Origin of the sequence: Thioclava sp. NG1, from assembly GCF_003122275.1 — a bacterium.
Classification (GTDB): Bacteria; Pseudomonadota; Alphaproteobacteria; order Rhodobacterales; family Rhodobacteraceae; genus Thioclava; species Thioclava nitratireducens.
Genome location: NZ_QFBB01000005.1, coordinates 170,140 through 225,323, shown reverse-complemented (window position 1 = coordinate 225,323; position 55,184 = coordinate 170,140). Strand labels below are relative to the sequence as shown.

The following is a 55,184-nucleotide window of genomic DNA, read 5'->3' as shown; positions in this document are numbered from 1 at the left end:
GGAAATCCGGAGTTATGCGGGGTGGAAACCAACGCGTGGCTGGGACATAACCGTCGCAAGACGTGAGCGAAAGGGGCTCACATAAAAATGGGCGGCAAACCGCCCCCGTGGCAAGGGCGGGTCTTAAGCGGCATGGCGAGACGCATTCTGATCGTGGTGGAGAACCTGCCGGTGCCGCTGGATCGCAGGGTCTGGCTGGAGGCCGCGACATTGCGCGCCGCGGGCTACGAGGTCTCGGTGATCTGTCCGATGGGGCGCGGCTGGGACGCGGCTTATGAAGAGATCGAGGGCATCCATATCTACCGCCATCCCGCACCACCCGAAGCCCATTCCGGCGCGGTCGCCTATGCGCGGGAATACTGGCACGCGATCAAGGCGTGGTTTCGGCTGGCGAAACAGGTGAAGCGCGAGCGCGGCTTCGACGTGATCCAAGGCTGCAACCCGCCCGACCTGATCTGGCTTCTGGCGTGGCGCTACCGGCTGTCGGGCGTGCGCTACATGTTCGACCATCACGACGTCTGCCCTGAGCTGTTCGAGGCCAAGTTTGGCAAGAAGGGGCTCCTGTGGGCCGTGATGCGCATCTGGGAGCGGATCACCTTCGCCAGCGCCTCGGTGTCGATGGCCACCAATGAGAGCTTCCGCAAGATCGCGATCACCCGCGGTGGCATGGCCCCCGAGGACGTCTTCGTCGTCCGCTCCGCCCCTCGTGTCGAGACCTTCCTGCCCGGGCCCGGCGATCCCGCCTACCGCAGGGGCGCGAAGACCGTGCTTGGCTATATCGGCGTGATCGGGCAGCAGGAGGGGATGGACCTTCTGGTTCAGGCGGTGGAGCATCTGGTGCGCAAACTCGGCCATACCGATCTACATGTGGTGATCGTGGGCTTCGGCCCCGAACTGCCTAACGTGGAGGCCGACGTCGCGGCGCGGGGTCTGAGCGGTTATTTCACCTTCACCGGCCCGCTTTACGGCGAAGAGATGCTCGCGGCGATGAATGCGATCGATATCGGCGTCGCGCCCGATCCGAAAAACGCGATGAACGACATCTCCACCATGAACAAGGTCATGGAATACATGACGCTCGAGAAGCCTTTGGTGCAGTTCGACCTGACCGAAGGGCGGGCCTCTGCAGGTGAGGCCGCGCTTTATGCACGTGCCAATGATCCGAAGGACTTCGCTGCCCGGATCGCGGCGCTGATCGAGGCGCCCGAGCGCGCGCGTTCGATGGGTCGGCTGGGCCGGGCGCGGGTGCTCGATGCGCTGTCCTGGGATTTCTCGGCGCGACAGCTCCTTGCGGCCTATGATCGGATATTCTCCAAGATGGAGAAATAAAGCCTGAGATCAGGCTAAACTGTTTCTCCTAAATCGTTACTTTCGCTTGATTTTCGCCAAGATTCCAGTTGCGCGCGGCCCCAATTGCGCCACAAACTCAAGGGGCGAGCAGCGTTGCGGTTCGCGCTGTTTCATTCGGCATTCGGCTTGGAACCTGTATGGCGCATTGGAGGACATCGGCGGTGGCGTTTGCCGCACTGGTTGTGACCGGTGTGGCCAGCTCTTCTGTCGCGGGTGATCTGCGCGAAACCGCTCCGACTTCGATGCCCGGTCAGACGGGCCGCTCGCTTTACGATCCGGTGGCCCATGCGCTCGCGATCGGGCTGACGCCTGCGATGGCAGATGCGCGCGTGGACCGCGCGATCAAAGCCGTGGAAACATGTCCGCTCGTCTTCGACACCCGTAACCCGATCCCGGGTTGCTGGGGCGGGACCGTCGCGCTGGGCTCGTAGGCCCGTCACTCCGGAATAGAGGCGCTCAGCCTGGGCAGGGACTGCCCGATGAAACGTGTAAGGCGCCGGTCGGCCGCGCGGATATCCTCGTCGCGGCGGATCGGCGTGACATAGCGTACCAGCGCGCCATCGGTTCGTCCGCGCGTGAGACCATCCGCGATCACCGACAGCTTCGCGCGCCAGTCACTCGTCATCGCGCGGCCACGTCCGTCGAACCAGTAATACACCAGTTGCCTGTTGAGCCCCTTGGTGATGATCGCGCGGTTGACCTCGAAGGGGGCGCGATGGGGCAGGGCGATGCGATGCGGGCGGAAGGCGCTGACCTCCCAGCCACCGACGGGCAGGCACACCTCGGGCGAGTGGATGCCGTCGCCTTGGCTCTGATCGGCATACCAGGCGACGAACAGGTTCACCGGCGCGTTCTGAGCGGGATCGGCATAGACCGCGTTGAGATAATCGCTCGCCGCTAGGACTTGCTCGGTCGCAGGCTCCAGCGTGCGGCGCGTGCCCTGCCAGCTATCGATCTGCGTCGGGAAGGACGACAGGGGCGCGCGCTCCGGCGGGAGCGTCGTCATCTGCGGCAGGCCTGACCAGAGCACCAGCGCGACCCCTGTGAGGATGACCGCCAACCCCAGATCGCGCGACGGTGCGAGATTGCGCAAGCGGCGTGCCTCAGGCGCAAAGCGCCGATAGTCCAGATCGAGCGCCTCGGAGAGCGGTTTCGGCTCGGACACGAGCCGCTGCAGCCCGATCGCGGTGAGGCTGAGGATGGCGATCGCCGCGCCGAAGATCACCCAACCCTCGAAGACATGCAGAAAGCCCTCGGCCTGCTCGATGCCGTAAGCGTCGACGAGGATCGCGACCATACCGATGCGCAGGGAATTGAGCCCCACCGTCAGCGGCGCGGCCATCGCGAAGAGCACCGCCTTATGCCAGAACGGCCCGCGATAGAGAATTCCGAACAGGTAGGAAAAGCTGAGGATCGGGAAGAGATAGCGCAGCCCCGAACAGGCATCGGCCACCTGCAGCTTGTAGACGCCGAGGTCGATGACGTTGCCGCTCAGATGCACTGGAATGTCAGCGGCGCGCACCAGCATCACACCCAGCTCGGACGAGACGAGCTGGAGGGCGATGGTGAGTTTCCAGTAGAGAATCTGCGGCAGCGGCAGCATGAAGATCAGATGCAGCACCGGCTTCCAATGGCGTTTGCCCGCCTGCCAGCCCATGCTCAGCAGCACCACGCCCATCGTCCAGATAATCAGCGCATAGGTCACGAGGTCGGCGATCTGCGCGCGCGCGCCGAAGACAGCGAGGGAGAGCGCCACTGCGATCACCGTGACGCCTTGCCAGCGCTGCGGGCGGGCGTCCAGTTGCAGCGGCGCGTGGTGCAGTTCGCGCGCGAAAAGATAGAGCGAAATCAGCGGGATCAGCGGCCCGTGGCTGTATTCCGGCGTGGACCACGCGGCCCCGAGGCTGGCCAGCCCCAGTGCGAAGAACGGATAGGAAAGGACGGCCAGCGAAAGCAGGCCGAGCGTGCCCCATGGCAGGGCACGCACCTCGCGCAGAGGGGGGCTCGTGGTGATCATCTCGACTGCTCGCTCATAGGCCGTCTGACGCGGCGCTTTCACATGAGCTTACCCTGCGAGAGCTTTGATCCAAAGACAAAATCAGCGCTGGTCCGGAGCCCGGCGCGGGGTGTTGCCCGACGAGCCCGCCCGCGCGGTCCCGGTCAGCGCCGCAAGCTGCTCCTGCGCGCCTTGCATGGCGGGCGGCAGTGGCGCGCCGGCCAAGCGCAGCGCATCGCGCAAGGCGGCCTCGGCCTGGTCTGTCTCTTCCAGCGCTATCAGCACGGCAGCGTAGTGATATTGCGCCAGCGCGTTCTCCGGCAGCCCGGCCGCGGCAGCGGCAAGAAGGGGGCGGGCGGCGCCGTAATTTCCCAGCCGGTATTCTGTCCAGCCATAGGTGTCCTTGAAGGCAGGTTCAGGTCGCTCGCGGAAGCGTTTCGCGATCCGGGCCGCGCGCTCGAGGCTGGGCCGGTCGTCGCGATGGCTGCTCAGCAGGCTCGCAAGGTTATTGGCGACAATCAGGTCGCTGCTGTCGCGCGTGTAGAGATCGTCATAGGTCGCGATCGCCGCGTCGAACCGGCCCGATTTCTCTTCCGACCGCGCCCGGTAGAGCAGTAGCACCAGATCGGCCTGCGGAGCATTCTCCAGAGCGGTCTGGATCACCGCAAGCGCGTCGCCTTCGCGCCCTTGGGACGCAAGCAGGCGATAGAGCTGGCGCGCGGGACGCGGATCGGCGGGGGTTTCATGCATCAGTGTGCGCAGCGCCGCCTCCGCCTGATCGGTGTCGCCCCGGATCGCGGAGAGATTGGCCGCCAGCAGGCGCAAGCCGCGATTACCGGGCTGTTGCTCCAGTTGAGCGTCGAGATAGGCGCGGGCCTCGGCCCCACGTCCGGAGGCCAGTTGCGCCTGCACCACCGCCGAGACCGCCGCTGCGGAGACTGCCGTGGCCGTGGTGATGCCGTCGTCGCCGGGGCCGGACGCCTGCACCAGAGTTTTCAACGTCTCTATCGCGCTCTCGCTTCGCCCGCGCCCTAGGAGGATCGCGGCACGGATCGACTGCGCCAACCCCTCGGTGCCCGGCGCGGAAAGCGCGGCGAGCCGATCGGCACTGCGATGGGCGAGTGCCCAGTCGTGATCGGCCAGTGCCAGATCGGCCTGTCGCTTGAGCAGGCCCGGGCTGTTCGGAGTGACCTCCACGGCCTCGGCCAGAACCGTCCGCGCGGCACTGGCGCGGTCGTGCGCGAAGAGGAAATCGACATAGCGGATCGTCTCCGGCGCGGCGCGGCCCGCCGCGTCATACGCTTGGCTGAACTGCCCCAGCGCGAGATCGGGGGCGCCGTCGCGCAGATAGGTTTCGCCCAGCAGGGTCAGGGTCTGCGGGTTGTCGGGGGACTGTTGCAAGGCGCTGCGCAGATCGGTGATCGCGAGATCGGTGCGATCTTCCTCGATCCGCCAAGTCGCGCGCTGTTGCAGGGCAGGGACGTTTGTCGGGTCGGTCTTCAGGATGGCCGCAATCTCGGCCTTCGCCTTTTCGCGTTGCCCGTCGTGGTCGAGCATCCGGGCGTAAGCGGTGCGGACCTGACGCATCTCCTCGCTGTCGGGATGGCGGGTGATAAGTGCCTGCATCCGCGCAAGCGCCGCTGCCCGGTCCCCCGCCTGAAAATCCAGATCGGCGCGCATCGCGGTGAAGATCGCCTCGTTCGGCTCGCCCTGCGACTGCGCGATCAAAGAATCGAGTTCCGCCCGCGCAGCGTCGGCCCCTTTTGCGCGGGCCAGAAAGCGCACCAGTTCCAGATAGCCGCTCGTCTGCCGGTCGCGATCGGTCGCGAGCTTGTGCAGGAAGCGCGCCGCCCCCGCCGGATCGTCGCGCAGCACATACCATGCGATCAGCGCGGTGCGGGTCTTCGTGTCCTCGGGGAACAGCCTCTGCATCGCTTCGAGCTGCGCGCCGATCTCGGCGCTTGAGCCGTGTTTCGAGATCAGCTCCAGCCTAAGGACCTGCAAACGGTATTGCGCCGGGTCGCGGGTCAGCGCGGCATCGAGGGCTGTAAGCGTCGCCGTGTCATCGCCTTCCGCGTTTCGCGCGTCGATCAGTACGTGCCAGCCGGTCAGGATCTCCGGATGCGCTTCGGTCAGTGCTTCGGCCGTCGCTGCGATCTCGGAGCGGCGCGCGGTATCGCGCGACAGGCTGGCGTCCCGCAGGTCGAGCGCAAGCTGCACCGCCTGCGCGCCGGGATCGTCGGGCGCGAGTTCCTTGACCGCGTCCACCTCTTCCTGCGCGCGGGGCAGGTTGCCTGTGCGCAGCGACAGCTCCGCAAGGATGCGATGGACATCGACGGTCTCTGGATATTGTTCGAGAAGGCGCAGATACTGGCTGAAGGCTTCCTGCAGCCGTCCCTGCGCCAGCAGCAGATCGGCATAGGCGCGCCGCGCGGCCTTATGCGTGCCGTCATATTCGAAGACATTGCGCAGCTCGACCATCGCGCGGACCGGATCGCCTTCGGCCAGAAGCGTCTGGGCCGATTGGTAATGGGCCTCGGCCTTGTCTTCGTCACTCTTGCAACCGCTCAATGCGAGCGCTGCGCAAAGCGCGAGACAGCTCGCGCGCGCATACTGATATCGGGGCATCTGTCTTGCCTGTCTGCTGCTGCGCTCTGATCGGCGCTTGGCAAGAAGGCTAGCTGCTGCGACGTCAACTATAAAGAGATTTGAACATCCTACCCCTGTCTAAAAGGCCAGTTTTTCGAGGGATAGACGCGTTTTTGCGACAGTTTGGCTGTAACTTCTCACGATCTCCTCACGAATTCTTGCGAAGTGCGGGGGGATGCCGCTTACTGGCGCAAATCCAAGAGGCCAAAGGCCCGGTACAGGCATGAACGAAATCTACACCGAATTCTTCGGACTGGCGGAGCGGCCTTTTTCGCTGCTGCCCGATCCCGACTTCCTGTTCTGGTCGCCAGAGCACAAGCACGCGGCGACGATGCTCGAATACGGGCTTTTCTCGCGCGCGCCGATCACGCTCATCACGGGAGAGGTGGGGGCGGGCAAGACGACGTTGCTGCGTCACCTGATGGCGACCATCTCCGAGGATGTAACGATCGCTCTGGTCTCCAACGCGCGGGGCTCGCGCGATGACGTGATCCGCTGGATCATGCTCTCGCTCGGCCAGCGGGTGGAGGCGGGCGAGGATTACGTCCTGATCTACGATCGGTTCCAGCAGCTTCTGATCCAGGAATATGCTGCCGGGCGGCGCGTGGTGGTGGTGATCGACGAGGCGCAGAACCTCGATGCGGGCGTGCTCGAAGAGCTGCGCATGATCACCAATATCAACGCCGACAAAGACGAGCTGGTGCAGCTGATCCTGATGGGGCAGCCGGAACTGCGCGACCTGATCGCGCGGCCAGAGCTGCGCCAGTTCGCGCAGCGTGTGTCTTCCGGCTTCCATCTCGGGCCGATGCCCGCCGATTGCGCGCAGCCCTATGTCACCCATCGCCTGCGGGTTGCAGGTGCGACGCGGGAGATATTCACCCCCGAGGCCGCACAGAAACTGCACGCCCATTGCGGCGGCCTGCCGCGGCTGATGAACCAGCTGGCCGATCTGGGCATGGTCTATGCCTATTCGGCGCGTTCGGAGGTCGTCACCGGCGAGATCATCGACAGGGTGATCGAGGACAATGTCTTCTATCTCCCGGTCGAGACGCAGCGCGCCAAGCCGCGCGTGATCGCACCCGCGCCGATCTCTGCTGCAAGCGCTGGGCATGCCGGCCTTGCGCCCGGTCCCTCACAGCCGGAGCCCGCGCCCGCCTTTCTGCACAGGGGAGGGCGCTGATGCGGGAGCTCCGCTTCTACGCGGCCCTGTTCGCCCGGCGGATCCACTGGCTCTTGCTGGCGGTGCTGCTGGGGGCGCTTGTCGGGCTGGCGGCCGGACGGATGATCACACCGATCTACGAGGCCAGGGCGCTTCTGGTTGTCGAAGGCGATCGCATCCCCGACCGTCTCGCCGCCTCGACCGCGCACACCGATACCAACGCCAAGCTGCAGGTGATCCGCAAGCGCGTGCTCTCGCGTGAGAGCCTTCTCGACATGGCGCGTCGGATGGCGCTGTTTCCGGACCTGCGCACCGAGACCGGCGCGCGCGATGCCGACGCAGTGTTCGAGGCGCTGAAGAATTCGGTCGCGATCGAAATTTCCGAGCAGAGCAGATCGCGCTCCGCCCCCAAGGACGCGACTTTCATGACGGTGTCTTTTCGCGCCGGCGCTCCGGCTCGCGCCGCGCGGGTCGCGAACGAGCTGGTGACGCGCATTCTGAAGGAAGACGCCGATATTCGCACCAAGGCCGCGCGCGATACGCTCGATTTCTTCTCGCGCGAGGTGGATCGGCTGGAGGCGGAGCTGTCGAAATCCTCCGCGGCGATCTTGCAGTTCAAGCAGGAGAATGGCGACGCGCTGCCCGAGGAGCTGCCGCTGCTGCGCGACCGTCTCGCCGCGGTGCAGGCGGACGCGGAGACCCGGCTCGCGCATGTGAACGAGACCGAAACGGAGATCGACCGGCTGGTGCGCCTGCGCGAGGCGGCAGGGCGCAAGGTCGACCGCGACGCGATCTACCCGCCCGCAGCCCGCGAACTGTCCCGGCTGGAAGCGCAGCGCGACGCGCTCAAACCTCTTCTGCCCGCTGATGACGCGCGCCTCGCGGCGCTGGGGGCGCAAATTCAGGAGTTGTCGCAGCAGGCACAGCTACCGCTGCCGAAAGCGAAGTCGGCCTTCGAGAACCGTCTGCGCGAGTTGACCGATGCGCTTTTCGTGGCGCAGGCTGCGGGCGAGGCCGCTGACTTGAAGATGACGCAGCTTCGCGAAGCCATGGCGAAAGTGCCCGCCAATGCATCGGCGCTCGAAGCGCTGCGCCGCGATCACGACAATCTCGCCGATCAGTACGACAGCGCCGTGCAAGCGCGCGCGGTGGCCGAGACGGGCGACACGATCGAGTCGCTGGCCAAGGGCGAGAAGCTGACCGTGATCGATCAGGCGGTGGCACCGGGCGAGCCGGTGAAACCCAACCGCAAGACGCTGGCGCTGGCCGGGGTCGGAGTGGGGCTACTGCTCGGCCTCGTCGCGATCGCGCTGAAGGAATTGCTCAGCACCGGTATCCGTCGCCCCGAAGACCTGCAGCGCCATTTGGGCATCGCGGCTTTCGCGACGCTGCCTTATCTGAGCGCGCCCGAAGACGCGCGCCGCCGTCGCCGCAAGGTGCTGGTCTCCGGCTCGATGGTCGGCGGGGCGTTCATCGCGGTCGTGGTGCTGTTCAGCGCGTTCTACATGCCGCTCGACCGGCTGTTCTGAGGCAAGGAGAGCGAGATGGCCGAAAGACTTCGAGATGCGATTGCCAAGGCCCGGGCCGCCCGCACCGGGCGTACGGCGTTCGAGCCTGCCGCGCGCGCGCCAGCGTATCAGGGCAGTGACAGTCTCACCGCGGACGCGTGGCAGGCGCTGACACCGATTGCCCCGAACCTCGGGCGACTGCGCGGCAAGCGCATCGTCAGTCCCGACAGCAGCGCCGAGAGTGCCCCGATCGACCTGATGCGCACGAAGATCGTGCAGCAGATGCGGGCCAATGGCTGGCGGCGGCTGGCGATCACCTCGCCCTCGGCAGGCTGTGGGAAATCCACCGTCGCACTCAATCTCGCGCTGAGCCTCGCACGGCAAGAAGAGCGGCGCACCCTGCTCATCGAGGCCGATTTCCGCAAGCCCTCGCTTCTTAAACTGCTCGACGCGCCGCGCGGCCCGCAGGTTTCCGACGTCTTCGCAGGGGAAGCCGAGTTCGCCGATCACGCGCTGCGTCTGGGCGCCAACCTCGCGATCGGAGCAAACAGCAAACCGGTCGCGACCCCGGCCGAGCTGATCCAGTCGCGCCGCGCGACCGAGGCGCTGGAGCGGATCGAGGCTATCTACGCCCCCGACCTTATGATCTTCGACACCGCGCCCGTGCTTGTCAGCGACGATACGCTCTCGCTCGCCGCCGATGTCGATTGCGTGCTGATCATCGCCGCGACCGAAGAGACCACGATCCGGGAAATCGACATCTGCGAGCGCGAGCTGGCCGAACGTACCAACGTGATGGGCGTCGTGGTCAACAAGTTCCGCTTCGCGGCCCCCGAATACGGCTATGCCTATGGTTACGGTTACGGGGTCGTTTCGGACGCGAACTGAGCGGTGCGCCGCTTTGCCTTCCGTCACGCCCGTGCCATATAGCCTCGGTAAGCGAGCGAGGTCCCGCAGGCCGAGGCTTCGGACCGCGCCAAACTCTGCTGACGAAAGGCCGATATGACCCGCATCATCTCTTCTCTCTCCGAGATTTCCGACTCGTATGACGCGCTGTTCTGCGATCTGTGGGGCTGCCTGCATAACGGGGTCGAGGCTTTCCCCGGGGCTGTCGCGGCGCTGCAGGCGTTTCGCGCGAAGGGCGGCAAGGTCGTCCTTCTGACCAACGCGCCGCGTCCGTCGAAGTTCGTGATGGAGTCACTCGACAAGCTGGGCTGTCCGCGCGACGCCTACGACCTCGTCGTCTCTTCCGGCGATGCCGCGCAGGATGCGATGTTCGCGGGCGCCGTTGGCAAGAAGGTCTGGCATCTGGGGCCGTCCAAGGATGACGGCTTCTTCACCCAGGTGCCGGAAGAATGGCAGGGGCAAGCCGAGATCACCCGCGTCGATTTCGACGATGCAGAGGGTATCGTCTGCACCGGTCCCTTCGATGAGGTGAACGAAGTTCCCGAGGATTACCGCCCGAAATTCCTGCTGGCGAAGATGCGCGAGTTGCCGATGCTCTGCGCGAACCCCGATATCGTCGTGGATCTGGGCGACAAGCGCATCTATTGCGCTGGCGCTTTGGCCGCGCTCTACGAGGAAATGGGCGGCGAGGCGATGTATTTCGGAAAGCCCCATCCGCCGATCTACGATCTCGCGCGGCGCAAGTTGAGCCGTCTGGGCGGCGCGGAGGATGCGCGCATCCTCGCCATCGGCGACGGGATCAATACCGATGTGGCCGGCGCCGCGGGGGAGGGGATGGATTGCCTCTTCATCACCGGCGGTTTGGCGCATGACCAGTTCGGCGCCGATCCGCAGAACCCCAATCCGGAGCTGCTGCGCACCTGGCTGGAGGCGCGTCAGCGCGATCCACTCTACAGCATGGGGCAACTGACCTGAGCGGAGCATCAAATTCTCTACGTAACTTTGTTGCGACTTTTGTCTCGGTAGGGTAAAAAAGTTGCGCAGGTGCCTTGCCTGTGCTCTGCCGCATGTGCTATGCCGCAGTGCAACATGAACTTCCGGCTGGGACCTATGGATATGCTCGACAACCTGCCCCGTGGCACGATCTGCATCGAAGATCTGGAAATCGGCATGGTGCGCTACCTCCGCAAGGAGGTCACCGACCGCGACATCGAGATGTTCGCGGAGGTTTCCACCGACCATAACCCGGTCCATCTGGACGACGCCTATGCGCAAGACACCATTTTCGAGGGTCGAATCGCGCATGGCATGCTGACCGCGGGGCTGATCTCGGCGGTGATCGGGGAGCAGCTTCCCGGTCACGGCACGGTCTATCTGGGCCAGTCGCTCAAATTCATGGCCCCCGTGCGCCCGGGCGATGTGGTCTATGCCGAGGTCAAGGTCACGGCGATCGACCATTCGCGTCGCCGTGTCACGCTTGAAACCCACTGCGCGGTGGGCGATACGGTGGTCGTGAAAGGCGAGGCGCTGGTTCTGGCGCCTTCGCGCAAGTTCGACTGACCCGGCGACCTCGCCGGAGGGCGGGGTGGATGAAACGCTTGACCACTTGGAAATCGCTGGAGAAATCCTCGCGCGGGGCCTCCGTCGCGATGGGCAATTTCGACGGCATCCATCTCGGCCATCAATCGGTGATCGATCAGGCGCGCGGGAAAGATGCGCCGCTGGGCGTCATCACCTTCGAACCCCATCCGCGCGAATTCTTCGCGGCGCGCGCCGGCAAGACCCTGCCGCCGTTCCGGCTGATGAACCCCGAGGCGCGCGCCAACCGGCTCGCCAAGCTCGGCGTCGATCGCCTCTATGAGTTGCCCTTCAACGACGAACTGGCCGATATGAGCGCCGACATGTTCGCCCACGAAGTGCTGGCCGAAGGGCTGGGCGTGACCCATGTCGCGGTTGGCGGCGATTTCCGCTTCGGCAAGGGGCGCGAGGGCGACGTGGCGATGCTGACGGAGCTGGGCGCGAAATACGGCTTCGAGGTCACCGTCGCGCCGCTTCTGCATGTCGAGGGGGTCGAGGCGTCCTCGACCGCCATCCGCACTGCTCTGGCCGAGGGCCGTCCCGAGGATGCCGCCGCGATGCTGGGCCACCTGCACCGGATCGAGGGCGAAGTGCTCCACGGTGACAAGCGCGGACGCGATCTGGGTTATCCGACCGCGAACATGTCGATGGCCGGGCTGCATCTGCCCAAGCTTGGCGTCTATGCGGTGAAGTTCGACGTGCTGACCGGTCCCTACAAGGGTAGCTATCTGGGGGCGGCGAGCCTCGGAGTGCGTCCGATGTTCGGCGAGAACACCCCGAACCTCGAAACCTATGTCTTCGATTTCAAAGGCGACCTTTATGGCGAGCATGTCTCGGTCGCGCTGGTCGAATTCCTGCGTCCCGAGATGAAGTTCGACGGGCTCGAGGCGCTGGTCGCGCAGATGGATGCCGATTGCGTCCGCGCGCGGGAGATTCTGGCGGAGCGCTGAGAGGCGAACGCCGACCTCAACTCCCGCCCGGGCGACCAGCCCGGGCCGCGCCCGACCTCCCAGCGGGAGGGCGCTTTGCGTCGCCAGCGCGCGCATCGACGTCGCTCGGTGACGGGACCATAAAGCTCAGACCACGAGAGTCGCGAACGCCCGCCCGAGGTCGGTCTGCCCGTCCCGCCATGTCCAAATCGCAGATCCGCTCACGATACGCCGATCTGCCCTTTCCATTTCCCCGCCGCTGCCCCATTTTCCGCGCCATGACCAAATTGCGCCCCGAGTTCTGGAAACTGCCGCTGAAGAAGCTCACCGCCCCCGAATGGGAGGCGCTTTGCGATGGCTGCGGCAAATGTTGCCTGAACAAGCTCGAATACGAGGATACGGGCGAGGTCGTCTTCACCCGCGTCGCCTGCCGGCTGCTCGATGGCGAGAGCTGCAGCTGCACGCAATATGACATTCGCCACCAGTTCGTCCCCGAATGCGTGACGCTGAGCCCCAAGACGATCCACAAGATCGCCTATTGGATGCCCGCGACCTGCGCCTACCGGCTGCGCTTCGAAGACAAACCTCTACACGACTGGCACTACCTGATTTCGGGCTCGCGCGAGACGGTCCATGAGGCCGGGGAGAGCGTGCGCGGCTGGACCGTGCCCGAGTTCGAAGTGCCCGAAGACGAGTGGGACGAATACACGATCGAGGATCTCTCATGAATTTTGCCTCCGACAACACGTCCGGCGCCCATCCCGCCATTCTCGAGGGCCTCACGGCTGCGAATGAGGGTCATCTGCATTCCTATGGCGACGATCCGATCACCGAGGGCGTTCAGGCGAAGATCCGCGAGATCTTCGAGGCACCCGAAGCGCGTGTCTATCTGGTCGCGACCGGGACGGCGGCCAATGCGCTCTCCTGTGCGGTGCTGACCGATCCCTGGGGCGCGATCTTCTGCCACCGCAACGCCCATATCGAGGAAGACGAGTGCGGCGCGCCGGAATTCTACACCAACGGCTCGAAACTGGTTCTGGTCGACGGGCCGGATGCGAAGATGGACCCCGACGCGCTGGCGCGCACCATCGCGCACACGGGCCGCGGCGGTATCCATAACGTGCAGCGCGGCATGGTCTCGATCACCAACTCGACCGAGGCAGGCGCCGTCTATTCGCCCGAGGACGTGAAGGCGCTGACCGATGTCGCACGCCGCTACCATCTGCCGGTGCATATGGACGGCGCGCGTTTTGCCAATGCGCTGGTCGCTGCGGGTTGCACTCCTGCGGAGATGACGTGGAAGGCGGGCGTCGACGTGCTCAGCTTCGGCGGCACCAAGAACGGCTGCATGGCGGTTGAGGCGGTGGTGATCTTCGATCCCAAACGCGCCTGGGAATTCGAGCTGCGCCGCAAGCGCGGTGGCCATCTTTTCTCGAAACACCGCTTCCTCGCGGCCCAAATGCAGGCCTATCTGGCCGATGATCTGTGGTTGAAGACCGCGCGGCATGCAAATGAAATGGCACGCAAACTCTCGGAAGGCATCGGCCAGATCGAGGGCGCGAAGCTGATCCACCCGACGCAGGCCAATGCGGTCTTCGCCGCCTTGCCGCGCGGCGCGCATAAGCGCGCGAATGCGGCCGGGGCCTATTACTATCTCTGGCCCTTCGATCAGTCGCTGGAAGGCCCTGAAGACGAGCTTCTGGCCGCGCGTCTGGTCTGTTCCTGGGCCACAACGCCCGAGGAAATCGACGCCTTCCTCAGCCACTTGGCGTAATCGGCGCCGAAGATCAGCGCCGCCCGGGCAGCTCGCGAAAGGCGATCTTCTCGGGCGGGCCATCCCATTCCGGATGCTCTTTCTGTGCGGCTCTCAGGGCCGCGCGGAACCGGCGGATCGCACCAAGGCCCGGAATGCGCGGGATATGTGCGAGCTCCCAGTGAATGCCGTTGATCGGATCGTCGAAGAACACCGCGTAATAGCCCGGCGCATAGACGGGATATTCCCGCGGGGCGTCTGTCACCGACAGCTCGCGCGGGATCAGGAAATCTCGGTGAAACGCATCCACTTCGGCGCGTGACTTCGCCCAGAGCGCGATGTGATGTATGCCCACCGCCCGCGCGTCATGATCCAGCTTCTTGCCGGAATGCGCGGGCTGGATTCCGATATAGGAATGCGGCATCGGGAAGCGCGCCATGTAATAGGTCGACCGATATCCGATATCGAGCGTCCAGAAGCTCTTATATCCAAGCCATCCGAACATCGCATCGTAGAAGGCGATCGACCTTTCATAGTCGAGCACCGAAAATTCGACGTGATTGACCCCGCGCCAACGCATGAGAGGCCTCCTTTCGGTTGCCTTCACACTAGACGAGGCAGGCGACCATGCAATGACGCTTCACGCAGACGGGATAGGGTAGGGCGGCTGCCAGACCTTTGCGGGGGCAAGCTGCCGGACCGTCGCGGGGGTAACCTCGAACAGAACGAGATGGCTCAGATCGGGGCGCGAGCGCGACGCATAGAGCATCGCTTGCGCGCCGCTGTTCCGCGCTCGATCCGAGAAGTGCCAAGTGGACGAGGGCGCGCCGCTCGCGCTCTCATCCTGCCAGACCGCCGACGCCGCCGCCTGATCGGGCGTGCCTCGCAGGTCGTCCACCGCCTGCGCTGTGATCTGCAACGGAACGATCACCCGCGGCGGATCGCTGGCCCGCACGTAACGCCGCAGGGCTACGCCAGCGCCTTCGGCACTCAGCGAGGCATAAAGGGCTACCTGCCCGGAATGATGAAACCGGCCCTCCGGATGGCGGGCCGGTTCGCAAGCATCTTCGGCACGATCGGCAGAGAGGATCCGCCAGACCGTGCCGTGGAAAGAGATCACTCGGCTTCGCCCTGCTCGGCGAGGAATTTCTCGGCGTCGAGCGCGGCCATGCAGCCCATGCCGGCGGAGGTGACCGCCTGACGATAAGTGTGATCGGTCAGGTCGCCTGCCGCGAAAATGCCCGGCTGAGAGGTCCGGGTCGAGCCCGGTTCCACCCAGACATAGCCGCCCGATTGCATCTTCAGGCTGTCCTTGACCAGTTCCGACGAAGGCGCGTGGCCGATCGCCACGAAGAACCCGTCGCAGGGGATCACCTTCTCCGAGCCGTCCGCGGTGGATTTCACGCGCACGCCGGTCACGCCCAGCGGATTTTCGTCGCCGAGGATTTCCTCGACCGTGTGATTCCACTCGATCTCGACCTTGGGGTTCTTGAACAGGCGCTCCTGCAGGATCTTCTCCGAACGCAGCGTGTCGCGGCGGTGGATCAGCGTCACCTTGGAAGCGAAGTTGGTCAGGAACAGCGCCTCTTCGACCGCGGTGTTGCCGCCGCCGATCACCACGACCTCCTTGCCGCGATAGAAGAACCCGTCACAGGTCGCGCAGGCCGAGACGCCGAAGCCCTTGAACTTCTCTTCCGAGGGGAGCCCAAGCCATTTCGCCTGCGCACCGGTGGCGAGGATCACCGCCGAAGCCTCGTATGTCGTACCCGAATCGCCTTTTGCAACGAAGGGGCGCTTCGACGTGTCGAGCTCGGTGATCATATCCATGATGATCTCGGTGCCCATCGCGCGGGCATGCTCTTCCATCTTCACCATCAGCTCGGGGCCCTGGATCTCGCTCTCGCCGGGCCAGTTCTCGACCTCGGTGGTGATGGTCAGCTGGCCGCCCGGCTGCATGCCCTGCACCAGAACCGGCTCGAGCATCGCACGCGACGCATAGACCGCCGCCGTGTAGCCGGCAGGGCCGGAACCGATGATCAGAACCTTGGTTTTCTTCGTCTCGGACATGCCCGCCTCCTTGGAAATCTGCCCGACGGATATAGTCGGAGCGAAGCGCGCCGAAAAGCCCCTGCATGCCGCGACAAATAGCACTTGCGGAGCGTGTCGCGAAATATTATTGCGCCTCCTCTCTTCCGGCGGTAAGTTCTGCCGCAACGCACGAAGGATTATTTCAACATGGCCACCTCTCGGCTCGACGATATCGACCGCAAAATCCTTGCTGAACTGCAGGCGGACGGGCGGATGACGAATGTCGAATTGGCGAAACGCGTGGGGATTTCGGCCCCGCCGTGCCTGCGCCGCGTGCGCACGCTCGAAGAGGCGGGTTACATTCGTGGCTACCATGCCGATGTAAACCCGCGCGAACTGGGATTCGAGGTGCAGGTCTTCGCGATGGTGCGCCTGCACAGCCAGGCCGAGGCGGACCTGTCGAATTTCGAGGCGCGCTGCCGGGAATGGCCGCTCGTGCGCGAGTGCCACATGCTCAACGGCGAGATCGATTTCGTGCTGAAATGCGTGGCGCCCGACCTGTCGAGCTTCCAGAGCTTCCTGACCGGGCAACTTACCGCCGCCGAGAACGTCGCCAGCGTGAAAACCTCGCTGGTAATCCGCTGTGCCAAGGACGAGCCGGGCGTGCCCTTCGACGTGCTCGAAGAGCGTATCGCCAAACTGGCCTGAGCCTTGCCCTGACCCCATCCGTTGCCGGAGGTGCGCTGCCCCTCCCTTCGCTGTCGCGAATTCCCGCCCCGGGATATTTTCGCCAAGCCGAAGGAGCGCGTGGCCGCTTCGCTCTTGAGAAATATCCCGAGGGGGCCGTAGGCCCGGGGGCAGAGCCCACTTCTTTTTTGATATATGTCGCCGGCCGGCGACGCGTTTCTTGATATATTTCGCCGTCCGGCGACGGGGGCGGCGCCCCTCAGCGCGTCTCTTTCGGGCGCAGCACCAGCCAGATCAGCGCGGCGCCGGCCAGCGTCAGAAACGGGATCATCGCGAGGTTGACTGCCTGCCAGCCCGCCTGGGCATTGCCGCTCTGGGTGCAGTTCATCAGCCCGCCCGAGGCGAGCGAGGCGAGGAAGACGCCGCCGAACACCACGAAATCGTTCATCCCCTGCACATGCCCGCGCTCTTCCGGGCTATGGGCTGAGGCGAGCATCGCGGTCGCCCCGATGAAGCCGAAGTTCCAGCCGAGCCCGAGGAGGATGAGCGTGGCGTAGAACTGTGCGAGATCGACGCCGCTCAGCGCCATCGCACCCGCTGCGGCGAGAATGGCCAGTCCTGTGCCGACGATCGCCTCTTTGCCGAAACGGGCGATCAGGTGGCCGGTGAAAAAGCTCGGCACATACATGGCGAGCACATGCGCCGAGACGATATTGGCCGCGTCCGCTTGCTCGAACCCGCAGCCGACGACCGCGAGCGGCGTCGAGGTCATCACGAGGTTCATCAACGCGTAGGAGACCATGGCGCAGATCATCGCGACGAGGATGACCGGATCTTTCAGCAACTCGCGGCGGCTGCGGCCCTCGTGACGTTCGTGCTTCTTGCGCCGTCCCGGGGCGGGGATGTCGAGGAAGGAAAACAGGATCGGCCCGAGCGCATTGATCGCGATGATCGCGAGATATGTCGCCATGAAGGGTACGACCATCGCCTCGCTCGTGACTTTCACCAACTGAGGCCCGATGATCGCAGCCACCAGCCCGCCCGCCATCACGTAGGATATCGCCTTGGGCTGAAACTCCGCGCTGGCGGTATCGGTCGCCGCGAAGCGGTAGAAGCCCTGCGCAGACATGTATGTACCGGTGAAGAACGACCCCAGCATGAAGAGCGCGAAGGAGCCGTGGAATAGCGCATAGGCCGCGGTCGCCGCCCCCAGCGCGCCCATCGCATTGGAGAGGATGAATCCCGCGCGGCGACCCTTTGCTGCCATGAATTCCGACATCGGCTGTGCCGAGAGGACTGAGCCAAGAATGATCAGCGACAGGGGCAGCGTCGCGAAGCAGGGGTTGGGCGAGAGCATCTGGCCCGCGAGCCCGCCCACGGTGAAGATCATCGGCATCTGCGCGCCAAGCAGCGCCTGTGCCAGGACCAGCACGATCGTGTTGCGCATTTCGCGCGTGGCGGGAGGGGCGGGAATGTCACTCATGACAGCTTGCTAGCGTGGCGATTGGGGGCTGGCAAGCGGGCGCGGCATGAGGCAGGGTGTCGCGCATGGTTGGACGTATCATTACCTGCGAAGACGACATTGCCGAAGGCACCGAATTTCTCTGCCGCGCCGAGCCGCGTTTTGCGGAGGTCTGTGCGCTGACGGGGCCTTGGCCCTTACGCCGCCGCGAGGACGGGTTCGAGGCGCTGCGCGACGCGATCATCGGCCAGCAGGTTTCGGTCGCCGCCGCGAATTCGATCCGCAACAAGGTTATCGGCGCGGGCTTCGGAGATCCGGTCTCGATCGCCGGCGCCTCGGAAGAGGACCTGCGCGCCTGTGGCCTTTCGCGCCAGAAGGTGCGCTACCTGCAGGCGCTCTCCAATTCCGGTGTCGATTTCGAGGGGCTGCGCGCGATGCCCGACGAGGAGGTGGTCGCGCAGCTCCTGCCGATCCCCGGCATCGGGCGTTGGACCGTGGAGATGTACCTGATCTTCGCTCTGGGCCGCGCCGATGTTTTTGCGGTCGACGATCTGGCGCTCGCCGAAGGGGCGCGGCTGCTATTCGATCTACCCGAGCGGCCCAAGCGCAAGCAATTCAATGAGCTATCGGCGGCCTGGTCGCCGTGGCGCGCGGTTGCGGCGCGTGGCCTCTGGGCCTATTACGCGGCGTGTAAAGAGCGTGAAGGAGTTGCCCCATGACCCGCAAGCTGGACGCCGGACGCAGAGAGCCGCAATCCGGTACGGTGAAATCCGCCGTGGTGTTTCTGCATGGCTACGGTGCGGACGGGGCGGACCTTCTGGGCCTCGCCGATCCGCTGGGCCAGCATTTGCCCGACACGCTGTTTCTCGCGCCCGACGCGCCCGAGCCCTGCCGCGCGGCCCCTTACGGTCGTCAATGGTTCCCGATTCCGTGGATCGACAATTCCAGCGAAGCGGAATCCGCTCAAGGTCTCAAGGATGCTGCAGCCGACGTGGATGCGTTCCTCGACTCCGTGCTGGAAGAGCAGGGGCTGACGCCCGCGCAGCTCGCCGTGATTGGCTTCTCGCAAGGCACGATGACCGCGCTCGAAGTGCTGCCGCGCCGCGCCGAACCGGTCGCGGGACTGGTGGCTTTCTCGGGGCGTCTGCTGCGCCCGGAAGCCCTGGGCACTGAGGCGATCTCGAAGCCGCCGGTGCTGCTGATCCATGGCGATCAGGATCCGGTCGTGCCCTTTGCCGATATGGGCAAGGCTGGCGATGCGCTGGTCTCGGCGGGTTTCGACACTTATGCCCATGTAATGAAGGGCACCGGGCACGGAATCGCACCGGACGGCCTCTCGGTGGCGCTGGCCTTCCTGCAGGACAAGCTGCCCGGCTGATCGGCGGGGCATGCCGCAGCGCCGCGACGCCGGGCTCCATTCTCCGTCTTGGGCCGTCATTTCCTTGTCATGGCAGTTTGCTACCCATGCCGCATGGCAGCAATCGCGAGATCAAGAGGCTTGCCAGATCGCGAACGCCATATATAGTCATGGATAAGGCAGGGGCGGACCCCGCCCCTGAGCCGAGGCAGGCGACAGGGCGAGGACGGAGTCACCCATGCTGGACGAATGCGACAGGACCGATTTTCGAACGCAATTCACCCGTGAACCGGCGGCGCTTAGACAGCATCCGGCACTGGTGCTAAACGCTGATTTCCGGCCGCTCTCCTATTATCCGCTTTCGCTATGGCCTTGGCAGGAGGCGATAAAGGCGGTCTTCCTCGACAGGGTGACGATCCTCGCCGAATACGAAGAGGTGGTGCGCAGCCAGAGGCAGGCCTTCAAAATCCCCTCCGTCGTCGTCCTCAAAGAATATGTCCGACCCCAGAAGCGCGTGGCTTTCACGCGCTTCAATCTTTTTCTGAGGGACGAATTCAAGTGCCAGTATTGCGGCAAGAAGGGCGATCTGACCTTCGACCACGTGATTCCGCGCTCGCGCGGTGGAATCACCAGCTGGGAGAATGTCGTGGCAGCCTGCGCGCCGTGCAATCTGCGCAAGGCCAACAAGCCGCTGGAACGCTCGGGGATGCAGCTTCTCAAGCCCGCGCGCCAGCCCCAGCCCGAGGACATGCTCCGCATCGGGCGGCGCTTCCCGCCGGGCTATCTGCATGAAAGCTGGATGGACTTCCTCTACTGGGACACCGAGCTGGAAGCCTGAGAAAAAGGGCGCGCCTTATCCGACACGCCCTTCGTATTGGGGAAATATCCCAGGGGGCTTGCGCAGCAAGCGGGGGCAGAGCCCCCTCTGAGACCCTTAGTGCCCTACTGCGACCTGACCGCCATTCGACAGCTTGTCGATGATCGTCTCGGTCGCCTGGTTCATCCCCACGACCTTCACATCCGTTCCGGCCATCCGGAACTTACCCACCGCTCGGTCGAGCGCCGACACCGAGGAAATGTCCCAGATATGCGCGTGGGTCAGGTCGATCACCACGCGGTCGAGCTTCTCCTGGAAGTCGAAGGCGCGATTGAACTCTTCGACGGTCGCGAAGAAGATCTGACCCTTGATGTAATAGGTCCGCAGGTGATGCGCCTCGTTGTAGCGCGAGGTGATCTCGGTCATCCGCGCGATCTTGCCCGCGAAGAAGATGCCCGAGAGCAGCACGCCCACCAGCACCCCGATCGCGAGGTTATGGGTGGCGACGACGAAGGCGACGGTGGCCAGCATCACCACGTTGGACGACATCGGCATGGTGCGCAGCTGACCCAGCGAGGCCCAGCTGAACGTGCCGATCGAGACCATGATCATGATCGCCACCAGCGCGGGCATCGGAATGCGGCCCACCCATTCGCCCAGAACCACACAGAAGATCAGCAGCGCGATCCCCGCGGTCAGGGTCGACAGGCGCGTGCGCCCGCCCGAGGTGACGTTGATCACCGACTGGCCAATCATCGCGCAGCCCGCCATGCCGCCGATGAAGCCGGTGCAGAAGTTGGCGATGCCCTGACCGAAGCATTCCTGACGACGGTCCGAGCGAGTGTCGGTCATCTCGTCGACGATGTTCTGGGTCATCAGGCTCTCCAGCAAGCCGACGACCGCCACGCCCACCGAATAGGGCAGGATGATCTGCAGCGTCTCGAAATTGAACGGCACGTTCGGAATCAGGAGCGAGGGGAGCTGATCGGGCAGGGCCCCCATGTCGGACACCGTGTGCACGTCGTCGAGCCCAAGCCCCATCGAGACCGCGCTGAGAACGAGGATCGCGATCAGCGGCGAGGGGATGGCGCGGAAGAAGCGCGGCAGCAGATAGATGATCGCAAGGCCAAGCGTGACGAGCGCATAGGTCGCCACCACCGGCACGTTGGCCGGGTTCAGCTCAGGCCATTGTGCCATGAAGATCAGGATGGCGAGTGCGTTCACGAAGCCGGTCATCACCGATTTCGATACGAAGCGCATCACCGTCCCGAGGTTGAGCGCCCCCGCGATCACCTGGATCACGCCCGCCAGCACCGTCGCGGCCAGCAGGTAATCCAACCCGTAGCTGCGCACGAGCGTGCCCATCAGCACCGCGGTCGCGGCGGTCGCGGCCGAGATCATGCCGGGGCGGCCGCCGAAGAAGGCGGTGATCGTTGCGATCATGAAGGAGGCATAGAGGCCCACTTTCGGGTCGACGCCCGCGATGATCGAGAAAGCGATGGCCTCGGGAATCAGCGCCAGCGCCACCACGAGACCGGAAAGGATGTCAGCGCGGAAGTTGCCAGTCCACTGGCTGCGCCATTGCGACAGGGTCATAAGATCGTCCTGCAATTAGAAAGGCCCGCGACCGGGGAGGGGCGGGCCGGAGGATGTGAGATTTGGCGCAGCCAATACCCGGCTGACGTCGCGATGCCAAGCCCCGTAGGCCGGGTTTTAAGAAAAATTCAAAGAAGATCAGGTCGTGTTGCCCGATTTCGCGGCAAATTTCGCGAGACTGGTGGCGAGATCGCCATAGCCGGTAAAACGCCGCTCATAGCGCAGTCCGAGCCGCTCCGCCGCCTCGCGCGCCTTCGCATCGAGCGCCGGATCGTCGGTCTGGGCCTGATAGATCAGCCGGTCGTAATTGCCGAACATCATCGGAATCAGCTCCGGATGACGGGCGAAGCCCATCGGCTTCCAGACGAAAGCGTCGAACTGCCGCGTCAGGAAATCAGTGAGGTAGAAGGCCGTGATCTCCTCTTCCGCCGTTTCGGCGAAGGCGGCATTGCCTTCGAAAAACGAATAACAATGCGGGCCTTCGACCATCTCGACGCCCAGGGACTTGCACTTTTCCGACAATTGCCCGCCCGTGCCGCAATCGGCATAGACCACGAAGATATCGTCGTATTGGTCGCGATAATGCAGCACCGCCTCTTCGACGGCGGCGGTGATCTTCTCGGGGTAGAGGTGCAGATTGGCGGGCAGGCAGGTCAGGTCCATATGATCCCAGCCATTGATCCGCTTGAGCGCCAGAATCTCCCGCGCGAGCGCCCCGCAGGCGATCAGCAGAAGCCGTCCCGACCCCTCGGGAGCTAAGCCATCTTTCGTTAAGGTCGTGTCGCCGGGAAGCGAGGCACCTGTCCGGGCGGTCATTCCACCCGGGCCATCATCCGGGCAACGCCTGCTGCGACGAGAACCATCAGCCCGAGCATCGCCATCGGGAACCCCGATGCGGCGAAGGCCCAGATCGTCAGGCCGGCCAGAACGATCACGAACAGGATCAGCAGCAGAAAATGTGGCAGCGGCATTTCGCGTTTCCCCCTTCCTTTCAAGTATGGGGCGGGGAAGGGCACATGAAAAGGCCCCGATGAAAAAATCGGGGCCTTCTCCATGTATGTCAGGCGTGATGCGGCCGCGATCGGCGATCAGGCGCTCATCTGGTTGTGCTTGCGAGCGATGAAATCCTTCGCCGTCTCGACCGCCACGGCGGCGTCGCGGCAATAGGCATCGGCACCGATCGCCCTTCCGAATTCCTCGTTGAGCGGCGCACCGCCAACCAGAACGATGTAATCGTCGCGGATGCCCTGTTCCTTCATCGTGTCGATCACGACCTTCATATAGGGCATCGTGGTGGTCAGCAGCGCGGACATGCCGAGGATATCGGCCTCTTCGCGGGCGATCGCCTCGAGATAGTTCTCGACCGGGTTGTTGATGCCCAGATCGACGATCTCGAAGCCTGCGCCTTCCATCATCATCGCAACGAGGTTCTTGCCGATATCGTGGATGTCGCCCTTCACCGTGCCGATCACCATCTTGCCCATGCGCGGCGCGCCGGTCTCGACCAGGAGCGGCTTGAGAATGGCCATGCCGCCCTTCATCGCGTTCGCCGCAAGCAGAACTTCCGGCACGAACAGGATACCGTCGCGGAAGTCGTTGCCCACGATGGTCATGCCCGCGACGAGGGCCTTGGTCAGAATGTCATACGGCGTCCAGCCGCGGTCGAGCAGGATGCGGGTGGCCTCTTCGATCTCTTCCTTGAGACCGTCATAGAGGTCATCCATCATCTGCGCGGTAAGCTCGTCATCGTCGAGTTCCGAGAGGATGATATCGTCGTCGTCTTCGGCCATGTCCAATAGTCTCCTGCTAGCCGGTGTTACCCTGTGGTGGGGCCGTGGCCCCGTCAAGTCTTGGCGAATTGCGACATGCGCGGTGTTTTGTCCGACCTCGCATGGTGTTGCCGGGCGGATGCCCGGACTCTACTTGGCAAATGTTCTCATTTCGTTCTAAATTCCAGGCATGAGTCTGCCATTCGACCTTCCCCCCGCGAACCCGTCCGAGCGTCTGCGCGCGCGCGGCGCCGCGGCGCGCCCCGTGGGCCGGTTCGAGCCCTTCTCCCGCGCGCCCGAGCATGACGGCTGGGACATTCCCGAAGAGGAGCGCCTGACCCGTACCGAAGTCTCGGTAGAGCGACCGCGCTCCGTCATCACCCGCAACCAGTCGCCAGATGTGCCCTTCGAGCGCTCGCTCAACCCCTATCGCGGCTGCGAGCATGGCTGCATCTACTGCTTCGCGCGCCCCAGTCACGGCTATCTCGGTCTCTCGGCTGGCTTGGATTTCGAGACCCGGCTGATTGCGCGTCCCGAGGCGCCGCAGGTGCTCGAAGAAGAGTTGCGCAAGAAAAGCTATCGTCCGAACGTGCTCGCCATCGGCACGAATACCGATCCCTATCAGCCGCTCGAGCGCAAGATGGAGATCATGCGCGCCGTTCTGGAAGTGCTGCAGGCCTATCGCCATCCGGTCTCCATCGTCACCCGCGGCTCGACCATCCTGCGCGATCTCGACATCCTCGCGCCGATGGCCGAGGCGGGATTGGCGCAGGTCGGCGTGTCGGTCACGACGCTCGACGCCAAACTCGCCCGCGATCTGGAGCCCCGCGCCCCGAGCCCGCCGACCCGGATCCGCATGATCCGCGAACTGTCGCGCGCGGGCATCCCGGTGCGCGTCATGGCCGCTCCGATGATCCCGGGACTGACCGATCACGAGCTCGAAGCGATCCTGACCGAGGCGCGCAGGGCAGGGGCCAAGGCCGCCTCGATGATGCCGGTGCGCCTGCCGCACGAGGTGGCGCCGCTTTTCGCCGACTGGATGGAGCGGCATCACCCCGGCAAGGTCGAGAAGGTGCTGGGCCGGATCCGCGACATGCGCGGCGGCAAGCTCAACGACCCGCGCTTCGGCGAGCGGATGAAGGGCGAGGGAGAGATGGCTGAATTGTTGCAGCAGCGGTTCAAGCTGAGCTGCAAGCGGCTGGGCTTCTCGCGTCATCTGCCCGATCTCGACGTGACGCAGTTCCGCGTGCCGCCCCGGCCGGGCGATCAGCTCGAACTGTTCTGATCTCGTCTGAGACGCGTGCATGCTCCCTCCGCCGAGAAAAATCCCGGCCCTTCCTTCGTATTGGTTCAAATATCCCGGGGTGAGGCCGCAAGGCCGAGGGGCAGCGCCCCTCAATCCGCGCTTAGCTGCGCCGACGTCCCCGACGTTCGCGCTTGGGCGCATCCCCGCTCAGGCCGTCATCCTCCGACGAGAACCCACCCAGAACCGAGGAAATCTGATCCAGCGTCGGGCGTTCGCCGCGCGGACGCGTCTCCAGCGCCTCGCGCATCGCGACCAGATGCTCGGCCATCGTGCCGCAGCAGCCGCCGATGATCGTCGCGCCGCAATCGCGCGCCATCACTGCATATTCCGCCATCAGCTCGGGCGTGCCGTCGTAATGGATATGACCGTCGACGTATTTCGGGATGCCCGCATTGCCCTTGGCGATGATCGGGCGCTCGGTCCCGGTGGCGGCAAAGCCAAGAACGGTGCGCAGAAGGTCCGATGCGCCGACCCCGCAATTCGCGCCGAAGGCCAGCGGCGGGTGGGCCAGCTTGTCGACCATCGAGACCATCGCCTGCGAGGTCAGGCCCATCATCGTGCGCCCTGCGGTGTCGAAGCTCATCGTGCCGCACCACGGCATCCCCGCCAGATGGCAGGCCTCGGCGGCGGCCTTGTATTCTTCCTGCGCCGAGATCGTCTCGACCCAGAGGATATCCGCGCCGCCCTCTTTCAGACCCTCGGCCTGTTCGTGGAACATCTCGACCGCGAGTTCGTGGGTCAGCGTACCCATCGGCGCGAAAATCTCACCCGTCGGGCCCATCGAGCCCGCAACGACCACCGGGCGCGACTGCTTGTCGGCGACCTCGCGGCCGATCTCGGCGGCGAGGCGGTTCAACTCGCGTACGCGGTTCTGGGCGTTGTGCAGTTTCAGTCGCGAGGCATTGCCGCCGAAGCTGTTTGTCAGGAACAGGTCCGAGCCCGCATCGACGGCGAGCGAATAGAGCTTCGCGATCTTCGCGGGCTCGTCGGCATTCCACAGTTCCGGCGCTTCGCCCGAGGCCAGCCCCATGTTGAACAGGTTGGTGCCGGTCGCGCCATCGGTCATCAGCCAATCGCGGGTTTCCAGAAGGCGGCTCAGCGCGTCGGTTTTCGGGGCGGTCATAAGGGCCTCGTCAAATGCAAAAGGGCCGCGTCTGGCGCGGCGGTTGGCTTTGTCCTGCCATGACAGGCGGGATTTGGCAAATTCGTTTCCTTCATGTTCTTGATGAAGGGGCTGCGATCTCGGCTCGATATGCAAAAGGCCGGACGCGCAGGGCATCCGGCCTTTCAATCCGTGTCATGGGCGAGGGCTCACTCGGCCTCGTCGACCACCTGACGGCGCGCCTCGGCCATGCATTCGGCCATCTTCGCGCGGATCGTTTGTTCATCGGCTTTGTCGCCTAGATCGCCCGAGAGCTTGCGATACACGTCTTCGTGGCCCGCTTCCTCGAAATCGGAGGTCACGACCTCGCGGACATAGGCATCGGCCTCGGGGCCGGTCTTGCCCAGAAGGCCCGCGGCCCATTGGCCCAGCATCTTGTTGCAGCGCGCATCGGCCTTGAACTGCAGTTCGGCATCATGCGCGAACTTGTTCTCATAAGCGTTTTCGCGATCGTCGAAGGTGGTCATGGCCCTCGTCCCTCCCGGTAAAGTCTCCGTTACCATCGATATGCACATGCACAGGGCGCGCCGCAAGAGGAAAGGGCCGCGATTTGGCCGGTTTGACGGGGCTGTGCATCCGCGTGAACGGCTGTGCGCTTTACCTTGCGAGACTCGCGGGCTTGTCCTATAGGGCGGGCGACACCCTTTCGCGGACGGCGCGCAGGGGCGGCGCGGTATTCCGTTCGGGATGTGGCGCAGGCTCCCACGACGTCCGCGCCAAGCGAGAACGGAGACGCGATGGCACCCCGGCGCAAGAAGATCTACGAAGGCAAGGCGAAGGTTCTGTATGAAGGCCCCGAGCCCGGAACGCTGGTCCAGTATTTCAAGGACGACGCGACCGCCTTCAACGCGCAGAAGCGCGATGTGATCGAGGGCAAGGGCGTGCTCAACAACCGCCTGTCCGAATACTTCATGACCGGCCTGACCAATATCGGCGTGCCGAACCACTTCATCAAACGTCTCAACATGCGCGAGCAACTGATCCGCCAGGTGGAGATCGTGCCGCTCGAGGTGATCGTGCGCAACTTTGCCGCCGGTTCGATCGCGAAGCGTCTGGGGCTGGAAGAGGGCACGCCGCTGCCGCGTCCGATCGTCGAATACAGCTACAAGAACGACGAGCTGGGCGATCCGCTCGTGCCCGAGGAATACATCATCGCATTTGGCTGGGCGAGCCAGCAGGATCTTGATGACATCGTGGCGCTGGCGCTGCGCGTGAACGACTTCCTGACCGGCGTGTTCTATGGCGTCGGCATCAAGCTGGTCGATTTCAAGATCGAGATTGGCCGGGTCTGGGACGGCGATTTCATGCGTCTGATCGTGGCCGACGAGATCAGCCCCGACAGCTGCCGCCTGTGGGACGTCAAGACGGGCCAGAAGCTCGACAAGGACGTGTTCCGCCGCGATCTGGGCAACCTGACCGATGCCTACACCGAAGTCGCCAAGCGCCTTGGCGTGCTACCGACGAATACCCAGCCGATCAAACCGACGCTGATCAACTGAAAGGACCGCTCGTGATGAAAGCCCGCGTTCATGTGATGCTGAAGGATGGGGTGCTCGACCCGCAGGGCGAGGCCGTGCGCCACGCATTGGGCCATATGGGCTTCGACGGCGTCGCAGGCGTGCGCCAGGGGAAGGTGATCGAGCTGGACCTGACCGCGACCGACGCCGCCTCCGCCGAGGCCGAGGTGAAGGAAATGTGCGAGAAGCTCCTCGCCAACACCGTGATCGAGAAATACACCATCGAGATCGCCTGATCCGGGCAGGGTGGGGGCGCTGCCCCCGTGGCCTGCCGGCCAATTCCCCCCCCGCGATATTTGTACCAAGCCGAAGGCCGTACTGGCCTTACTCGACAGGTTCGACCCTCAAGGCCAGGAGTTTGCGCCCATGAAAGCCGCCGTCATCACCTTCCCCGGATCGAATTGCGACCGTGACCTGAGCATGGCCTTCGCGGCAGCCGGGGCGGATGTCGTCAAGGTCTGGCACAAGGAAACCGCATTGCCCGAAGGCATCGACATCATCGGTGTGCCGGGCGGGTTCTCCTATGGTGACTACCTGCGCTGCGGCGCCATCGCCTCGCGCTCGCCCATCGGGCAGGCCGTGGCGGATTTCGCGGGCAAGGGCGGCTATGTCATGGGGATCTGCAACGGCTTCCAGGTGCTGACCGAGATGCGGCTTTTGCCGGGCGCGCTGATGCGCAATGCGGGGCTGAAATTCGTATCGAAACCGCTGGCGCTGCGCGTGGCGACGACCGACAGCGCCTATACCTCGGGCTATGAGCTTGGGCAGGAGATCATGATCCCGGTCGCACACCATGACGGCAACTATCAGATCGACCCCGAGGGACTCGCGCGTATCGAGGGCGAGGACCGCGTGGCGTTCCGCTATGTCGAGAACCCCAACGGGTCCGTCGACGATATCGCGGGCGTGCTAAGCGAGAACCGCCGGGTGCTGGGCATGATGCCCCACCCCGAACGCGCGATCGAGGCTGCGCAGGGCGGCGCCGACGGGGCGGCGCTTTTCCGCGCGTTGAGCGGGATGCTGGCAACCGCCTGATCTCGCGCGCTTGTTGCGCTCTGGGCCTTGGCTTAGACTTCGCGCATGACGCACGTGCAGACACGTTCGACGATTTTACCGGATGAGCCGCCCGAAGGTGAGGGCGGGCTCGGCGTTATGGCGCGCTCGCCGCGGGCCCGCTGGCTGCTGCGCATCGCGGTGGTGCTGATCCTCGCGCTGGCCGGGACGGTGATGTGGATCACCAACCAGTGGCTCACCCAGCGTTTCACCGAGACGACGCGCGTGCGCACCGAGCTGCGCCTCGCGCTCTACACCGGCAACATCATGTCGGAATTGCAGCGGACTTCCGTGGTGCCACTGTTGCTGGCGCGCGATCCGCAACTGACGCAAGCTCTTGATACGACTGATTATTCCACTGCCTCCGCGCAGCTGATCACGGCCAAGAAAGAGGTCGCTGTCGCCTCGATCCGACTTTTGGACATGCAGGGCCGCGTTGTGGCCTCGACCAATCGCACGCAGATCGGCACGCCATTTCCGAACGCGCCCTTCTTCGTCGATGCGACCCGTTCGCGCGGGACGATCTTCTCGGTCAACGAGCCCGAGGCAGGCGGCACCGAGTTCGACTACTCGCGGGCGGTGATCCAGAACAACAAGCCCGTCGGCGTGATCGTCGTCGAAGCGGACCTGTCGAAATTCGAGCGTGCCTGGGCGGGGATTTCCGATGCGCTGGCCGTGGTCGACAGCGAGGGCAAGATCATCCTGACGACCGAGCCGCGCTGGCGCGGCGTGACGATGTCGGAGGCGCTGGCCGCACGCTCGGCGCCCTCTGCGATCGAACGCGCGCTGCAGGCGACCGCGGACTGGGCGAATGATGCGCCCGACGCCTATCTGAAGGGCCGTGCGGTGATGCGGACCGAGGCGCGCATTCCGTTCCGCGGCTGGAAGATGATCGCCTTTACCAGCTACGATTCCGTGCGCGAACGGGTGAACGCCGTGCTCGCGCTCGAGATCATGGGCTTCGCGATCCTGCTGGCGCTGGTCTTTTACGCGCTATCACGCCGGGCGCGGCGGCAAAGCCAGGAATTGCGGGCGGAATCGGCGGAGCTGCGCCAGTTGAACGCGCGTCTGAGCCGCGAGATCGCCGAGCGTGAGAAGGCGCAGCAGGATCTGGCAGTGGCCGAGCAGACGATCGCGCAAAGCTCGAAGCTCGCCGCTCTGGGCGAGATGTCGGCTGCCGTCAGCCACGAGTTGAACCAGCCGCTGGCCGCGATGAAGACCTATCTGGCTGGCGCGAAACTGCTGTTGCAGCGCGCCCGGGTGGAGGAGGCTTTGTCCTCCTTCCAGCGCATCGACGACCTGATCGGTCGCATGGGCGCGATCACGCGGCAGCTTAAATCCTATGCCCGCAAGGGCGGCGAGGCGTTCGAGCCGGTGGACCTGCGGGTGGCGCTGTCGGAGGCGCTCTCGATGATGGAGCCGCAGCTGAAAATTCGCAAATTGCACATTTCCCGCACCATGCCGCGGAGTCCTGTTATGGTTATGGCAGACCGCATCCGGCTGGAGCAGGTGATCATCAACCTGTTGCGCAATGCACTCGACGCTACCAAGTCCGTTGAGGAACCGCAGGTGGAGTTGTTGCTTACCTCGGGGGAGACGGCCGTTCTGAGCGTGCGTGACAATGGTCCCGGGATTTCGGATCTCGACAAGCTGTTCGAGCCGTTCTGGACCACGAAGAAACCGGGGGAGGGGACGGGGCTGGGCCTCGCGATCTCGTCCTCCATCATCAGTGATTTCGGGGGGCGTCTGACCGCCCATAATTCCGAAAGCGGGGGCGCGGTGTTCGAAGTGCAGCTGCCCCTTCTGGCGGACAAGAACAGGGCCATTAAGGCCGCGGAGTAAGACATGGCAAGACTAATGAAGGTAGCGATCGTCGATGACGAGGAAGACATGCGGCAGTCGGTCAGCCAATGGCTGGCGCTGTCGGGCTTCGACGCCGAGACCTATGCCAGCGCCGAAGATGCGCTGAAAGTGATCGGCCCCGACTGGCCGGGCGTGGTGATCACCGATATCCGGATGCCCGGAATGGACGGGATGGCCTTCCTCAAGCGGCTGATGGGCATCGATAGCGGTCTGCCGGTCATCATGATCACCGGCCACGGCGATGTGCCGATGGCAGTCGAGGCGATGCGCCTTGGCGCGATGGACTTCATGGAAAAGCCGTTCTCGCCCGACCGGATGACCGAACTGGCCAAGCGTGCGACGCAGGCGCGGCGCACCACGCTGGATAATCGCGCGCTGCGCCGCGACCTGGCCGAGGGCGAGAAGGTTATGGGCAAGCTGATCGGCACCTCCGAACCGATGGAACGCCTGCGCGAGGATATTCTCGATCTGTCTCAGGCTGATGGCCACGTTCTGATCGATGGCGAGACCGGCACCGGCAAGACGCTCGTGGCCCATGCATTGCACGCGACGGGTCCCCGCGCGGGAAAGAAATTCGTCATGGTCAGCTGCGCCGCGCTGACCGAGGAAGCCCTCTCTGCCAAGCTGTTCGGCCCGGTCGAGGAGGGCGGTTTGCCGCTGATGGAAGAGGCCCGCGGCGGCACGCTCTGTCTCGAGGATGTCGAGGCGCTCAGCCAGTCGCTGCAGGCGCGGCTTTTGCAATTCATCAACGATCAGGGCGCGCCGGCGGAGACCCGGATCGTCGCGATCTGCAACACCCATGGCGAGGGAAAGACGGTCGAGGACGCGCTGCGCCCCGATCTGTATTATCGTCTGGCCGCTCTGAAGATCACCCTGCCGCCGCTGCGTGCGCGCGGCGAGGATATCCTGACGCTGTTCAACCGCATGTCCGAGCAATTCGCGGACGAATACGGCTGCGACGTGCCCGAAGTGACGGCGCAGGAAGCGGCACAACTGTTGCAGGCCCCGTGGCCGGGCAACGTGCGCCAGCTGATCAACGTGGCCGAACGCGCGGTGCTGCAATCGCGCCGGGGGTCGGGTTCCATCGCGTCGCTCTTGATGACCGACGACGAAGAGGCGGGCCCGGCTGCGATCACCACCGAGGGCAAGCCGCTCAAGGAATATGTCGAGAGCTTCGAGAAGATGCTGATCGACAACACGATGCGGCGCCACAAGGGGTCGATCTCGGCGGTGATGGAAGAACTGTGCCTGCCGCGTCGGACGCTGAACGAGAAGATGGCGAAATACGGCCTCGCGCGCGCCGATTACCTGTGAGGCCTGCGCCCGCGCAGGCTCCCCTCGATGCAGGCGCGTGCAGGCAGCTTTCGAACAAGACGACGTGAGCGGCGCGGGCCCGGATGGCACCGCGCCGCGGCATTTTCAGGCTCAGGGCGAAAAATCCCCGGGACGGGCCTGCCCAATCGTTGATCTTTGCCCGGAATCGGGGCGCGATTAACCCTTCCGTTACGAAAATTCGATTGTGTTCCCGGTGGCTGTGCCGCTATGGTCGAAACCAGTCGGTTTCACGCCAAACGTGTGAACCCTCCGAAATTCGCTGATGCCTTGGCCGATCCGGCGCAGATGATGCGCAAGGGGCCCCGGCTCAACCGATTGGCCGAAAGGCCGCAAGTTTGTCTCCCTCTGCCGCATATGCCGGGATGGAGGCCGTTAATTGGGCGCCAAGCGGCTAAGGCCGACCGCGCCTTGGAAAGAACCGCGATGATGCGTGACGGGATTTCGCAGATGAAGACGGGCAGGCTCGACGCCACCGCCGTCTGCGCGCATGTCCGCAGCCTCGCCTCAAGGACAGTTTCAGCCCAAGACAGCGCCGCGCCCCCGGGCCGGTCGCAAAGGGCTGACCTATTGGAATTACATGGCAAAGAAGATGCTTATAGATGCCACCCACGCGGAAGAGACCCGCGTCGTGGTGGTGGACGGCAACAAGGTCGAGGAATTCGACTTTGAGACCATCAACAAACGGCAGCTCGCCGGCAATATCTATCTCGCGAAAGTAACGCGCGTCGAACCGTCGCTGCAGGCGGCATTCGTCGACTACGGCGGAAACCGGCACGGGTTCCTCGCCTTCGCGGAAATCCACCCCGATTACTACCAGATCCCTGTCGCCGACCGCGAAGCGCTCCTCGAAGAAGAGCGACAGCTTGCCGAGGCCGCTGCCGAGGAAGAAGAAAAGCCGAAATCACGCCGCCGCCGCTCGCGCCGGTCGTCGAACAAGGCGGAGAAGGCCAAGCAGGACGACGCGGTCGTCAGCTCGGACGAGATCCCGGGCATGGGCGTCGTCGATCCCGAGGCGGAAGACGAGAACGCCGATGCCGCCAGCGAAGAGGCGGAAGCGGACGCGCAGACGGAAACCTCCGAAGCTCCGGCCGAGGAAGCGCCCGCTTCGGAAGCTGCTGAGAAAACCGCGGCTGTGGAAGCTGCGCAATCCGACGAGGATGACAGCGACGACTCGGACGAGGATGACGACGACGCGGCCGAGGCCGATAGCGGCATCGAATCCGTCGCCGACGAGGATGTCGAGGAGGAGATCCGTCCGGCCCGCAAGCCGCGTCCGCGCCGCTACAAGATCCAGGAAGTGATCAAGGTCCGCCAGATCATGCTGGTGCAGGTCGTCAAGGAGGAGCGCGGCAACAAGGGCGCCGCTCTGACCACCTATCTCTCGCTGGCAGGCCGCTACTGCGTGCTCATGCCCAACACCGCGCGCGGTGGTGGCATCTCGCGCAAGATCACCAACGCCGCCGACCGCAAGAAGCTCAAGGAAATCGCGGGCGAGCTGGACGTGCCGAAAGGTGCCGGCCTGATCGTGCGTACGGCGGGCGCGCAGCGCACCAAGACCGAGATCAAGCGCGATTACGAATACCTGATGCGCCTGTGGGAGCAGATCCGCGATCTGACGATGAAATCCGTCGCACCGGCGCCGATCTACGAAGAAGGCGATCTGATCAAGCGCTCGATCCGTGATCTCTACAACAAGGATATCGACGAGGTTCTTGTCGAGGGCGAGCGCGGCTACCGCGCGGCCAAGGCCTTCATGAAGATGATCATGCCGAGCCACGCAAAGAACGTGAAGCACTACTCGGAATCGCTGCCGCTCTTCGCGCGCCATCAGGTGGAAAGCTACCTCGCCTCGATGTTCAACCCGACGGTTCAGCTGAAGTCGGGCGGCTATATCGTGATCGGCGTGACCGAAGCGCTCGTCGCGATCGACGTGAACTCGGGCCGGGCCACCAAGGAAGGCTCGATCGAGGAAACCGCGCTCAAGACCAACCTTGAAGCCGCCGACGAAGTGGCCCGCCAGCTGCGCCTGCGCGACCTCGCCGGGCTGATCGTGATCGACTTCATCGACATGGACGAGCGCAAGAACAACTCGGCCGTCGAAAAGCGCATGAAAGAGCGCCTCAAGACCGACCGCGCGCGCATTCAGGTCGGACGCATCTCCGGCTTCGGCCTGCTCGAGATGAGCCGCCAGCGCCTGCGTCCGGGCATGATCGAATCCACGACGCAGCCCTGCGCCCATTGCCACGGCACCGGCCTGATCCGCTCCGACGACAGTCTCGCGCTGAGCGTTCTGCGCGCGATCGAGGAAGAGGGCACCCGCAAACGGACCCGCGAGGTTCTGGTGCGTGCGCCCGTCGCGGTCGCCAACTACCTGATGAACGCCAAGCGCGAACATGTGGCAGTGATCGAGGCCCGCTACGGTATGTCCGTGCGCATCGAGGCCGCGCCCGAGCTAGTCTCGCCCGATTTCACCATCGAGAAGTTCAAGACCGCGACCCGCAATGTTGCGGAAGTGGACAGCCCCGTGGTGTCCGCGTCCGCAAGCCTGATGGCCGAAATCGACGAGGCGGAGGACGAGACTGAGGCCGAAGCCGAGGCGCAGACCCCGGAGGTCGAGACCGAGGCCGAGGAGCAGCCTAAGAAGAAGCGCCGCCGCCGTCGCCGTCGCAAGAAGTCGAATGGCGAGAACGGGGAGAATAACGACTCTTCGGAGAACGGCGATCAGTCGTCGGGCGACCAGAAGTCGGACGATCAGAAGTCTGAACCGACCGGAGGTCAGGACGCGCCCGCCAAGGCCGAACCCGCGCAAGCGGCAGAGGCTCCGGCGGACGAGGCCAAGACCGAGGCGCAGACCGACGTCAAGACCGAGGCTCAGCCGGAGGAAGAAGCGCCGAAGCCGAAGCGCCGCTCGCGCGCCCGCAAGAAGGTCGAAGAACCGAAAGCGGACGCCGAGACTGCGGAAGCTGCGGTTGAGGGCACCGAGGCCAAGGCCGAGGAAGAAGCACCCAAGCCGAAGCGCCGCACGCGGTCGCGCAAGAAGGTGGATCCCGAGGCGGATGCGCAAGCCGCCGTCGAAGGCAGCGCCGCCGGCGCCAAGGTCGAGGCCGCAGCGGCGGAGGAAGAGGCGCCCAAACCCAAGCGCCGCTCCCGTGCGCGCAAGAAGGTCGAGGAGCCCGTAGCGGAGACGCCCGAGAGCCCTGAGCCGCCGGAAACCCCGCAGCCCGACGCGCCGACCGAGCCGCAGGAGACGCCGCAGCCCGACGCGCCCGTCGAGACGCCCGAGCCTACGCCGCAGGAAACCCCTGCCGACGTGCCGCAGGAAACGCCGCCCGCGCCCGAGCCCGAAACCCCGTTCGAGCAGCCTCCGGAAACGCCGCAGCCTGATGCTCCGGTCGAACTGCCCGGTGGTCCGGCCTTCGCGGAGACCGAAGCCGAGGGCGAAACCATGACCGAAGAGGCGCCCAAGCCCAAGAAACGGGGCTGGTGGAGCCGCTGAGGCAGCCTCAGATTTGAGAAAGGCCGGGCAGAGCGCCCGGCCTTTTTCGTTTTCATATCTGCTTATCCGCGCTCAGGCGGCCAGTTCCTGTGCATGGCGGGTCAGTTGCAGCGCCGCCCGCGCCGCCTTGCGGCCCTTCTCGACAAAATGGCTGCCAAAGATCGCCCGGTGGTGATCGGTCTCCTGGAACTGATGCGGTGTCAGCGAGACCGACAGCACGGGCACGCCCGTCTCCAGCCCCACCTGCATCAGGCCATTCACTACGGCCTGCGCCACGAAATCATGCCGGTAGATTCCGTCATCGACGACCAGAGCCGCGCTCGCGATCGCCGCGTAGCGGCCCGTTCGGGCCAGTTCCTGCGCCCTCAGCGGCAGTTCGAACGCGCCGGGCACGTCGAAGACATCGACCTGCGCCGCCGGGATCTCTTCGAGAAACCCCTCTAGCGCGCGGTCGATGATATCAGCGTGCCAATTGGCCTTGATAAAAGCGTAACGGGTGTGTGTCATCGTGATCTCCTTGCTAACGACACGTCACCCAAGGCGATCACATACAGGCCGCGCCCGCGCGAGAAGGCGCGGGATCGGCTGCATATTCTCTTCCATCGGGACTGTAACCGTCGGCTCAGGCCTCGCACCTGATCTGCTGACCCTTGCGCGACGGCGAGGCGCTCGCGGGCTCGCGGATTTCGCCGCATACCGCCGGTGGGGAATTTCGCCCCGCCCTGAGAATGGCCGGAGATTGGCACGCGCTTGTGTCCTCGGCAAGTGGTTCAGTTCCTCGGCCAGCCATACCAGCATCGGGAGACTGATCATCAGCGGCGGGCCGACGCCGGGCAGGCGCGCAACGCGAGGGCCATCAGCCCTTGCGTACGAGATAGACCTTCACGCCTTCCCAATCCTCTGCCTCGACCAGCTCGTGCCCGCATTGCGCGCAGAAATGGGGCACGTCGATCCAGCTCGCCCCGTCGGTCGCGACCAGCTGGACCAGCGTGCCGGGCGCGGCCGCCTCCAACGCTTTGCGCAGGCGCAAGACGGGCAGGGGGCACAACAACCCCTTTGCATCGATTTCGACATCGGGTTTCATGCCGGAGGTTCTCGCGCGCCCGCGCTGATTTGTCCACGCTGTTGTTATCTCACGACCCGGTGACCGCGCGCGAGGAATGGGGTAGAGGAAGAACATGTTTGGAATCGATCTCGTCTCTGCCGCTTTCCTGCCCGCCGCTTTCGTGGCGCTCTTTGCGGGTCTGCTGTCATTCCTCAGCCCGTGCGTGCTGCCGATCGTGCCGCCCTATCTCGCCTATATGGGCGGGGTCAGCATGGGCGACCTGCGCGAGGGCAAACGCTCGGCGGCGGTGCCTGCGCTGTTCTTCGTTCTTGGCCTGTCGACGGTGTTCCTGTTCATGGGGTTCGCCGCCTCGACCTTCGGGCGGTTCTTCCTGACCAATCAGGTGCTGTTCGGACGGATCGCGGGCGGGGTGATCGTGATCCTCGGCCTGCATTTCCTCGGCGTATTCCGCATCCCGATCCTCGACCGCGAGGCGCGGCTGGACGCGGGCGACCGGGGCGGCTCAAGTTTGGGTGCCTATGTGCTGGGGCTCGCCTTCGCCTTCGGTTGGACGCCCTGCATCGGCCCGCAGCTGGGTGCGATCCTGTCGCTGGCCGCGCAAGGCGGCGATCAGGCGCGCGGCACCGCGCTGCTGGCGGTCTATGCGCTGGGTCTGGGCATTCCGTTCCTGCTGGCCGCGCTGTTCATCCAGCGTGCGATCGGGGTAATGAACCGGCTCAAGGCCTATATGGGCATCATCGAGAAGACGATGGGCGCGCTGCTGGTCGTCGTCGGGATTCTGCTGCTGACCAATGCGTTCTCGGCGATCAGTTTCTGGCTGCTGGAGACCTTCCCGAGCCTTGCAGTGCTGGGCTGACGCCTCACGCCACCATCTGCACCGCGCGGACCAGATCCGCCTCGAAAGCCCGCAGCATAGCGGGCTTTTCCATGTCGGGCAGGCGCAGCAGGTAGGACGGGTGCACGGTGATGAGCATCGGCGTGCCATCGTCGAGTACCTCCACCGTGCCGCGCCGCTTGAGAAGGCCGCGCCGATCCCCGGTGAGGCTCTCCAGCGCCGTCGCGCCCATCGCAAGGATCGCCTTCGGCTTCACCAGAGCGCGTTCCCGGTCGAGCCACCAGCGGCAGTGATGAATTTCCTGCCGGTCGGGCGACTGGTGGATGCGCCGTTTGCCGCGCGGGGTGAATTTGAAATGCTTCACCGCATTGGTGATGAAGGCGCGATCGCGGGACAGGCCAGCCCGCGCCGCCACCTCGTCGAAAAGCTGCCCTGCGGGGCCGACGAAGGGGCGGCCCTCGAGATCCTCGAAATCGCCCGGCTGCTCGCCTAAGATCATCAGCGGCGCATCCAGCGGCCCTTCGCCCGGTACTGCCTGCGTTGCGTTCTCCCAAAGCGGGCAGCGGCGGCAGCCATTCAGCCCGGCGAGCAGCTCCGCGCGGTCATCCGCGGGCTGCGGCGTGGCGCGGTCGCTCGCCAGCCGCTCGGTGATCTTGCCAGCTCGGGCTGGGGCCAGCGTGGGGGCACTCAAAGCCATCTCCTCTGCGCGGGCCTGCGCGGTGGCGATCATCTCGGGGATGAGGCTGGCTTCGGGGAGGTTATGCCAATATTTGCGCGGCATTTCGGATTGCATCGCGCCGACCTTCAGCCGCGCCGGGTTGAAGATGTTGCGGAAATAGGTGCGCCAGAGGTCTTCGGCGCCATCCTCGGGCAGATCGGGGCGCGGCTGCCCCTCGCTGAAGCGCAGTTTGCCCGCTTCGAAATGCGCCGTCAGATCGGGCGTGAAGATCGACCAGTCCATGTCGCCGAAACGTTTCACGAAGAACGGCGCGGTCAGCTCGCAGATGTAATGCGTGGGTTCGAACCACGCGGCAAAGCGGCGACGTGGGGCGTCGGGCGCCCCGATTTCGCGGAAGCGCACGAAGGCCGTCATCTTGTGGCGGTCGCGCGAGACCTCCTTGGCCATGCGGTTCAGTCGGTCGATGCGCGGATCGGCGCGGTCTTCCAGCAGGCGCTTGTCGGATCGCAGCGCCCAGAGCACCGCGTAAGCCCGCGCGAAGCGTTCCGGGTCGCGATGACACACCACGAGCCGGGCGAGGTCGACAAAGCCCTTTGGCACGCTCACAGCGCCGCCTGTGGGGGCAGGGGCGTCCTGAGCGAAGAGATCGGCCTCACCCGCCCCGCGATGCCAGAGGAGCTCCTCGGGCGGGATGCCAGCGCCCAAGGCTGCGCGGGCCTCGTCTCGCCAGGCCTCGAACGTGCCGATCTCGGGCAGGCTTACAGTCCGCATCACAACAGCCGCAACTGCTGCGGTGGCGGGGCGAAGCGGGCGCGCAAATCGGCTGCATCGGTCAGCGCGCGCGGGTGCCAATCCAAGAGCGTGATGAAGGGTTTCGCTTGCTTCAGATTCGCCCCCATGCGCCGCAGGTCCTCGTAGCGCAGCGTCCGGTAGCGGCGCGTCGCCAGCACCCGGTTCACCGTCTTCACCCCCAGCCCCGGCACGCGCAGCAGCATCTCGCGCTCGGCCCGGTTCACGTCGAGCGGAAAGAGATGCCGGTTCGCCAGCGCCCAGGCGAGCTTGGGATCGACCGTCAGATCGAGATTGCCGTCGGTGGTGCCTTGCGAAATCTCGTCCACGTCGAAGCCGTAGAAGCGCAGCAGCCAATCCGCCTGATAGAGCCGATGCTCGCGCATCAGTGGTGGCTTGATCAGGGGCAGGGCGGCGGAGCTGTCCGGGATCGGCGAGAAAGCGGAGTAATAGACACGCTTGAGCGCGTAGCTTGAATACAGCCGCGTCGAGGTCTTCAGGATCGTCGTGTCATTCGCCCCGTCCGCGCCGACGATCATCTGCGTCGATTGCCCGGCGGGCGCGAATTTCGGAGGGCGCTTGCCGGTGAAGCTGCGTTCTTTCCGCGCCTCGCGCAGCACCCGCACGTCGCCCATCGCGCGCCGGATCTGCGCGGGGTCCTTTTCCGGCGCATAGTCCTGCACCGCGCGGTCGGTCGGCAGCTCGACATTGATCGAGAGGCGATCGGCGTAAAGGCCGGCCTCCTCGATCAGCTCGGGGGCTGCGTCGGGGATGGTCTTCAGATGGATATAGCCGCGGAAATTATGCTCGACCCGCAAGAGCTTCGCGATCCGCACCATGTCGGCCATCGTGTCATCGGGCGAGCGGATAATGCCCGAGGAGAGGAACAGCCCCTCGATATAGTTGCGGCGGTAGAATTCCAGCGTGAGGGTCACGACCTCCTCGGGAGAGAACCGCGCGCGGGTGACGTTGGAACTCACCCGGTTCACGCAATAGGCGCAGTCATAGATGCAGAAATTCGTCATCAGGATCTTCAGCAGGCTGATGCAGCGCCCGTCCGGCGTGTAGGCGTGACAGATGCCGGAGCCGGTGACCGAGCCGATCCCTTTGCCATCCTTCGAGTCGCGCCGCTGCCCGCCGCTCGACGCGCAGGAGGCATCGTATTTCGCCGCATCCGAGAGGATCGCCAGTTTCTGATCGAGGGTCATCCTTGCCATGTGTTCACTATATGTTCACGCCATCTCCCTTTCAATAATTCCATGACAAAGGGGCGCGAAATCTCGCGCCCCTCGGAAAGCGGCGCCCGGACCTCAGGAAGTGAGGCGGCGATACATGTGCCAGCTGGCATGACCCAGAACCGGCAGCACGATGAAGAGGCCAAGGAACATCGGCAGCATCCCAACGAACAGGCTCGCCGCGATCACCAGTGCCCAGATCGCCATCGAGACCGGGTTGGCCGCGACTGCCCGCATCGAGGTGAGGATGGCGGTGATGATGTCGATCTCGCGATCCATGATCAGCGGCAGGCCGACCACGGTGAAGGAGAACAGCATCGCTGCGAAACCCGCCCCGATCAGGGTGCCGATGCTCAGCATCATCAGCCCGTTCCCGGTCAGAAGGATCTCAGGCGAGCTGGAGATGTTGGTGAAGGCCGACAGCCCCATGAACAGCGCGAAGGTGGTATGGGCGACGAAGACCCAGAACATGAACATCATCAGGATCAGCATCGCCATGGACGGCGTCTGGCGATCCTTCTCCGAGACGCAGCTGGCGATCACCTCGCGCCAGATCAGAGGCTCCTGCGCCTCCAGCTTGCGCGAGACGGTATAAAGCCCGATCGCCGCGAAGGGGGCGAGCAGCGGAAAGCCGAGCGCGAAGGGGATCAGCCACCATTCCTCGCCCTGCGCTGCGAACACCATCCAGAGCACGATGCCGCCGAGCACGTAAAAGCCCGAGAACATCAGACCGAAGGCCGGGGCGCGTTTGAAATCGTTCCATCCGGCCTTCAGGATGTCTGGTATGTCCGAGGCCTGAAGGTCGCGGATAGGCGGCACCTCGGAGGGCGGCGACACGATCGTTTGCATTGCTTTTCTCCCTGACTGAGGGCCTCTCCCAAAGGCCCGCAACTTCACGTTGCGTCACGCGGACGTGATCTGTCCAGAGAATTGCTCGCTGCGTCGCCGCGAGGCTCAGCTGCCCATCCGTTTCGTCAGCCGCAGGGAGAGCGCATAGGGCAGGCGTTTCAACAGCTTGAGCTGCCATGTCAGGCGGCGGGGGAAGTGGGTTTCGAAGCGATCCTTGGCCAGCCCGTCTGCGATGCGGCGGGCGGCCTCGTCGGCTTCGATCATGAAGGGCATGGCGAAGTCGTTCTTCTCGGTCAGGCGAGTCTTCACGAAGCCGGGAGAGATCAGCCGCACGTCGATCTTGGGCGCATATTCGACCCGCAGGCTTTCCACTAGGTTGATCACGGCGGCTTTCGAGGCGGAGTAGAGCTGCCCTTTCGGCAGGCCGAAGATGCCCGCGACGGAGCCGAAGATCACCAACTGCCCCCCTTCGCGTAGCAAGCCGGGAGCGGCCTGCGCGAACCATAGCGTGCCGAGCAGGTTCACCTCCACCAGCTTGCGCGCAGCCTCCCGTTCGATCTGCTCCACGCGGCCCGGATCGTAAAGCGCGGCGGTGATGATCATCGCATCCAGCGGCCCGTGGCTCAGGATTTCGCCGCGCGCATCGTCGAGGCTTTCGGAATCGGCGACGTCGCAGGGTACGACCTCGCCCTGACCCAGTTCTGCCTTCAACGCGTCCAGCGGCTCGACCGAGCGCGCAGACAGCACCAGCCGCGCCCCGCGGGCGGCCAGTTCGCGCGCCAGCGCCTGCCCGATGCCCGAGCTCGCGCCCATGATCCAGATGCGTTTGTCCTTGAACTCCACGGCGGTCATCCTTTCGCTAGTGGTGAGGATACGCGCCAAACCGGATCAGGGTTTCATTCCGAGGGCCTCGAGGCAGTCCGCCAGCAGTTCATCCAGCGGCCGTGTGCCCGAGAGGTCCAGTATCGGTTCAGACCGGCCCGCCAGCCATTCGTGATGGCGGCTGAGCGAGCGACCCGAGAAATACGGATCGTCATAGCCCGCAGCCCAGGTCAGGAAGGAGCCGTGATTGCCCTCCATGTCGCCGCCCTTGCGGATACGCGGGCCGAAGCGCATCGCCTCGCGCTTGCGCAGGCGCGCGAGGCGGATCGGCGTCGGAGCGGTGAGAAAGACGATAAGGTCGGCGCCCGCGATCGCGGGTTCCCCCCAACCGTCGAGCGAGCCGGAGATCACCCAGCCTTCGGGCTTTTTCGCCGCCTCCATTAAGGCGAGCCGCTCTGCGGGGCGGCGTTTGACGGTATAGGGCGGGTCGCTCTCGGCCCAATAGAATTCGTCGGTATCGAGATGGGTGACGCCCAAGCGGTCAGCCAGGCGTTCCCCCAAAGATGATGTGCCCGATCCTGCGGCGCCGGTGATGTGAACCCGCGCCGTCATTCGCGATCAGCTATCCGCCTGCGCGTCGGCGCGGGATTTGCCTTCGAGGCCGAGCGCCAGCGTCGCTGCCATGAACCCGTCGAGATCGCCGTCGAGCACGCCCTGCGTGTCCGAAGTCTCGTATTGGGTGCGCAGGTCTTTCACCATCTGGTAGGGCTGCAGCACGTAGGAGCGGATCTGGTTGCCCCAGCCGGCCGAGCCCTTGTTCTCGTGGGCTTCGTTGATCGCCGCGGTGCGCTTTTCCAGCTCCATCTGATAGAGCCGCGATTTCAGCGCCTTCATCGCGATGTCGCGGTTCTGGTGCTGCGATTTCTCGGACGAGGTGACAACGATGCCTGTCGGGTGGTGGGTGATCCGCACCGCCGAGTCGGTCGTGTTGACGTGCTGACCGCCAGCCCCCGAGGAGCGGAACGTGTCGATGCGGATATCGGCGGGGTTCACCTCGATCTCGATATTGTCGTCAACGACCGGGTAGACCCAGACCGAGGCGAAAGAGGTCTCGCGCGTGCCCTTGCCGAAGGGTGAAATCCGCACGAGGCGGTGCACGCCCGATTCCGATTTCAGCCAGCCATAGGCATTGGGACCGGAAATCTTGTAGGCGCAGGACTTGATCCCGGCCTCGGCACCCGGTTCTTCGGATTGCAGTTCGACCTCGTAGCCGCGCTTTTCGGCCCAGCGGACATACATCCGTTGCAGCATCGAGGCCCAGTCGCAGGCCTCGGTGCCTCCCGCGCCCGCATTGATCTCGAGGAAGGTGTCGTTGCCGTCGGCCTCGCCGTCGAGAAGGGCTTCCAGCTCTTTCGACGCGGCGGTTTCCTTCAGCGCGGCGAGCGACGCTTCTGCTTCGGAGACGACTTCCTCGTCGTCTTCCATCTCGCCAAGTTCGATCAGTTCGACATTGTCCTCCAGATCCTGCTTGATCCGGTTATAGGTTTCGAACTTGTCCATCAGTTGCTGCCGGTCGCGCATCAGTTTCTGCGCGCGCGCCTGATCGTCCCACAGGGTGGGGTCTTCGATCATCGCGTTGAATTCCTCGATCCGGTGCGGCGCGGTCTCGAGGTCCATCCGCTGGCCGAGCAAGGTCAGGGACTTGCGGATCTGTTCGACGGTATTCTGCGTCTCGGCGCGCATCTGTCATCCTCTTGAAAGCTTGGTCCGCGTGATACGAGATCGGCGCGGCGCCCGCAAGGCGGGGCGGGGGAAATTGCGTGGGCCGCGCGGCGTTGGAAAGCCGCGCGGCCCTTGTGTTCGAGCCCCCCGGATGCCGAGCGGGATGCGGCTCAGCTCGCCTCCAGCGCGGCGATGATCGCGCCGAAATCGCTGGCTTTGAGCGAGGCCCCGCCCACCAACGCGCCGTCGACGTTGGAGGTCGCGAAGATCTCCTCGGCATTGCCGGGTTTGACCGAGCCGCCATAGAGGAGCCGCATGCCGTTGCCTGCGTCGGCGAAGCGCGCGATCAGCGTGTTGCGCATGAAGTCATGGACCTCCGCGATCTGATCCAGCGTCGGCGTGCGACCCGTGCCGATCGCCCAGACGGGCTCGTAGGCGATTACGCAATTGGCGGCCGTCGCACCGTCGGGAACGGAGCCGGCAAGCTGTTCGCCGATCACGTCGAGCGTCTGTTCGCCGTCGCGCTGCGCTTCCGTTTCGCCCACGCAGATCACCGCGATCAGGCCTGCGGCGATCGCAGCCTCGGCCTTGGCGCGCACGATCAGATCGCTTTCATGATGATCGGCACGGCGTTCGGAATGGCCGACGATGACGTGAGAGCCACCCGCATCCGCGATCATCTGCGCCGAGATGTCGCCCGTATGTGCGCCGCTCTCGTTCATGTGGCAATCCTGCCCGCCGACCGCGAGCTTGCCGCCCGCCGCCTCGGCCATCGCGCCGATCAGCGTCGCGGGCGGGCACAGGAGCACGTCACAGGCGGGCGAGGGATGCCCCTCGACAAGGGATTTCACCTCGCCCAGGTTGCTCTTGAGCCCGTTCATCTTCCAATTGCCGGCGGCCAGCTTCTTGCGCATGCCTGTCTCCCTTATGTCATTCGGGCCGACATTAGGGCAGGGGGATCGCACTCGCAAAGGGCAAATTGGCGCGGGAGCGGGGCTCAGCCGTTGGTCTGGGAGGCTTCCATATCGGCGAATTTGATCGACTCGCCGCAGCCGCATTCATCGACGACGTTCGGATTGCGGAACTTGAAGCCGCTTTCGAGAAGACCGGTCTCGTAGTCGATCTCTGTGCCCAGCATGAACATCTGCGCCATCGGTGCGATCAGAACCCGGGCGGGGCCCTTTTCCACGACGATATCCATCGGTCCGGCCTCGGCCGCGACCTCCATCGTGTATTCCATGCCCGCGCAGCCCCCTTTCTTCACGCCGATGCGGAAGCCAGCCGCGTCTTCGCGCGACATCAGCTTGGCGATCTGCGCGACGGCGGCGTCGGTCAGGGTTACGGGGTCTTGTCCGGGAACGTTGAACATGGGGAGCTCTCCTTCACCGAGTAATTTAGTCGGGCACGGGCAGGATTCCAAGGGGCGGCAAATGTCCCAAAAGCGCGAGCGTGGCGTAAGAGGCGGCGAGCGCCCAGCCGAAGGAGGCCAGCGTGCCGATGATCACATATTCGGATTTCGGATTCGCGCCGTCTTTTGACACCGCCTCGAAGCGCAGGATCGACTTTGCCGCGATCAGGAAGCCGATGCCCGAGGGCTGTCCCGCCAGCACCAGCAGAAAGATCAGCCCGCGCTCGAGAAGCCCGATCATCCGCCCGCCCTGCGGCAACCCCTCGGGCGGTGCGTCCTCTTCGTAGCGCACCATCAGCATGCCCACCGCGAAGCCGCCGGCGCGGGTGGTGATCAAAAGGCCGGTGGCGAGCGTCAGGACGCCGGGGAGCCATGAGAGGCTCGCCCAGAGCGCGTTGGCCCAGAATGTCGGGAAGGCGGTGGCGATCAGCGCGGTCGCAGCCAGATGGGCGGCCTGATCGCCAAGGAAGGCGGCGAGGGGATGTTCGCGCGGTGCGAAGCTCTTGGCCACATCGATCACCAGATGGCTGAGCGCGACCAGCGCCAGCACCCCGATCAGCGTCCACGACAGTTGCAGCCCTGCCAACAGCGTCAGCCCCGTGAGGATCGCGATATGCGCGGCCAGCGCGGCCTCGTCCCGCCCGGCCTTCTTCGCCGCCATGCCGCTGCTTTGAAATGCGAAATCGGTGAAGGCATGGGCAAAGACAAGCGCCGCGAAAGTCTCGATCATTGGGTCTCCTCGATCATCGCCAGGGCCTCCACGATGGCGGGGTAGGCCGCGCTTGCCAAGGCTTGTGCGAGCGATTGCCGGGTGATCCCGATCGCGGAGGCGGCGGCGGTTTGGGTCGGCGGATCGAGGCGCAGCATCGGCGCGATTGCGCGCGCCTGCGCCGGGGTCCACGCCTCCGAGATGTGATCGAACAGCCGGAACGCCGCGCCAAGCGCCCCGCCCGCAGCATGGGCAATGCGCGGCCCCTCCAAGCTATCCAGCAGCTGGCCCGAGGCGGTGAAGGCCGGGCCCGATGCCCCGTTCAGGTCGCCATCCGCAGGCAGCGTGCCGTCGCCCTCGGCAATCGCGATCCGGGTCGAGAACGCCTCGCCCAAGACGCGCAACTCGGCCCGGATCAGCAGCGCGAGCCTAGCCTGAAGGCGCGGGCTGGGTATCGCGAATTGCCACCCATCTCCGCGATTGCGGGCAAAGTGACTTTCCCGCAGAAGCGGAGACAATGCCGCCGCCGCGCCCTCGATCGCATCGAGTGCCGCGCTCAGCTCGGAGGCCGAGAGCCGAGTCGAGGCGACGATATCGCCGGTGAGAACACAAAAATAAGCCATGCGCAGGTTTTAGCGCCTGCGCATGGCAGTATGCAAGTAAAAAAGCCTGCATCTAAAGCCTAGCAGGTAAAAATGCCTGCGTTATTCGTCGAGGAACGGGTAATCCGTGTAGCCCTCAGCACCACCGCCGTAGAACGTCTCCGAGTTCGGCTCGTTCAGCGGCGCGTCCTTCGCGAAACGCTTGGGCAGGTCCGGATTCGCGATGAAGAGCTTGCCGAAGGCCACCGCCGCCGCACCCTCTTTCAGTGCCGCTTCGGCCATCGCCTTGTCGTAGCCGTTATTCGCGATATAGGGCGCCTTCGACTTCGCGCGCAGCGTCTCTATCCCGTCCTCGGGCCATTCGCGCGGACCGCCGGTCTGGCCTTCGACGAAATGGACATAGGCCATCGACTTGGTGTTGAGGAAATCGATCACCGCGCCGAACAGATCGGCCGTGTTGCTGTCGATGCCCACGTTATTCGCGTTCGACCACGGCGAGAGACGGATGCCCACACGCTCGGCGCCCAGCACCTCGGTGACCGCATCGACCACTTCGCGCAGGAAGCGGGTGCGGTTCTCGATCGAGCCGCCGTACTCGTCTTCTCGTTTGTTCGAGGTGTCGCGCAGGAACTGATCGATCAGATAGCCATTCGCGGCGTGAAGCTCGACGCCATCGAAGCCCGCGGCCTGCGCATTGCGCGCGGCCTTGCGGTAATCTTCGACCGTCGCTGCGATTTCCTCGACCGTCAGCGCATGCGGTGTGGTGGTCGCCACGAAGCCTTCGCCGTCGAAGGTCTTGGCCTCGGCCGAGATCGCAGACGGCCCGACCGGGTCACGCCCGTTCAGCAGCTGCGGCACCGAGATCCGGCCGACATGCCAGATTTGCGCGACGATCTTGCCGCCAGCCTCATGCACCGCTTCGGTGACTTTCTTCCAGCCCGCGACCTGCTCCTCGCTGTAGATGCCTGGCGTCCAGGCGTAGCCCTGACCCATCGGCGAAATCTGCGTGCCTTCGGTGACGATCAGCCCGGCGCCTGCACGCTGGCGATAATACTCGACCGTCATATCGGTCGGGTGCAGATCGGGGGCACGGTTGCGGGTCAGTGGCGCCATCACGAAGCGGTTGGCGATCTCGATCGCGCCGAGCTTCGTGGGGGAGAATAGCGTATCAGCCATGTCAGTCCTCTCATCGGGTTTGACGTTCGGCCAGATGACATGGGGCTGCGCGGGCGGGCGGCAAGTCCATCGCAGTGCGAAGGTTGTGTGCGCAAATGCAAGGAAACAAAAAGGGAGCCGCGCGGCTCCCTTCCTCTTGGTCGAAAATATCCCGGAAGCACCCGCAGGGTGCGGGGCAGAGCCCCTCCAAGCCTCACATGAAGCCTAGTTCCAGCCGCGCCTCGTCGGACATCATGTCCATGCCCCATTGCGGGTCGAAGGTCATCTCGACATCGACATCGCGCAGACCACCGACGCAGGCCACGGCATCGTGAACCCAACCCGGCATCTCGCCCGCGACGGGGCAGCCCGGAGCGGTGAGCGTCATGATCACCTTCGCGTCATTCTCAGGGCTGATCTCGATCGTGTAGACGAGGCCGAGATCATAGATGTTCACCGGAATTTCCGGGTCATAGACGGTGCGGCACGCTTCCACGACATTTTCGTAGAGCGGATGGTCGGTCGTCGAGGGCTTGATCAGCGGCGTGCCTTCAAGCGGCTCTTCGGGCGTGGCGGTCATGGCGGCTTCTTCCATCGGCAGGGGCGCCGGCAGGGCGCCTATCGAATTACTCGACTGTTTATCTAGGTGATAGGACCCGAGCCGTAAAGGGAGCTGTGGGCAGTCTGCTGATATGTGATGTCGCAGCGCTGCGAAGAGGCAATGACGGAACGTTGTTTGTAAGGGACGCGTCCGAACCCCGGGTGGCGCGTGGCTTTGTGTGGGGCCGGGCGCTCAATCTCGCAAGCCCGGCGGGCGCTTGAGCCTGCGATGACATCGACAACGCGCCTTCCCGGGAAAGTTGGGCGCGGCCCGGGGCTGGTCGCCCCGGACCAACGGGAGGAAGCGGCGCTCTCTTCACAACGCTCGCCGCTTGACGCCCCGCACGCTTCGCGCCAAACCGATCCCATGTTGCCCGAAGAGAAACTCGACCAGATCCTCGCGCGCTTCGAGTACCTCGAGGCGCTGCTCAACGCTGGCGCGGAACCCGCCAAGATCGCCGAGATCAGCCGTGAATATTCCGAATTGAAGCCGGTCGTCACCCAGATCGAGGCATGGCGTCAGGCCCGCGCCGATCTGGCCGAGGCGGAAGGCTGGATGAGCGATCCGGAAATGCGCGATCTGGCCGAAGAGGAATTGCCGCGTCTCAAAGCCCGTATCCCCGAGATGGAGCAGGCCTTGCGCGTGGCGCTTCTGCCCAAGGATGCCGCCGACGCGCGCCCCGCGATCCTGGAGATCCGCCCCGGCACGGGTGGCGAGGAAGCGGCGCTGTTCGCGGGTAACCTGTTGCGTATGTATCAGAAATACGCCGAGAAACATGGCTGGCGTTTCGAGATGATGGAGTTGACCGAGACCGAGCTGGGCGGCGTCAAGGAAGCGGTGGCGCGCATCGAAGGTGAGGGCGTCTTCGCCCGGCTGAAATACGAATCCGGCGTTCACCGCGTGCAGCGCGTGCCGGAAACCGAGGCCGGCGGACGCATCCACACGTCTGCCGCGACCGTGGCCGTTCTGCCCGAGGTCGAGGCGGTCGATATCGACATTCCCGCCAATGACATCCGGATCGACACGATGCGGGCCTCCGGCGCGGGCGGCCAGCACGTCAACACCACGGACTCGGCGGTGCGCATCACCCATATCCCGACCGGGATCGTCGTCACCTCGTCGGAGAAATCCCAGCACCAGAACCGCGCCAATGCGATGGCCGTTCTGCGCGCGCGGCTGTTCGAGGCCGAACGCGACCGCGCGGCTTCGGAACGTGCCGAGACGCGGAAATCCCAGGTGGGTTCCGGCGACCGCTCGGAGCGCATCCGCACCTATAATTTCCCGCAAGGGCGGCTGACCGATCACCGCATCAACCTCACGCTCTATTCCCTTGATAAGGTTATGGAAGGCGAGATCGACGAAGTGGTCGACGCGCTGATCGCCGACGATCAGGCGGCCAAGCTCGCGGAGATGGAGGCGTGAGGGCGCAGGATGCGCTGTTCGCTGCGTCCCGCCGTCTGCGCGAGGCCGGGATCGAGGGCGCGCAGACCGATGCGCGCAGGCTGCTGGCCCATGCGCTGCAGATAGCACCCGACCGGCTGACGCTCGCCTTGCAAGACCCGCTGCCGGACGACGCGGCCGACCGGTTCGAGGCCGCGCTGACTGCCCGCGAGGCACGCCAGCCCGTCGCCCAGATTACCGGCAAGCGGCTGTTCTGGGGGCATGAATTCCGCGTCACCCGCGACACGCTCGATCCGCGCCCGGAGACGGAATTGCTGGTCGAGGTCGCGCTGGAGCGGCCCTTCGTTCACGCGCTCGACCTTGGAACTGGCACCGGCTGCATCCTGATCTCGCTGCTGAAATCCATGCCCTTCGCGGCAGGGACGGGGACAGACCTGTCTCAAGCCGCGCTTGAGGTCGCGAAAGCCAATGCCGAGGCGCTCGGTGTCGCCAAACGCGCCAAGTTCCTGATTTCAGACTGGTTTGCCAATGTGCCGGGGCGTTATGACCTCATCGTCTCGAATCCCCCTTATATTGCGGAAGACGAGATGGCGGGGCTCTCTCAGGACGTGCGTGACTGGGAGCCGCTCTCGGCGCTGACGCCGGGCGGGGACGGGCTCGACGCCTATCGCGCCATTGCCCGCGGCGCGGGTGCGCGGCTGATGGCGGGCGGACGCCTCGCCGTCGAGATCGGTCCGACGCAGGCGCAGGCGGTGAGCGATCTCTTCGCAGCGCAGGGCCTTGAGAACATCGAGACCCGCCGTGATCTCGACGGCCGCGACCGCGTCATTTTGGCGCATAAACCCGGTGATCCGGCGGATTGCGGCACGTCCTGAGCACGAAATCGCGCAAAAACTTGGGGAAAACCCCGCGAATCCATCGAAATCGCGGATTTGACCGATTTTCTGACTTGAAAGGTCGCCCCTCGCATGTTTAGTCAAGCCTGTGCAGGCCGGATATTGATCCCCCGCACGGCTCAGCTTCACAGCGCGGGTGTTTGGAACGAAACCGGGCAGGTATGCCCAGCGTGACAGTTCAGCCCGCAGGCCATGCATTAGCGGCCATTTCCGAAAAGCCCGTGACAACGGGCCAAGAAAACGAAAGCCATGAGATCTTCGAAATCCCGTTCGCGTAACAAGTCGAACCGTCAACGGTCGATGGGCAATATCGTCAACCGCGTCTTCGACAGCTCCGGCCCCGAAGGCAAGGTGCGCGGTACGCCGCAACAGATCATCGACAAATATCTGCAGCTCGCGCGCGACGCGCAGCTCGGCAACGACCGCGTGGCCGAACAGAACTTCCTGCAGCACGCGGAGCATTACACGCGAATGCTGGGCGAGGCGCAGAAAGAACAGGCCCGCGAGCAGGAAGCCCGCAACCAGCAGCGCCAGCAGAACAACCAGAATAACGGCAACCAGAACAATGGTGGCCAGAATAATGGTGGTCAGAGCCACGGCGGCCACGGGCAAAGCGGCGGCCAGAACAGCGGTCAGAACGACGGTCAGCAGAATGACGGTCAAAACGAGACCGGCTCGAAAGGGGAGGCTCAGGACAATGCGTCCGAGCGCCGCGACGAGCGCCCCGAGGGCAAGTCGTCCGGGCGTAAGCGGAGCGAAAGCTCCGAGATGATGCCGCCGATGCCGCAGCTGGACTCCGATGACGATTCCACCCTCGTCGATACGCCCGAAAGCCGTAGCCGCGGCGACGACGCGCCGAAGGCGGAAGAGCCCTCCGAAAAGCCGGAGAAGGCCGAGAAAGCTGAAAAGGCCGAGAAGCCCAAGCGTCCGCGCGCCCCGCGCAAGCCGCGCGCTCCGAAAGCCGAGAAGGCCGAAAAAGCCGAGGCGAGCGCCGAGCTGCCGAAGGCTTCAGGCGAGTAAAGCCTCCCAAGAGATAGCGCGAGGCCCGCCAAGTTGGCGGGCCTTTTTGCATCTTGGGAGCGGGGCGGGCGCTTAGCCCGTCTGGTCCGCGTGCGGATACACCCGGCCGCAGCTGCCATCCATCAGATGTGCCACGTGCAAGCCGACACGCGCGAACCGCGCAGCTCTCTCTATCGCGGCAGTTCAGCGGTGTGACCGGTCAGCATCGACGTGGGCAACTGGCCAATCCCGGAAATGAGGGAAGCGAAGACGATCTCGGCACCGCGAGGCAAGTCGTCCTCGCGCGCGGCGCAGTTCATTCCTGTCCCGCGACGATGCGCGCGAGGCGGCAGAACTGCTCCAGCGTGACCCGTTCGGCGCGTTCGGTGGGCGCGATCCCAGCCTGCTCCAGCTTCGCCTCTATATCAGGGGCGACACCCTTGAGCGAAGCCCGCAGCATCTTGCGGCGCTGGTTGAAGCCCGCAGCCACGACCCGGCTGAGCGTTGCCGCATCGGCCGGATAGCGCGGCTCGGGCAGGGCGCGCAGATGCACCACCGCCGAATGCACCTTGGGTGCGGGCGTGAATGCCTCGGGTGGCAGGCTCATTACGATCTTCGCCTCGGCGCGCCATTGCGCGAGGATCGCGAGGCGGCCGTAATGCTTAGAGCCCGGCTTCGCCACGATCCGCTCAGCCACCTCGCGCTGGAACATCAGCGTCAGGCTTTCCCAGAAGGGCGGCCAGTCTTTCGGCGTCAGCCAGCGCACCAGCAACTCGGTGCCCACGTTATAGGGCAGGTTCGCGGCGATCTTGATCGGGGGCGTGAGATGCGCGAGCGGATCGACCTGCAGCGCATCGCCATTGATCACTTCGAGACGGCCCGGATAGGCCTCGGCGATCTCGGCCAAGGCGGGCAGACAGCGTGTGTCCTTCTCGATCGCGAGCACCTTGCGCGCGCCCTCGGCCAGCAGTCCGCGCGTGAGGCCGCCGGGGCCGGGACCGACCTCCAGCACGTCGGCACCCGTCAGATCGCCCGCCGAGCGCGCGATCTTCGCGGTCAGGTTCAGGTCCAGCAGGAAGTTCTGCCCGAGGCTCTTCTTTGCCACCAGGTCATGCGTCTGCAGAACCTCGCGCAGCGGGGGCAGCCCGTCGATCGTGGCCATCACGCAGCCTCAGTCATGCCGGGCCGCTCCCATCCGGGCCGCCATCTCCAGCGCCGCGATCAGCGAGGCAGGGTTGGCACGGCCCTGACCCGCGATGTCATAGGCGGTGCCATGATCGGGTGAGGTGCGCACGAAGGGCAGGCCGAGCGTGATATTCACCCCGCCGTCGAAATCGAGCGTCTTGATCGGGATCAGCGCCTGATCGTGATAGGCGCAGATCGCCGCGTCGTAATTCTGCCGGGCGCGCGCGTGGAACATCGTGTCGGCGGGCATCGGGCCCGCAACCGCGTAGCCCTCTTCCCGCAGACCGTCGAGCGTGTCGGCGATCCAGTCGCCTTCCTCGATGCCCATCGCCCCGCCTTCGCCTGCATGCGGGTTCAGCCCCGCCACCGCGATCCGTGGGGCCGAGAAGCCGAAATCGCGCCGCAACCCTTCATAGGTGATCCGCACCGTCTCGCGCAGAAGCTGCGGGGTCAGAAGTTTCGGTACTTCGGAGAGCGCGACATGGATCGTGGCGGGCACCACGCGCAGCGGCGGGTCGACTCGCGACGAGGCGAGCATCATCACCACCCGCTCGACGCCCGCGAGATGGGCCAGATATTCGGTATGGCCGGGGAAGGTGAATTTTGCCCCGTCTTTCAGCGCTTTCTTGTTGATCGGCGCGGTGCTGAGCGCAGCCCCTTCGCCGCGCATCACCAGATCGACGCCGCGCGCTATCACGTCGATCACGGCTTTCGCATTTGCGGGATCGGGCTCGCCCGGAAGGGCGGCGGCGGGAAACTGGTGGGGCAGCACCGGCAGCCCGGCGCTCGCGTGGCGCAGCGCGTCGGCGGGTCGGTCGATCTCTCGGATCTTTGTGCCGCGCGGCAGATGCGCGGGGTCACCGATCCAGACGAAGGGCAGTTTCGCGCCGCAATGTTCCCAGGCGCGGGCGGCGATCTCGGGGCCAATCCCCGAGGGGTCGCCGCAGCTGAGGATCACGGGGCGGTCGGGCGCACGGGCCGCGGTGCGATCGGTCGGCTGGGCGCTCATTTGCGCACGATGACCGCTTCGGCTTCCAGATCGGCCATGTAGCCATTGGCGTAGGATTCCAGCGCCTTGTTCTCCAGAGCCGCGCGGACCTGATCGCGGTCGGGGGCCGATTGGTCACCTTGGGGCGCAACCTTGCGATCGCAGAGCATCACGAGCACGTCGTTGGCGCCTTGAGGGATCACTTCGGTCTCGCCCACATCGAGATGCGCCAGCGCGAGACCGATATTGGTCGGCACCTGCGCCTGCGCCACGTCCTCATGCTTGGTGAGCGCGCTCGGCGGGAAGCCCTTGCCGATCGTGTAGAGCTGGTTACATTCGCGCGCCGCGGCCACCTGGCTCTGGATCTTGGCCGATTGCTGCGAGCCGGTCGGGCCGATCGCGAAGGTCATGTAGCTGAGCGTCTGCGGGCCCGACGGCGCATCGCCGTCGCCGATCGCGCGCAGCATGAAGACCGCGACTGCGCCCTGCAGCTCGATCGGCTGGGTCGCGGTGCCGGGCTTGAGCTTGAGCACCACGCCGCGCAGTTGCGGCGGCAGCTTGTCGATCGGCATCCAGTCCAGACGCCCACCGCGTGCACGCGACGGCGCGGCCGAATATTGACGCGCGAGCGCGGCGAAAGCGCCTTCGCCCTGCGCGGCCGACAGCTGACGCGCTTGCCCCATCGCGGCCCGGGCGCGGCCCTGCGGCGCGGGGATGATCGCCTCCGATATCAGCACCTTCACGCCCTTGCCGGTCTGGCTCTCGGGCATCATCGCGCGGTCGACGTCGGATTTCGTGATGTTCACCTGCGGCCCGAAGCGTGCGCGGATCACCTGGCGCCAGACAAGGCCGGCTTCGGTGAAGTTGCGGAACGTGTTCGGATCGACGCCTTCCTTCTGCAGTGCCTGCACGAATTCGTCGCCGGTCATGTTCGCGCGGCCAGCGAATTCATCCATGCCCTTCTGGATCGCGGCTTCGTCGAGCTTGATGCCGATGCGCTTGCCGGCCCAGATCCGCAGACGGTCCTCGATCAGCGCCTTCTCGGCGTCCTCGCGCGTGTTCGCGCCGGCGTTCAGCAGCTGCATGAAGCGCTGCCGCTGGTTGATTTCGTAGTCGGTCACGCCCATGCCGTTGACGGTGACGACGGGCGCGAAGCTACCGCCCGATTGCGCCTGCGCCGTTCCTGCGGCGAAGGGCAGGGCGAGCATCAGCGCCAGAAGGGTGAGCAGTCGGGTCATCATCGTCATGAGCGTGCCTGTCCGTTTCGTCTCGTTCAGTCCTGGCCCTTGGGGCCTCGTTGATCCTCTGGGCCCGCTGGGCCGCTTTGCGATCCCCGGCCTCAACTTCCGCACATTCGCCGCGCGGGCGCACCGTCGCTCGCGCCGAAGCCGACGAGTTGGACGGATAGGCCGAAATCGGTCTCAGGGGCTACACTAGTGGATGACGTGAAGCGGCGCGAGAGGGAAAGATCAACCGCGATGCATTCGGTCTGGTAGCGCAGGCCGAGCTTGGCGCGCGCGGCGCGCTCGGCGGTGAAATCGTAACGTGTGCTCATCGTGCCCGACCAGCCGGCGCCCCAGCGCCACGCCGTGTCCAGCATCAGCTCGGACATGTTGTCGTCGCGTCCTTCGGCGGGGTTCTTCTCGAGCCAGAGATAGCCCGCCGAGATGTCGAAGTCAGTTCCGACCCGCGATAGCCGCACCTCGTCGCGCGACACGGAGAAGTTATCGTCGAACAGCGCGCGGTTCGACAGCGTCAGCCCGTTCGCGGTCGTCAGATGGGTCGCGAGAAGCCAGTCGGATTTCGTGCCCGACAGCCCGGTGCCCTGCGAGAACTGGTTCAGGTCGCGCTGGCGGAACACACGGCCCGCCGCGACGCCAAGCGACCAGCCGGAGCTGTCATAACGCGTCCAGCCGAGCCCGACATTGGCGCGCAAACCCGTCTCGCGGGCATCCTCGCCCGGAAAG

At 64.9% G+C, this 55,184-nt stretch carries 55 protein-coding genes and 1 riboswitch (1 of these 56 running past the window's edge); of the genes, 25 read left to right on the top strand and 30 right to left on the bottom strand.

Annotation, left to right across the window (positions count from 1 at the left end):
• Positions 1-132: 132 nt before the first annotated feature.
• Together DEM26_RS11690 and DEM26_RS11685 are read left to right on the top strand one after the other, a co-directional pair.
• Positions 133-1,329 (top strand): glycosyltransferase family 4 protein, encoded by a 1,197-nt coding sequence (locus DEM26_RS11690; protein ID WP_109172457.1) that lies wholly within the window; start codon positions 133-135, stop codon positions 1,327-1,329.
• Between the two features lie 182 nt (positions 1,330-1,511).
• Entirely contained in the window at positions 1,512-1,781 is a 270-nt protein-coding gene (locus DEM26_RS11685) for a hypothetical protein (protein ID WP_109172456.1), read from the top strand.
• Positions 1,782-1,786: 5 nt separating this feature from the next.
• Here DEM26_RS11685 and xrtD read toward each other — a convergent pair whose 3' ends face one another.
• The gene (gene xrtD, locus DEM26_RS11680) at positions 1,787-3,367 is read right to left on the bottom strand and encodes a VPLPA-CTERM-specific exosortase XrtD (RefSeq protein WP_109172455.1); all 1,581 of its coding nucleotides are present in this window, start codon (positions 3,365-3,367) and stop codon (positions 1,787-1,789) included.
• An 81-nt stretch (positions 3,368-3,448) separates the two neighbouring features.
• On the bottom strand, positions 3,449-5,974 hold the full coding sequence (locus tag DEM26_RS11675) for a tetratricopeptide repeat protein (RefSeq protein WP_109172454.1): 2,526 nt from the start codon (positions 5,972-5,974) through the stop codon (positions 3,449-3,451).
• A 244-nt stretch (positions 5,975-6,218) separates the two neighbouring features.
• On the opposite strand from DEM26_RS11675, the gene DEM26_RS11670 reads away from it, so the two are divergent.
• The 8 genes from DEM26_RS11670 (at position 6,219) to DEM26_RS11635 (ending at position 13,849) form a co-directional block, all read left to right on the top strand.
• Positions 6,219-7,175: an ExeA family protein gene (locus DEM26_RS11670; protein ID WP_168184164.1), complete on the top strand. Its 957-nt coding sequence runs from the start codon at positions 6,219-6,221 to the stop codon at positions 7,173-7,175.
• Positions 7,175-8,683, top strand: a complete 1,509-nt coding sequence (locus DEM26_RS11665; protein WP_109172453.1) for a hypothetical protein — start codon at positions 7,175-7,177, stop codon at positions 8,681-8,683. Before DEM26_RS11670 ends, DEM26_RS11665 begins: the two co-directional genes overlap by 1 nt.
• Positions 8,684-8,698: 15 nt before the next feature.
• Positions 8,699-9,550 (top strand): CpsD/CapB family tyrosine-protein kinase, encoded by an 852-nt coding sequence (locus DEM26_RS11660; protein ID WP_109172452.1) that lies wholly within the window; start codon positions 8,699-8,701, stop codon positions 9,548-9,550.
• Positions 9,551-9,664: 114 nt separating this feature from the next.
• A complete protein-coding gene (locus tag DEM26_RS11655; RefSeq protein WP_109172451.1) occupies positions 9,665-10,543 on the top strand; it encodes a TIGR01459 family HAD-type hydrolase in 879 nt (292 codons plus the stop codon).
• Positions 10,544-10,684: 141 nt separating this feature from the next.
• A complete protein-coding gene (locus DEM26_RS11650; protein ID WP_075774735.1) occupies positions 10,685-11,128 on the top strand; it encodes a MaoC family dehydratase in 444 nt (147 codons plus the stop codon).
• Between the two features lie 29 nt (positions 11,129-11,157).
• A complete protein-coding gene (locus tag DEM26_RS11645) occupies positions 11,158-12,096 on the top strand; it encodes a bifunctional riboflavin kinase/FAD synthetase (protein WP_109172450.1) in 939 nt (312 codons plus the stop codon).
• A gap of 257 nt (positions 12,097-12,353) precedes the next feature.
• Complete coding sequence (locus DEM26_RS11640; RefSeq protein ID WP_075774736.1) at positions 12,354-12,803, top strand: YcgN family cysteine cluster protein; 450 nt, start codon at positions 12,354-12,356, stop codon at positions 12,801-12,803.
• Positions 12,800-13,849: a threonine aldolase family protein gene (locus DEM26_RS11635; protein WP_088718871.1), complete on the top strand. Its 1,050-nt coding sequence runs from the start codon at positions 12,800-12,802 to the stop codon at positions 13,847-13,849. The genes DEM26_RS11640 and DEM26_RS11635 overlap by 4 nt, the downstream gene beginning before the upstream one ends.
• 13 nt (positions 13,850-13,862) lie before the next feature.
• Here the strand turns inward: DEM26_RS11635 and DEM26_RS11630 are convergent, their stop codons facing one another.
• Genes DEM26_RS11630 through trxB form a run of 3 tightly spaced genes read right to left on the bottom strand, consistent with a single transcriptional unit; the run spans position 13,863 to position 15,895 of the window.
• On the bottom strand, positions 13,863-14,408 hold the full coding sequence (locus tag DEM26_RS11630; protein ID WP_075774526.1) for a VOC family protein: 546 nt from the start codon (positions 14,406-14,408) through the stop codon (positions 13,863-13,865).
• 60 nt (positions 14,409-14,468) lie between these two features.
• Positions 14,469-14,948 carry an RES family NAD+ phosphorylase gene (locus DEM26_RS11625; RefSeq protein ID WP_109172449.1) on the bottom strand — a complete coding sequence of 160 codons (480 nt, stop codon included), beginning with the start codon at positions 14,946-14,948 and terminating at the stop codon, positions 14,469-14,471.
• Positions 14,945-15,895 carry a thioredoxin-disulfide reductase gene (gene trxB, locus DEM26_RS11620; protein ID WP_088718868.1) on the bottom strand — a complete coding sequence of 317 codons (951 nt, stop codon included), beginning with the start codon at positions 15,893-15,895 and terminating at the stop codon, positions 14,945-14,947. Before trxB ends, DEM26_RS11625 begins: the two co-directional genes overlap by 4 nt.
• A 168-nt stretch (positions 15,896-16,063) precedes the next feature.
• Between trxB and DEM26_RS11615 the strand changes: the two genes are divergently transcribed.
• Positions 16,064-16,564 (top strand): Lrp/AsnC family transcriptional regulator, encoded by a 501-nt coding sequence (locus tag DEM26_RS11615; protein WP_075774529.1) that lies wholly within the window; start codon positions 16,064-16,066, stop codon positions 16,562-16,564.
• A gap of 238 nt (positions 16,565-16,802) precedes the next feature.
• Here the strand turns inward: DEM26_RS11615 and DEM26_RS11610 are convergent, their stop codons facing one another.
• Positions 16,803-18,026, bottom strand: a complete 1,224-nt coding sequence (locus DEM26_RS11610) for an MFS transporter (RefSeq protein ID WP_109172448.1) — start codon at positions 18,024-18,026, stop codon at positions 16,803-16,805.
• A 65-nt stretch (positions 18,027-18,091) separates the two neighbouring features.
• On the opposite strand from DEM26_RS11610, the gene DEM26_RS11605 reads away from it, so the two are divergent.
• From DEM26_RS11605 to DEM26_RS11595, 3 genes are all read left to right on the top strand, one after another.
• A complete protein-coding gene (locus tag DEM26_RS11605) occupies positions 18,092-18,724 on the top strand; it encodes a DNA-3-methyladenine glycosylase family protein (protein ID WP_109172447.1) in 633 nt (210 codons plus the stop codon).
• A complete protein-coding gene (locus tag DEM26_RS11600) occupies positions 18,721-19,383 on the top strand; it encodes an alpha/beta hydrolase (RefSeq protein ID WP_075774532.1) in 663 nt (220 codons plus the stop codon). The genes DEM26_RS11605 and DEM26_RS11600 overlap by 4 nt, the downstream gene beginning before the upstream one ends.
• Positions 19,384-19,600: 217 nt before the next feature.
• Positions 19,601-20,200 carry an HNH endonuclease gene (locus tag DEM26_RS11595; protein ID WP_075774533.1) on the top strand — a complete coding sequence of 200 codons (600 nt, stop codon included), beginning with the start codon at positions 19,601-19,603 and terminating at the stop codon, positions 20,198-20,200.
• A gap of 96 nt (positions 20,201-20,296) precedes the next feature.
• On the opposite strand, the gene DEM26_RS11590 is transcribed toward DEM26_RS11595, so the two are convergent.
• The 4 genes from DEM26_RS11590 to DEM26_RS11580 all read right to left on the bottom strand — a co-directional run bounded on the left by DEM26_RS11590 (position 20,297) and on the right by DEM26_RS11580 (position 23,565).
• Positions 20,297-21,775 carry a SulP family inorganic anion transporter gene (locus tag DEM26_RS11590; protein WP_109172446.1) on the bottom strand — a complete coding sequence of 493 codons (1,479 nt, stop codon included), beginning with the start codon at positions 21,773-21,775 and terminating at the stop codon, positions 20,297-20,299.
• A 138-nt stretch (positions 21,776-21,913) separates the two neighbouring features.
• The gene (locus tag DEM26_RS11585; protein WP_109172445.1) at positions 21,914-22,591 is read right to left on the bottom strand and encodes a DUF1638 domain-containing protein; all 678 of its coding nucleotides are present in this window, start codon (positions 22,589-22,591) and stop codon (positions 21,914-21,916) included.
• Complete coding sequence (locus tag DEM26_RS20570; RefSeq protein WP_166504540.1) at positions 22,588-22,746, bottom strand: hypothetical protein; 159 nt, start codon at positions 22,744-22,746, stop codon at positions 22,588-22,590. Before DEM26_RS20570 ends, DEM26_RS11585 begins: the two co-directional genes overlap by 4 nt.
• Positions 22,747-22,863: 117 nt before the next feature.
• Positions 22,864-23,565 carry a corrinoid protein gene (locus DEM26_RS11580; protein ID WP_088718864.1) on the bottom strand — a complete coding sequence of 234 codons (702 nt, stop codon included), beginning with the start codon at positions 23,563-23,565 and terminating at the stop codon, positions 22,864-22,866.
• Between the two features lie 169 nt (positions 23,566-23,734).
• On the opposite strand from DEM26_RS11580, the gene DEM26_RS11575 reads away from it, so the two are divergent.
• Positions 23,735-24,829, top strand: a complete 1,095-nt coding sequence (locus DEM26_RS11575; protein WP_088718863.1) for a PA0069 family radical SAM protein — start codon at positions 23,735-23,737, stop codon at positions 24,827-24,829.
• A gap of 121 nt (positions 24,830-24,950) precedes the next feature.
• Here the strand turns inward: DEM26_RS11575 and bmt are convergent, their stop codons facing one another.
• Both bmt and DEM26_RS11565 read right to left on the bottom strand, forming a co-directional pair.
• Positions 24,951-25,973 (bottom strand): betaine--homocysteine S-methyltransferase, encoded by a 1,023-nt coding sequence (gene bmt, locus DEM26_RS11570; protein WP_075774538.1) that lies wholly within the window; start codon positions 25,971-25,973, stop codon positions 24,951-24,953.
• 188 nt (positions 25,974-26,161) lie between these two features.
• Complete coding sequence (locus DEM26_RS11565) at positions 26,162-26,479, bottom strand: DUF1476 domain-containing protein (RefSeq protein WP_075774539.1); 318 nt, start codon at positions 26,477-26,479, stop codon at positions 26,162-26,164.
• A gap of 270 nt (positions 26,480-26,749) precedes the next feature.
• Here DEM26_RS11565 and purC point away from each other — a divergent pair, with 270 nt between their 5' ends.
• From purC to DEM26_RS11535, 6 genes are all read left to right on the top strand, one after another.
• Positions 26,750-27,511: a phosphoribosylaminoimidazolesuccinocarboxamide synthase gene (gene purC / locus DEM26_RS11560; RefSeq protein WP_075774540.1), complete on the top strand. Its 762-nt coding sequence runs from the start codon at positions 26,750-26,752 to the stop codon at positions 27,509-27,511.
• A gap of 14 nt (positions 27,512-27,525) precedes the next feature.
• Positions 27,526-27,765, top strand: coding sequence for a phosphoribosylformylglycinamidine synthase subunit PurS (gene purS / locus DEM26_RS11555; protein WP_075774541.1), 240 nt, complete (start codon positions 27,526-27,528; stop codon positions 27,763-27,765).
• Positions 27,766-27,895: 130 nt separating this feature from the next.
• Positions 27,896-28,564 (top strand): phosphoribosylformylglycinamidine synthase subunit PurQ, encoded by a 669-nt coding sequence (gene purQ / locus DEM26_RS11550; RefSeq protein WP_075774542.1) that lies wholly within the window; start codon positions 27,896-27,898, stop codon positions 28,562-28,564.
• Positions 28,565-28,681: 117 nt separating this feature from the next.
• On the top strand, positions 28,682-30,424 hold the full coding sequence (locus DEM26_RS11545; RefSeq protein ID WP_075774543.1) for a sensor histidine kinase: 1,743 nt from the start codon (positions 28,682-28,684) through the stop codon (positions 30,422-30,424).
• 3 nt (positions 30,425-30,427) lie between these two features.
• Positions 30,428-31,759, top strand: coding sequence for a sigma-54-dependent transcriptional regulator (locus tag DEM26_RS11540; RefSeq protein ID WP_075774544.1), 1,332 nt, complete (start codon positions 30,428-30,430; stop codon positions 31,757-31,759).
• Positions 31,760-32,357: 598 nt separating this feature from the next.
• On the top strand, positions 32,358-35,276 hold the full coding sequence (locus DEM26_RS11535; RefSeq protein WP_109172516.1) for an Rne/Rng family ribonuclease: 2,919 nt from the start codon (positions 32,358-32,360) through the stop codon (positions 35,274-35,276).
• Positions 35,277-35,348: 72 nt separating this feature from the next.
• On the opposite strand, the gene DEM26_RS11530 is transcribed toward DEM26_RS11535, so the two are convergent.
• Both DEM26_RS11530 and DEM26_RS11525 read right to left on the bottom strand, forming a co-directional pair.
• Entirely contained in the window at positions 35,349-35,783 is a 435-nt protein-coding gene (locus tag DEM26_RS11530) for a 6,7-dimethyl-8-ribityllumazine synthase (RefSeq protein ID WP_109172444.1), read from the bottom strand.
• 80 nt (positions 35,784-35,863) lie between these two features.
• A riboswitch (FMN riboswitch) is annotated at positions 35,864-36,010 on the bottom strand.
• A gap of 122 nt (positions 36,011-36,132) precedes the next feature.
• Positions 36,133-36,360 (bottom strand): sulfurtransferase TusA family protein, encoded by a 228-nt coding sequence (locus tag DEM26_RS11525; protein WP_075774546.1) that lies wholly within the window; start codon positions 36,358-36,360, stop codon positions 36,133-36,135.
• Positions 36,361-36,454: 94 nt separating this feature from the next.
• Here DEM26_RS11525 and DEM26_RS11520 point away from each other — a divergent pair, with 94 nt between their 5' ends.
• Entirely contained in the window at positions 36,455-37,198 is a 744-nt protein-coding gene (locus tag DEM26_RS11520) for a cytochrome c biogenesis CcdA family protein (protein ID WP_088718859.1), read from the top strand.
• Positions 37,199-37,202: 4 nt separating this feature from the next.
• Here the strand turns inward: DEM26_RS11520 and DEM26_RS11515 are convergent, their stop codons facing one another.
• The 12 genes from DEM26_RS11515 to DEM26_RS11460 all read right to left on the bottom strand — a co-directional run bounded on the left by DEM26_RS11515 (position 37,203) and on the right by DEM26_RS11460 (position 47,727).
• Positions 37,203-38,627, bottom strand: a complete 1,425-nt coding sequence (locus DEM26_RS11515) for a UdgX family uracil-DNA binding protein (RefSeq protein ID WP_109172443.1) — start codon at positions 38,625-38,627, stop codon at positions 37,203-37,205.
• Entirely contained in the window at positions 38,627-39,862 is a 1,236-nt protein-coding gene (locus tag DEM26_RS11510; protein WP_088718857.1) for a putative DNA modification/repair radical SAM protein, read from the bottom strand. Before DEM26_RS11510 ends, DEM26_RS11515 begins: the two co-directional genes overlap by 1 nt.
• Positions 39,863-39,955: 93 nt before the next feature.
• Positions 39,956-40,729 carry a DUF2189 domain-containing protein gene (locus tag DEM26_RS11505; RefSeq protein WP_075774550.1) on the bottom strand — a complete coding sequence of 258 codons (774 nt, stop codon included), beginning with the start codon at positions 40,727-40,729 and terminating at the stop codon, positions 39,956-39,958.
• Positions 40,730-40,834: 105 nt separating this feature from the next.
• Positions 40,835-41,572 (bottom strand): SDR family NAD(P)-dependent oxidoreductase, encoded by a 738-nt coding sequence (locus tag DEM26_RS11500; RefSeq protein WP_233243084.1) that lies wholly within the window; start codon positions 41,570-41,572, stop codon positions 40,835-40,837.
• 45 nt (positions 41,573-41,617) lie between these two features.
• A complete protein-coding gene (locus DEM26_RS11495; RefSeq protein WP_109172442.1) occupies positions 41,618-42,163 on the bottom strand; it encodes an AAA family ATPase in 546 nt (181 codons plus the stop codon).
• Positions 42,164-42,169: 6 nt separating this feature from the next.
• The gene (gene prfB / locus DEM26_RS11490; RefSeq protein WP_075774553.1) at positions 42,170-43,294 is read right to left on the bottom strand and encodes a peptide chain release factor 2; all 1,125 of its coding nucleotides are present in this window, start codon (positions 43,292-43,294) and stop codon (positions 42,170-42,172) included.
• Between the two features lie 149 nt (positions 43,295-43,443).
• Positions 43,444-44,187, bottom strand: coding sequence for a triose-phosphate isomerase (gene tpiA / locus DEM26_RS11485; RefSeq protein WP_088721743.1), 744 nt, complete (start codon positions 44,185-44,187; stop codon positions 43,444-43,446).
• Between the two features lie 83 nt (positions 44,188-44,270).
• Positions 44,271-44,642 carry a HesB/IscA family protein gene (locus DEM26_RS11480; RefSeq protein ID WP_088718855.1) on the bottom strand — a complete coding sequence of 124 codons (372 nt, stop codon included), beginning with the start codon at positions 44,640-44,642 and terminating at the stop codon, positions 44,271-44,273.
• 25 nt (positions 44,643-44,667) lie between these two features.
• On the bottom strand, positions 44,668-45,411 hold the full coding sequence (locus DEM26_RS11475; RefSeq protein WP_088718854.1) for a DUF3307 domain-containing protein: 744 nt from the start codon (positions 45,409-45,411) through the stop codon (positions 44,668-44,670).
• Positions 45,408-46,013, bottom strand: coding sequence for a hypothetical protein (locus DEM26_RS11470; protein WP_109172441.1), 606 nt, complete (start codon positions 46,011-46,013; stop codon positions 45,408-45,410). Before DEM26_RS11470 ends, DEM26_RS11475 begins: the two co-directional genes overlap by 4 nt.
• Before the next feature lie 81 nt (positions 46,014-46,094).
• The gene (locus DEM26_RS11465; protein ID WP_109172440.1) at positions 46,095-47,168 is read right to left on the bottom strand and encodes an alkene reductase; all 1,074 of its coding nucleotides are present in this window, start codon (positions 47,166-47,168) and stop codon (positions 46,095-46,097) included.
• Between the two features lie 193 nt (positions 47,169-47,361).
• On the bottom strand, positions 47,362-47,727 hold the full coding sequence (locus tag DEM26_RS11460; protein ID WP_078519345.1) for a DUF59 domain-containing protein: 366 nt from the start codon (positions 47,725-47,727) through the stop codon (positions 47,362-47,364).
• Positions 47,728-48,114: 387 nt separating this feature from the next.
• On the opposite strand from DEM26_RS11460, the gene prfA reads away from it, so the two are divergent.
• From prfA to DEM26_RS11445, 3 genes are all read left to right on the top strand, one after another.
• Entirely contained in the window at positions 48,115-49,170 is a 1,056-nt protein-coding gene (gene prfA / locus DEM26_RS11455; RefSeq protein WP_109172514.1) for a peptide chain release factor 1, read from the top strand.
• Positions 49,167-50,024: a peptide chain release factor N(5)-glutamine methyltransferase gene (gene prmC, locus DEM26_RS11450; RefSeq protein ID WP_109172439.1), complete on the top strand. Its 858-nt coding sequence runs from the start codon at positions 49,167-49,169 to the stop codon at positions 50,022-50,024. Before prfA ends, prmC begins: the two co-directional genes overlap by 4 nt.
• Before the next feature lie 270 nt (positions 50,025-50,294).
• Entirely contained in the window at positions 50,295-51,065 is a 771-nt protein-coding gene (locus tag DEM26_RS11445) for a DUF4167 domain-containing protein (RefSeq protein WP_088726775.1), read from the top strand.
• Between the two features lie 295 nt (positions 51,066-51,360).
• Here the strand turns inward: DEM26_RS11445 and rsmA are convergent, their stop codons facing one another.
• The 4 genes from rsmA to DEM26_RS11425 form a co-directional block, all read right to left on the bottom strand.
• A complete protein-coding gene (rsmA, locus tag DEM26_RS11440; protein WP_075774562.1) occupies positions 51,361-52,206 on the bottom strand; it encodes a 16S rRNA (adenine(1518)-N(6)/adenine(1519)-N(6))-dimethyltransferase RsmA in 846 nt (281 codons plus the stop codon).
• A gap of 9 nt (positions 52,207-52,215) precedes the next feature.
• On the bottom strand, positions 52,216-53,238 hold the full coding sequence (gene pdxA, locus DEM26_RS11435) for a 4-hydroxythreonine-4-phosphate dehydrogenase PdxA (RefSeq protein WP_088725044.1): 1,023 nt from the start codon (positions 53,236-53,238) through the stop codon (positions 52,216-52,218).
• Positions 53,235-54,464 carry a peptidylprolyl isomerase gene (locus DEM26_RS11430; RefSeq protein WP_088718849.1) on the bottom strand — a complete coding sequence of 410 codons (1,230 nt, stop codon included), beginning with the start codon at positions 54,462-54,464 and terminating at the stop codon, positions 53,235-53,237. Before DEM26_RS11430 ends, pdxA begins: the two co-directional genes overlap by 4 nt.
• Positions 54,465-54,556: 92 nt before the next feature.
• Positions 54,557-55,184: the 3' portion of an LPS-assembly protein LptD gene (locus DEM26_RS11425; RefSeq protein WP_109172438.1), read on the bottom strand. It continues 1,601 nt past the right edge of the window; only the last 628 of its 2,229 coding nucleotides appear in the window; the start codon falls outside the window, past its right edge; its stop codon occupies positions 54,557-54,559.

Bases quoted from the DNA above. Each gene is read 5' to 3' on its own strand.
- DEM26_RS11690 (WP_109172457.1), top strand. From the start codon at position 133: ATGGCGAGACGCATTCTGATCGTGGTGGAGAACCTGCCGGTGCCGCTG.
- xrtD (WP_109172455.1), bottom strand. From the start codon at position 3,367: ATGATCACCACGAGCCCCCCTCTGCGCGAGGTGCGTGCCCTGCCATGG.
- DEM26_RS11675 (WP_109172454.1), bottom strand. From the start codon at position 5,974: ATGCCCCGATATCAGTATGCGCGCGCGAGCTGTCTCGCGCTTTGCGCA.
- DEM26_RS11670 (WP_168184164.1), top strand. From the start codon at position 6,219: ATGAACGAAATCTACACCGAATTCTTCGGACTGGCGGAGCGGCCTTTT.
- DEM26_RS11665 (WP_109172453.1), top strand. From the start codon at position 7,175: ATGCGGGAGCTCCGCTTCTACGCGGCCCTGTTCGCCCGGCGGATCCAC.
- DEM26_RS11660 (WP_109172452.1), top strand. From the start codon at position 8,699: ATGGCCGAAAGACTTCGAGATGCGATTGCCAAGGCCCGGGCCGCCCGC.
- DEM26_RS11655 (WP_109172451.1), top strand. From the start codon at position 9,665: ATGACCCGCATCATCTCTTCTCTCTCCGAGATTTCCGACTCGTATGAC.
- DEM26_RS11650 (WP_075774735.1), top strand. From the start codon at position 10,685: ATGCTCGACAACCTGCCCCGTGGCACGATCTGCATCGAAGATCTGGAA.
- DEM26_RS11645 (WP_109172450.1), top strand. From the start codon at position 11,158: ATGAAACGCTTGACCACTTGGAAATCGCTGGAGAAATCCTCGCGCGGG.
- DEM26_RS11640 (WP_075774736.1), top strand. From the start codon at position 12,354: ATGACCAAATTGCGCCCCGAGTTCTGGAAACTGCCGCTGAAGAAGCTC.
- DEM26_RS11635 (WP_088718871.1), top strand. From the start codon at position 12,800: ATGAATTTTGCCTCCGACAACACGTCCGGCGCCCATCCCGCCATTCTC.
- DEM26_RS11630 (WP_075774526.1), bottom strand. From the start codon at position 14,408: ATGCGTTGGCGCGGGGTCAATCACGTCGAATTTTCGGTGCTCGACTAT.
- trxB (WP_088718868.1), bottom strand. From the start codon at position 15,895: ATGTCCGAGACGAAGAAAACCAAGGTTCTGATCATCGGTTCCGGCCCT.
- DEM26_RS11615 (WP_075774529.1), top strand. From the start codon at position 16,064: ATGGCCACCTCTCGGCTCGACGATATCGACCGCAAAATCCTTGCTGAA.
- DEM26_RS11610 (WP_109172448.1), bottom strand. From the start codon at position 18,026: ATGAGTGACATTCCCGCCCCTCCCGCCACGCGCGAAATGCGCAACACG.
- DEM26_RS11605 (WP_109172447.1), top strand. From the start codon at position 18,092: ATGGTTGGACGTATCATTACCTGCGAAGACGACATTGCCGAAGGCACC.
- DEM26_RS11600 (WP_075774532.1), top strand. From the start codon at position 18,721: ATGACCCGCAAGCTGGACGCCGGACGCAGAGAGCCGCAATCCGGTACG.
- DEM26_RS11595 (WP_075774533.1), top strand. From the start codon at position 19,601: ATGCTGGACGAATGCGACAGGACCGATTTTCGAACGCAATTCACCCGT.
- DEM26_RS11590 (WP_109172446.1), bottom strand. From the start codon at position 21,775: ATGACCCTGTCGCAATGGCGCAGCCAGTGGACTGGCAACTTCCGCGCT.
- DEM26_RS11585 (WP_109172445.1), bottom strand. From the start codon at position 22,591: ATGACCGCCCGGACAGGTGCCTCGCTTCCCGGCGACACGACCTTAACG.
- DEM26_RS20570 (WP_166504540.1), bottom strand. From the start codon at position 22,746: ATGCCGCTGCCACATTTTCTGCTGCTGATCCTGTTCGTGATCGTTCTG.
- DEM26_RS11580 (WP_088718864.1), bottom strand. From the start codon at position 23,565: ATGGCCGAAGACGACGACGATATCATCCTCTCGGAACTCGACGATGAC.
- DEM26_RS11575 (WP_088718863.1), top strand. From the start codon at position 23,735: ATGAGTCTGCCATTCGACCTTCCCCCCGCGAACCCGTCCGAGCGTCTG.
- bmt (WP_075774538.1), bottom strand. From the start codon at position 25,973: ATGACCGCCCCGAAAACCGACGCGCTGAGCCGCCTTCTGGAAACCCGC.
- DEM26_RS11565 (WP_075774539.1), bottom strand. From the start codon at position 26,479: ATGACCACCTTCGACGATCGCGAAAACGCTTATGAGAACAAGTTCGCG.
- purC (WP_075774540.1), top strand. From the start codon at position 26,750: ATGGCACCCCGGCGCAAGAAGATCTACGAAGGCAAGGCGAAGGTTCTG.
- purS (WP_075774541.1), top strand. From the start codon at position 27,526: ATGAAAGCCCGCGTTCATGTGATGCTGAAGGATGGGGTGCTCGACCCG.
- purQ (WP_075774542.1), top strand. From the start codon at position 27,896: ATGAAAGCCGCCGTCATCACCTTCCCCGGATCGAATTGCGACCGTGAC.
- DEM26_RS11545 (WP_075774543.1), top strand. From the start codon at position 28,682: ATGGCGCGCTCGCCGCGGGCCCGCTGGCTGCTGCGCATCGCGGTGGTG.
- DEM26_RS11540 (WP_075774544.1), top strand. From the start codon at position 30,428: ATGGCAAGACTAATGAAGGTAGCGATCGTCGATGACGAGGAAGACATG.
- DEM26_RS11535 (WP_109172516.1), top strand. From the start codon at position 32,358: ATGGCAAAGAAGATGCTTATAGATGCCACCCACGCGGAAGAGACCCGC.
- DEM26_RS11530 (WP_109172444.1), bottom strand. From the start codon at position 35,783: ATGACACACACCCGTTACGCTTTTATCAAGGCCAATTGGCACGCTGAT.
- DEM26_RS11525 (WP_075774546.1), bottom strand. From the start codon at position 36,360: ATGAAACCCGATGTCGAAATCGATGCAAAGGGGTTGTTGTGCCCCCTG.
- DEM26_RS11520 (WP_088718859.1), top strand. From the start codon at position 36,455: ATGTTTGGAATCGATCTCGTCTCTGCCGCTTTCCTGCCCGCCGCTTTC.
- DEM26_RS11515 (WP_109172443.1), bottom strand. From the start codon at position 38,627: ATGCGGACTGTAAGCCTGCCCGAGATCGGCACGTTCGAGGCCTGGCGA.
- DEM26_RS11510 (WP_088718857.1), bottom strand. From the start codon at position 39,862: ATGGCAAGGATGACCCTCGATCAGAAACTGGCGATCCTCTCGGATGCG.
- DEM26_RS11505 (WP_075774550.1), bottom strand. From the start codon at position 40,729: ATGCAAACGATCGTGTCGCCGCCCTCCGAGGTGCCGCCTATCCGCGAC.
- DEM26_RS11495 (WP_109172442.1), bottom strand. From the start codon at position 42,163: ATGACGGCGCGGGTTCACATCACCGGCGCCGCAGGATCGGGCACATCA.
- prfB (WP_075774553.1), bottom strand. From the start codon at position 43,294: ATGCGCGCCGAGACGCAGAATACCGTCGAACAGATCCGCAAGTCCCTG.
- tpiA (WP_088721743.1), bottom strand. From the start codon at position 44,187: ATGCGCAAGAAGCTGGCCGCCGGCAATTGGAAGATGAACGGGCTCAAG.
- DEM26_RS11480 (WP_088718855.1), bottom strand. From the start codon at position 44,642: ATGTTCAACGTTCCCGGACAAGACCCCGTAACCCTGACCGACGCCGCC.
- DEM26_RS11475 (WP_088718854.1), bottom strand. From the start codon at position 45,411: ATGATCGAGACTTTCGCGGCGCTTGTCTTTGCCCATGCCTTCACCGAT.
- DEM26_RS11470 (WP_109172441.1), bottom strand. From the start codon at position 46,013: ATGGCTTATTTTTGTGTTCTCACCGGCGATATCGTCGCCTCGACTCGG.
- DEM26_RS11465 (WP_109172440.1), bottom strand. From the start codon at position 47,168: ATGGCTGATACGCTATTCTCCCCCACGAAGCTCGGCGCGATCGAGATC.
- DEM26_RS11460 (WP_078519345.1), bottom strand. From the start codon at position 47,727: ATGACCGCCACGCCCGAAGAGCCGCTTGAAGGCACGCCGCTGATCAAG.
- prfA (WP_109172514.1), top strand. From the start codon at position 48,115: ATGTTGCCCGAAGAGAAACTCGACCAGATCCTCGCGCGCTTCGAGTAC.
- DEM26_RS11445 (WP_088726775.1), top strand. From the start codon at position 50,295: ATGAGATCTTCGAAATCCCGTTCGCGTAACAAGTCGAACCGTCAACGG.
- rsmA (WP_075774562.1), bottom strand. From the start codon at position 52,206: ATGGCCACGATCGACGGGCTGCCCCCGCTGCGCGAGGTTCTGCAGACG.
- pdxA (WP_088725044.1), bottom strand. From the start codon at position 53,238: ATGAGCGCCCAGCCGACCGATCGCACCGCGGCCCGTGCGCCCGACCGC.
- DEM26_RS11430 (WP_088718849.1), bottom strand. From the start codon at position 54,464: ATGACGATGATGACCCGACTGCTCACCCTTCTGGCGCTGATGCTCGCC.